Raw genomic sequence first — 56,713 nt, 5'->3', positions numbered from 1 at the left:
AAGGTCAGGCCGTGGAGGTCGAGGACGATGCGCGGCGGCTGGAGGCCGTCTCGAACGTGCAGAGCGGCTTCGAGTATCGGGCAGACGTCGGCGTCGAGCTCGCCCTTGACGGTGACGACAAGGATGCCGCCGTGGGTGCGGCATTCGATGGAGAGCCGGTCTTCCGGGCTGGCCTCGTGGATCCTGCTTACCGTCTCTTCGACTGTTGCACCAACTTAAAGTGCGGGGACAGGGCGATTCTGCCCTACTGGGAAGTCACCACACGCCGGTGGTGTCTGATGGTGGTTCTTGGCGGTGTGGGTGGTCGGACGCCGGGTACACCGAGATGTCGACCACGTGAAGAGGGGCGAGAGCAGTTGGACTCCGACGGCGAGGGTACTGGCCGGACGGCGCCGACGGCCGGTCTGATGCAGGCAAGCTACGCGCTGGACGCGGGCGGCGGCTGCATCGCCCAGGCCCGCCGGCACGCTCTTGCCTTTCTGGACCGGGCTGTTGCCGAACACCGTGTGGTGGTGCCGGCGCGGGCCAGGGATCTCACCCAGCTGGTCGTCAGCGAGCTGGTCACCAACGCGCTCAAGTACGCGCCGGGGCCGGTGATGATGAAACTGGGGATCACCACGCAGTGGGTGGAGGTCACGATGTGGGACAGCGCGCCCGTCATGCCGGTGGCGCAGAGATCCGATCCGGGCCGGATCGGCCAGCACGGTCTGGAGATCGTCAAAGCGGTGAGCGCATACCTCGTGGTGCGGCCGGATACGGCGGGCAAACGGATCACGGCGCACATCGCGCTGGCCGATCCGCCCGGCGAGGCTGTGGCGCGCACCCTGGTCTGAGTCTCCTCACGCACAGTCGTTGCTGCTGCACCCGAAGATCGAGCCGGTATGGGGGCCGGCTGTGTTCAGGTGCTGGCCCTCTTGCACGAGGGGACGGATACGGCCGGCGTCTTCGTCCAAGGCGTGCCGCCTGTGCCGGACGTAGGAGAGGACCCGGCGGCGACTGCGGTACGCCGGGCCCTCGGCAACAACGCATCCGGCCAGGAGGGAGGGCCGGAGCGCGCTGCCGTATCAACGACGGATCCATGCAGGGGATACGCTCTGCTCCGCCATCCGTGCGGGGCATCAAGCATTGGTTGGTGTGGCATACAAAGTCCCCCGGAGCGCGCCCGGAGGACTCTGCCGGGGCTTTTGTCCAAACCCCGCCGTGACCGACCGGGTCACCACTTCTTCCTTCACCAGTCCTGTTCCATCCTGCTCATTCTTTGATGTGCAGGATGTGCGCGCTCTCCAGCTGGTGCTGCAGCTGGGCGCTGATGCGCTCGGGCAGTTCCTGGGTGTGGGCCCATGCGACGAGGTATTCCGCGACATGCCGCAGTTTGATGTTGGTGTGCTGGGAGACCTCCCGCAGGACGTGCCAGCCCTGCTCGGGTGTCAGTCGGCCCACGGCGACGACGACACCGATGGCCTGGTCCACCACAGCGTGTGAGTGCACCGCCCGTTGAAGCTGTGCGTTCTCCTCGCGCAGTTCCTCCAGCTGCTCCTGTGCAGGTGGCTGTGCCGAAAGACCGGCAGCGGATATGGCGTCGGCTGTCACCGTCGACTCCCTCCTTGTACCCTCCTCATCTGATGAGCGTCTGTCCCGCATCCGGCGGGCGCAACCGCTTGCACGGGTCCGGACCGGGGCCCGTTACGGCGTCGGCTGATAGTCGACGCTCTCCTGCCCGCAGCCGTCGGCGAGTTCGAAGAGCGCGGTCTGCTCACGGTCGTCGACAGCCAGGGAGCTCCGCGGAAGTTGACACCGGCAGGGCAACTGAGCTGGGCTGATGACCGGGCCCCTCTCACGGCCGACGGTCCCGAAGCCGCCAGGAAGGTGGCACCTTGCATAGCGAACGCCTACAGATCCGCACGACCCTCACCCCGCGCGGCATCACCGTTCTCACCCCCACGGGGGAACTGGACTACAACAGCGCAGCAGCCCTGGAGAGTGCCCTCACCACGACCGGCCGACTGCCCTGCGCCGTCGCGGACTTCTCCCACGTCACCTTCACCGACTCCACCGGCATCAACGCCCTGCTCCGCGCCAACCGCAGCCTGCACGCCGCAGGCGGTTGGCTGCGCCTCAGCAGCGTCCCCGCTACACCCCTGCAGACCATGCAGATCGTCGGCCTGGACCAGGTCATCGACGTCTACCCCACGTTGGAAGCCGCCCTCCGGAGGTAGGCGGCTCTGCCGGTCCGACCCTCACTCCGTTCAAGTGGTGCAGGCTCCTCCAGCGGTGGCTCGGACAACCGCGTCCCCTTCCTCTCACCGAGTGCCCGGACCGTGCCACCCGCAGAGCGAAACGGTGACGTCGTCCTCCAGCCGTCTTGGTGGTAGTCCATGCCGCGGGCTTCGGTGATGCCGTCTGTGAACAGCAGCCAGCCACCGGGCTGCAAGGCGTTCCTCCCTCTGCCGTCCCAAACCTCTCTCAACTTGGTCGCAAGCAACTTGGTCGCGCAGCCCGGCTCTTGTCCACAGGCGATCCGTGATCCCTGGGAGTCATGAGCGATCACGAGCAGCAGCAGCCGGCCCCGCGTCGCGGCAAGGGCCTGGAGGTCTTGGTGCGGGCGGAGCGGAAGGTCTTCACCCGACCCGCGCCGAAATCCGCAAAGACTCAGGTGAAGTTCCTTCTCGCGCGGGCCAAGGGGTCGACCAAGGCCCTGGCGGAGCGCCTGGGCGTTTCACGCCGGATAGTGGAGCCTACCGGGCCGGGAAGCTGACGTCCCCGCAGAAGCGCCTCCAAGCCGCCCTGGTGGAGGAGATCGAATCCGAGTGGTAACCCCAGGTCAGGGCACAGGCACGCGAACAGGCGTCCACCTCCGGCGGGATGATGGTGGAGGTGACGGCGTACTTCGGATTCACGTGCTCGGACGAAGGCCGCATCCGCACCATCACCACCCCGATCTCGCCCACCTACGCGAAGCAGATTCTGGAGCTCCAGGAAGCCGGAGCGACGGAGGAAGATCTAAATCCGATCGTCGCGGAAGCCATCGCCGAGTCGTATTTCACGCAATGGGGCACCCGTGCCGATGACCACGCCCTGGCCACCCCGGAGCACCATGCGCCGACCGCTCGTCCCTCGCGTCGCCGCGCCCCGCGAGCCGGTCGACCGCGCCCGCGTCGTACGGCGCCGGGCGAAGCGCATGGACGCCGGCGCCGTCGCGGCGGCCCTCGAGGAAGCGCGGTTCGATGCCCGGCAGGACTCGCGGCACGAGGACCTGGCCGACGACGTCCGCGGCCGGGCGGAGCTCGCGGAGCGGGAGCGCCTGCACCAGCTGCTGGCCGACGCGGTGCCGGGCACCGTCTACGACCCGGACGTCGACGACGTCGACGACGTCGTCCAGGCCGAGCTCGCCGCCGACGCCGCGGCCGCCGATGCCCGGGAAGCCGAGCTACGCGAAGCCGCCCGGATCGCGGCCCGCGCCGATGAGCTCCAGGCGCTGCGCGAGCTGGGCACGCTGGAGCAGACCGAACCCCGTACCGGGGACGAAGCCGTCCGGGACGAACTCACCCGCCGCGCGGGCGGCTACGTCCAGGCCGATATCGACGCCTGGCTCGCGCCCCCAGTGCACATCTGGCCTGCCGACCTCGCGGGCACCCTTTCGCAGGTTGTCCCCCTGATGCACAAACCGACGTGGTTTTATAACCCCCGGGCGATAACTGGCCCCTCCCTTTATCACCCCGGGGTGATACCCCCAGCGGCTCCAAAATGCCCTGACCTGGGGCGATGGAGAATCTCGCTCCTTCTTTGCCGGCGGAAGTGGGCTCTGCAGGTAAGTAGTCGGCGCGCGCCGTGCTCTCCGGGCGCTCGCTGACCTGCTATTTCAACGGTTCTGACAGTCGTGTCCGATGCGGCCCAAGGCGCGATTTGTCCGCTGGGAAGCGAGGGAGAATTTTCTCCCTTATCGTCCCGGCGGGCTGGCCTCGGACGGTCACCAGCAGGGGGTGCCGTCGTCCTCGCGCCAGGACACGTCCGTGACGTACATGGGTGAGGTGAAGTAACTGCCCGAGTGCGCGGCGGCGCAGGATGTGAATTCCTGCGCGTCTTCGCCGTCCGTGATGCGCACGTACGTCATCGTGATGTCGCGGGAAGTGTTGTTGTAGAAGATGCTCGCGGCGGCATTGCCCGACCACTCGGTCCCGGTCTTCAGTGACGGCGTCTGGTCGGTCTTCTCGTACCAGTAGTCGGCCCAGGTGCAGAACGAACCCTGCGGACAGTTGCCGGGGGACCAGGCGGAAGCGGTCGGCGCGGAGACCATGACACCGAGGAAAGCTGCGGGTATGGCTGCCAGGGCAAGGGCCTTCAGGCGCATGGAACACTCCATTCGGTAGGGGATGCTGGCACGCTAGAGGCGCATAAGTTGAAAGGTCAAGCGTCGAAATCCGGCCGTGGCGTGAGCAGGCGTGCTGGTAGCAGCAGGTGAGTGCCGGCAGTGTGGAGTGCCGGCTGCTTGATGGCAGGGCGTGCATGAGGGGCGGCGGACTGCTGTCGTGTGGTGACCGGGTGGCTGCTGTCGTCCGGTCGTCATCGGCTGGCTGACCGTCGTGGAGGCGGCTGCTCACACCCGGGCGGGCTTCCCGTCAGGTGGCTTGTGTGGGGTGCCGGCGGAGCCAGTGCTGGAGTTCGCGGTGTCGGTACCGGTAGGCGGGTCCGCTGTAGCGCATGAGTCCTGCGGTGACGGTCCAGCCCAGGAAAAGGCCGTGGTCAATCTGCCCTATTGGTTCGTGAGTTGTACACACAGCTCACGAACCCCACCACGCCCAAGCGCAAAGCAACATGATCGAAAACATGGTTTACAGAGAGCCGATCTCTTCAGGCCAGAGCGTGACAGCAGAACTGACCGCCGTAAGCGCCGACGCCCACGGACCTCTAGTCCGTGGGCGTCGGCGCTTACGCATTCCACAGGTTCTGACGAGCAGATATGCCCGCCCTGCGGCGCGGCGGGCGAGGCCGCTGGAGCACCTGCGGGGGCGCGTGCGGTTCAACCACGCCGGTGACTGCGGGAACAGTGAGCGTGCGAGGGAGCGACCCACCGAGCACGGAGGCCCCGATGGGCGACCCGATTCCTACGTACATGTCGCCCGAGCTGGACTACGCCGCGGTATCGCGGCGGGCCTGCGGCGCGAGGACATGCACTTCATGCCGGACTCCACCGCGTTGGGCTGCCGGATGACCGGCTCCCACCTCCATGTCCTGCGGCGGGAGAACATCAACCGGGCGTTCGCCAAGCGGCAGCGGAGCGCGGGACCGGGGAAGGCCAAGCCGGTCGACTTCCTGGTGGTCCAGTCCCACGACCAGTACGTGATCGAGCGAATGGCGCTGCCGCACGGCGCGGCGAGCGACTTCGTGCTGGTGAACCTGTTCGCTGAGCCACTGGGCGCCCCGATGAGCCCGGATGGCGTCACCGAGCTGCTGGTGCGGCTGTCGAAGCGGGCCGGGCTGTCGCGGATCGTGACACCGCACATGCTCCGGCACGCGATGGCCAGCAACGTCGCGGACGTCGGCGGCAGTCTGGATGAGGTGGCCGCCCTGCTCGATCACGCGCGGCTGTCCAGCGCCGAGCCGTACCTGCACCCGGACCCGGACCGGCTGCGCCGGGCCGTGGACCGAGTGCCTTCGCCGCGTGAGCTGGCGGGAGAGGGCCGATGACGGCGGCGGTGACGCTCCCCGCGGCGCCGCCGACTCCAGGCGCCAGCGAGGAGGAGCGGGCCGCGTTCCTGCGGTCGCTGATCGAGCCGGGGTTCTTCGCGGAGGTCGGCTGGGACGCTGAACGACGTGTGCTGAGCGCGCCGGTCGGCCACCCCCTGCTGGGCATGCGGGCCTGCCCGGTGCCGGAGTGCGATCTGCCGTCGAAAAGCCGTGGGCTGTGCCGCACGTGCCAGGACCAGCACCGCAAGTCGGGACTGCCGCTGGAGGAGTTCGTCAAGCTCCCGCGCACCACTCCCGGCGTGGGTGGCGACGAGCTGAACGCCGCCCGCGCGACCAACCGCGAACTCGTGGCCCAGCTCAACCGCGACCCGACCCGACAGCGCTGAAAGCTCAGGTCACGACACCTGCCAGAGGTCCAGCGCCTGCTCGGCATCAGCCCCGCAGCAGCTGAGCGCTGGGCCGCTGGGGCCATCAGGACCGCCTACGCAGCCGAGGTGGCCCGCCGAACAGACGTCGGCGAGACGCTGGATCACTCCTGATGTCCTCAGCTGGCGCTGTCCTTGACGCCTCCCTGCAGGCCCCACTCATCCAAGCCGGAGTAGATCAACGCAGTGCGGCCCCGCGGAAAGGAGAGGGCCTCGGCTTCATCTGTATAGACCGCCACCAGTGAGTCGGCTCCTCGCCACCAAGTGTCGGCCAGGCCCATCACTTCGCGCACCGGTTCGAACGTGTCCGCCACGATGCCGTCGACATCGTCGCCGGTGACCTTGATGATCTGTTTCGCCCACATGGACGCGTGGTGGGTCAGCGCGAGGGATTCCACCCAGCCTTCGACGGTGGCATGGAGAGGCATCCATCGACCTGAGTGAGTGCCGAACTCGCCAGACGGACCGATCGTGAACCTGTATGGGACCGCGGTCCGCTGCATCCCAGCCTCGAACCACCAACCTTCGGACGCAGAGCCTTCAGGGGGGTCCGCTTCGAGATATCTCGGGCCGCCGTCGTACTGAGACGCGGGTGGTAGGACCAGACCGCCCCAGCGCTCTTCATGAGCCGCCATCCGGTCGATGACCGCCGCCGGGACGTCTCGCTCAAGCCACCACTGTCTGTGGTCCTCGACGTGCCTGACGTCGACTTTGACTCCGTGCGCTTGGACGAACGATCGAGCTCGTCGAGTCAGGCCGTCGGGCACATCGTTGAAGAGGTTGAGATTCACCAGAAGGACGCTACCCAGCAGCCAAGGGAAAGCAGGCCGCAGCCCTCCGTCGAGCTGAAGACACGGACAGCGCTGCCCTATTCCGCACGCCCAAATATTCGAACCGACCGATGCCGTCTCTACCCGCACCGGTAATTCCTTGCGCCAGCGGGTGAACCTGCGGCCAGCCTCGTGCACCACACCTGTTGCACCCGCTGTCGTTACCGCGACCGCCTCTGAGCTGCGTGGATTCGAACCGTACGCTTGCGGCGCCCCGGAGAAACATCGGTGATTTTGACTGTTCCGGCGAGGACGTCGTACGCGACTGGACAGCGCGTACAGCGTGTTGGAGCCATACCGGGCGGGTGCTGTTTACCTATGACCAAGTCGTCCACGACTACGAGCTGCTGGCGACCGAGGGTAAGCGCGGCGGTCCTCGGTGGCCGGCCTTCGCGCGCCGCTACGGCTTTGACATCGAGCACTCCGTGCAGTGGGAAGTCGAAGCGCTGAAGCCGGACGAACTCCGGCGCCTGGTCCTCGCGGCCGTCGACCCGTGCATCGACCGCCAGGTCCTCGCGCGGCAGACCGCCCGGCAGCTACGCCGCATCCGCCTGGTGGGCGGCCTGTTTTGACCGGTGTTGTCATACCGCCCTCCTGCGGGCCGGGCAGGAGGACACTGGGCAGTGTGAGGGGGCGGTCTGATGGCAGCCGGTGCTGCGGGGAGCATGCCGTTCGACGAGGCCCGGTGTCGGGTTGTCGAGGAGGTCGTGGAGGCCGTCCGCGGCAGGAAGCACTGGCGGGCCGGTGTCTTGCTGGAGCAGTTCGTGGCGGGTGCCGATCTCACCGCGCTCGGTGCGATGCGGACGGCGTTGCGGGAATTCGACCCGGGCCAGGAGCCGTGAAGGGCGCGGGCAGCCTGGGTAGGGCTCGCTGGCCGGCAGCTGCAGGGGATGTCCGGGGCTGGTGTTGGCGAAGTCGTGAACGGCCGCCGCCGGATGCGGGCGAGCCCGGCGGCGGCCGCGCGGTGCGAGGACGGCGTTGGCCCCCCCACATCGCCGCCTCGCACTGACCGTCCTCCCCACCCCTTCCCGGGATGTGCGGGAGTTCATCCCGGGCTCGAACCGGGGCGGGGAGGACGAAGGGCTGGAGCCGTGTTGTCGGCGATGCGGCTCCAGCCATCCACTGTGGCCGGATATTCAGTACGGTCCAAAGGCCGGTGTCTGCGGGCCGGCAGCCCGTCGCAGGTGATGACCGGCAGAGCGGCGAGGGTCCTGTTCGGAATATAGAACAGGCCGGGGCAGGTCCGACAGCATGGGATTCGGACGGCTGCGGCAGGCGGGAAGGACGCCGGCCACCTCCCCAGGACGCCGTGGTATTCGTCAGCCCGCGGCGGCCTGCTGTTCGGCGCGGGCACGTGAGCCCCCGCCCTACGAGCTGCACCCGGCATGGAGGGAGGTATGGCTTTCCTGAGAGCCGGTTCTCGCTCATGATGACCGGCGCTTTCAGCCAGGCTTACGGAGGTGTGCCGGGAGGCGGTGGGCAAACGCGTCGCGGCGGTGATCGCTCTGGCCGATGATCCGGACGGGGACGTCGTCGGCCGCACGGCTCCGTAAGCGGCAGGCGGTACACGCATGGAAGGCTTGATCCGGGGAACTGGGGTTAGTTCTTCGCCTACGTCTGTCCTTGTGTCCCAGGTGGAGCATGCTCTTCGCGGGGCGGGCTTCTACCTGGTCGCACAGGCAGATGCGGACACCTCGGGCCTGCGGGTGAGCGAGGTGCCCCAGGGCGTGCTTGTCAGGTGGGTGGCATCGGAAGGGTTCCAGGTACTGCCGACGGCCGGATCCGGCCGTGCACCGGACGGCAGTATCCAGGTAGTGGTGCAGACCGCGGTGGCAGGGATTTTGATGCAGTGGGGACATGCCGTCACAGCGACAGAAGACGGCGTACTCGTCCTGCCGACGGTGGCAGCACCCTCCCCGCACCCCTGAGAGAGCCTGGCGGGTGGCGTAGGGCTGCCGCACAGGTGACGAACTCCCACCCGACATCGGACAGTTCGTGGCGACGTATCACCGGACCATGATCCACCACTAAAGATCCACTTTCGGCATACGGCCTAGATCAAATGCCCTCCGAGGTTGCGTTTCGCTGTGGTTCTCACTGTGGCGTGCCGCCCTCCCCTCGTGCACGTTACTGAGTCCGACTCAATAATGTGTACGATCATGGGCATGAGCAAATCAGACCGTGTTCCCCGGCGCAGGCTGGGGGAGGCCGAGCGCCGTACCGCGCTCCTGGAAGCCGCACGTCACGCTTTCGACGCGGCGGAGTACTCGCAGGTGTCGGTGGCCGCGATCGCCCGCGCGGCCGGTGCTTCGGAGGCTTTGGCACACCGGTACTTCGGCAGCAAGGCCGGACTGTACGCGGCCATGGTGGAGCACGCGCTGGGCCAGTTGCTGGAGCGTCACCGGGAAGCCGACGCCGCTCTGGGGTCCGCCGCCGACGGCTGGGCGCGGGCCCGGGCCGGCCTGCACGTCTACCTCAGCTTCGTGGCCGAGGGGCCGAATGGGTGGGCCGTGCTGATGCGTTCACCGGGATCGGTTCCCGCGGCCGCGCTCGCCGTCCGCGACGAGGGCAGGCGCGCCTACCGCCGCCTGGTCGCCGACATGTTCGCGCTGCCGGAAAGCGACCCCGGAGTCGTCATCGCCCTCGACGGCTACCTCGGTCTCGTCGAATCCGCCTGCCTGGCCTGGCTCGAGGATGGCGGCCGTGACGTCATGAGGCCGGTGGTGGTGGACGTGGCCGTTGCCGCGCTGACCGGCGCTCTGCACACCGTCAGCCCTGCTCTGCCCGGCCCCGGCCCGGCCTGAACCGCTGGCCGTGGCATCCGCCCGCTTACGTGCGCAGGGCCCGTCTTCCCTGGTGCTCGCCTTCTCCCCGTGCTCGCCCTTTCCCTTTCTCTCTTCCAATGAAGAACAGGTGACTGTCATGCTCGCCGGACGGCTCAACGTCAAGACCCGCACCTTCTCCCTCCAGGATGTCCCTGTCCCGCGTCCCGGCCCCGGCCAGGTACTCGTCAAGGTCGAGGCGGCCGGCGTCTGCCTTTCCGATGCCCATCTCGTCGAGGGCGGCCTCACTCCGCTGTTCCTCGACGGCGACACGGTCACGCTGGGCCACGAGGTGGCCGGCACCGTGGCCGAACTCGGCTCCGGGGTGACGGGCTGGCAGCCGGGCGCGCGCGTACTGCTGCAGGCCGGCGAGAAGCGCGAAGGCGCCGTGTGGACACGCGGAGTCGACTACGACGGGGGCTGGGCCGAGTACGCCCTCGCCTCCGAGACCACCCTCGTACCGATCCCCGACGACCTGCCGTTCGAGCAGGCCGCCATCATTCCCGACGCGGTGTCCACGCCGTGGGCGGCCATCACCACCACCGCCGCGGTCCGCCCGGCGCAGCCCGTCGCCGTCTGGGGCGCCGGCGGACTGGGGGTGCACGCCGTCCAGTTGCTGCGCATGATCGGCGCGGCACCCGTCATAGCGGTGGACCCGCTGCCCGAGGCGCGGGATCGTGCCCTGCAGCTCGGAGCGGACGCTGCTTTCGATCCCGCGGACCCCGGACTCCGGGAGAAGCTGCTCGCCGAGACCGGGGGCGGGGGACTGGCCGTGGCGTTCGACTTCGCAGGCGTTCCCGCGGTACGTGAGCAGGCGGTGACGTGCCTCGCCCCGGGCGGCAAGCTGGTCCTCGCCGGGCTGACCGACAAGCCACTGGTGATCACCAACGGCACCCACCTCAGCTACTTTAAGCAGCAGATCCTGGGCCACTACGGGTCCACCGACCAGCACATACGGGAACTCGTCGCGCTGGTGGGCCGCCGCCGCCTCGAGTTCTCCCGCTCCGTGACCGACGTCCTTCCGCTCGCCGAAGCGGGCCAGGCGCTGGAACGCCTCCTGCGCGGCGAAGGCCCGGCCCCGATCCGCCTGGTCCTCATCCCCTGATCCGGACCTGGCGCTGCGTGGACCGTCCGCTCTTCCCCCTTCCCGTCCCCAGCTCTGCGCGGGCGCAGACACCGATGCCGCAGAGCGCATCAAGGACGGGGGCCGGGAGAGGGGGGCCAGAGGCCGGCGCATCGGCGGGCCGCCAGAGCTAAACGTTCCCGGACAGGCGACTCGTCGCCCAGTGGGCTGCGCTCATGAGTACGGTCCGGGCGTGCGCCGCCGATGCCGGGTTTCGTCCCCGCTTCCCTGCGGCGACCTCTCCACCCTGACCGGCGAGACAACGCGTCACCATGCACCGCCATGGCATGAGGACCGAGCCGAAGAGCTCGGGCCGCGGGGATGAACGGTGCTGAGCGCCCGGAAGCCGTACAGGACCTCTCCGGCCGAGCCCTCCTTGGACCGAGGGCCGATGTCCATCGTCCCTCCGTGAAAACCGGGCTCATCGCCCCAGGCCACACTCTCGTGCCCACGGCTCCCTGCCCAAGCCCCGGCCGCCCGGTCGTCATCCCGCCCGCGCTGAACCCTCCGCTCCCTCCGAACAAGGGCAACCCCGTGCCGGTTCCGTCCAGCTCCGCCTCTGCCCCCGCGCTGATCACCCGAATCTGCACACAGGTGTTCCTGGCAGAGGTGTCCTACACCTTCTGGTACGACCTGCGCCTGCTCCACGTCCGCCTGGGCAACGAACTCGGCGCCGGGCATCCGGCGCTGAGCCGTGCCGCACGATCCCTGCGGGTCGCCCGCGTCGCGCAGCGGGCGCGATGCGGCCGGTGGGCGGTACGCCGTCTGGAGACCGCCCGCTCCGCACTCCTGGGCGGCGCGGCTTCGGTTCAGGAAGCGAGCGCGCGGGCCGAACTGAGCGGACATCTCGAAGCGCTGCCGCACCTCTGGAACGGCGTCACGGCCGTACGCCGCCAGATGTAGGTTCCGCGCCTCACCCGCGCGTGCGCGGCGGGGCAGGAACTCTTTCCCGTCGTGAACGAACCGTCCGCCGCCCGCTCCAGGCGGTTTATCCCGCGCGGAGGCGTGAGTGGCGGCATACGGCTGCCGGGAGCCAGGGTCTACCGGACGGGCGCGGATCGCGCGGGGCTCGCAGAGACGATCGATCCGCCCGGGCCGGGCAGGCCCGTCCGACCTCCCGCATCGAATAAACAAACTAGTTAGTTGACCGGCGGCTGGCGGGCAGGGTACGTTCTTCTTGCGAAACAAACCAGTTTGTTTATTCTTCTTTCGGAGGATCTCCATGTACAGCCTGACCCCTCTCGTCCTGGCGCCGGCCGACCGCCCCTCGCCCGCCTTCCTGCGCGGCGAACCGAAGAAACTCCTGATCGGAGGCGAATGGGTCCCCTCCCTGTCCGGCCGGACCATAGAGACGGTCGACCCCACGACCGAGGAGGTGCTCACCGCCGTCGCCGCCGCGGGCCCTGAGGAAGTCGATCGCGCTGTCGCCGCCGCCCGCGCAGCCTTCGAGGCCCCGTCCTGGGCGGCCCTCACCCCTTACCAGCGCAGTCAGATCCTCCTGCAGATCGCCCAGGTGATGGAGGAGAACGCCGAAGAGCTGGCGACCCTGGAGTCCCTCGACATGGGCGCCCCGCTCTTCCTGAGCCGCTGGTTCGTCGCGCATTCGGTCGAGGTGATGCGTCACTACGCAGGCTGGCCCACCAAGATCTACGGGCAGACGGCGCCCTCCGAGCCCGGCCAGTTCCACTACACCGTGCGCCAGCCGCTGGGCGTCGTCGTCGGCATTACGGGCTGGAACGGGCCGCTGCTCCAAGCCGTGTGGAAGCTCGCACCGGCCTTGGCCACCGGCAACACCATCATCCTGAAGCCGGCCCAGCAGTCCCCCCTCACCGCACTGCGCCTGGGTGAACTCCTGCAGGACACCGACCTGCCGCGCGGTGTCGTCAACATCGTCACCGGGGACGGAGGGGTGACGGGGGAGGCACTCATCACCCACCCCGGCGTCGACAAGGTCTCCTTCACCGGTTCTACCGCCGTCGGCAAGCACGTCCTGCAGGCCTCCAGCGGCAACCTCAAGCGAGTCACCCTCGAACTCGGCGGCAAGTCCCCGAACATCGTCTTCTCCGACGCCGACCTCAAGGCCGCGGCGGCGGGCGCGGCGCTCGGTTTCCTGGCCGGCACCGGCCAGGGATGCGTCGCCGGCACCCGCATCTTCGTCGAGGAGAGCGTGCGCGAGGAGTTCGGCCGACTGCTCGCCGACGAACTGGCCACCTACACCATGGGCGACCCCTTCCACCCCGACACCCGTATGGGTCCGCTGGCCTCACGCCGGCACTTCGAGCGCGTCACCTCATACTTCGACGTGGCACGTAAGGAAGGCGCCCGGCTGCGCCACGGAGGAGAACTCCCCGCGGAACCCGGCCTGTTCGTTCCGCCGACCGTCATCGACAACGTCACCAACGACATGCGCGTAGCCCAGGAAGAGATCTTCGGCCCTGTCGCCGCACTGATGTCCTTCACCGACGAGGCCGAACTGCTGCGCCTGGCCAACGACTCGGACTACGGACTGGCCTCCGCCGTGTGGACCACCGACCTCGCCCGCGCCCACCGCATCGCCGCCGGCCTGCAGGCAGGAACCGTCTGGGTCAACACCTACGGGCAGATGAGCGCCGGGACCGTCCCCTTCGGCGGGTTCAAGCAGTCCGGCATCGGACGCGAGCACGGCACCGACGTCCTGGACGCCTTCACCGAGACCAAGACCGTCATGATCCAGCTCTGACCACCCCGCCCGCCGGTACACCCGGCAAGCACAACCCACTCACCTCGGTGCACCGCGGGACCGCACATGTCAGGCACGCGTGCTGCCCCTCTCCACCCCGCGGTGCCCGGTGAAGACGACGAAGGAGAACAACCCTCATGAGGAACATCAGCGGATGGGCCGCCCACCACCGCAACGGCCCCCTGGAACCCTGGAACTTCACCCGCCGCGACCTGCTCCCCGACGACGTCGCCGTACGCGTCGACTACTGCGGCGTCTGCTCCAGCGACATCTCGGCCATCCGGCACGGCGACGTCTTCCCTCTCGTACCCGGACACGAGATGACCGGCGAGATCCTCGAAGTCGGCAGCGCCGTGACGAACTTCCGCACGGGCGACAAGGTGGCGGTGGGCAACATCATCGACTCCTGCGGCACCTGCACGCCCTGCCGGGCCGGCCGGGAGAACTGGTGCGAGCACTTCCCGACGCTCACCTACGGGAACACCGACCCCAAGGACGGGCTCCCCACCCGCGGCGGCTACTCCTCGCAGTACGTCCTGCCCGCCAAGTTCACCTACCACCTGCCTGAAGGTCTCGACCCGGCCGGCGCCGCGCCCCTGATGTGCGCCGGCATCACCACCTACTCGCCGATGAAGCGCTGGGGCGTCGGCCCCGGCAAGACGGTCGGCGTCGTGGGCATGGGAGGACTCGGCCACATCGCCCTCAAAATCGCCCACGCACTCGGCGCCGAGGTCGTCCAGTTCACCCGAACCGCGGACAAGGCCGCCGAAGCCCGGGCACTGGGCGCTCACGACGTGGTCCTGTCCACCGACGACGAGCAGATGGCCGCGCAAGCCGGACGCTTCGACTTCATCCTCGACACCGTCGGCGCACCCCACTCCATCGACCCCTACCTGACCGCGCTCGCCATGGACGGAACCCTCTGCGTGGTCGGCATCCCCGAGGGCGACATCGCGGTGAACCCCCTCAGTCTCATCCAAGGCGCCAAGACCCTCGCCGGAGCCGGCAGCGGCGGCACCGCCGAGACCCGGGAGATGCTCGACTTCTGCGCCGAGCACGGCATCACCGCCGAGATCGAGCTCATGCGCCCCGACCAGGCCAACCAGGCCCTGGAACGCCTCGCCCGCAACGACGTCCGCTACCGCTTCGTCCTCGACATGACCGCCGCGTGACCGTGACCCCCCTCACCGGAGCCCTCGCCCGCCGCCCTGTCGCAGGTCCCGGACGGGGCTCCGCCGGGGAACCCGCGACCGGCGACCGGCCCCCACGCAGCACCGCGGTCATCGTCATCCTCGCAGCCACCGGCATCCTGGTCGCCGCGATGCAGACCCTGATCGTGCCACTCGTGCCCGAGCTGCCGGAACTGCTGCACACGTCACCGGTCAACGCCTCTTGGGCAATCACCGCGACCCTGCTCGGCGCATCCGTCGCCGTCCCCGTCGCGGGACGGCTCGGTGACCTGTACGGCACAAGGCGGCTCCTGTTGATCAGCATCACCTTCCTGATCGCCGGTTCCGTGCTCGGCGCGCTGGCCGGTTCTCTTCCCCTCATGGTGACCGGCAGGACCCTCCAGGGATTCGGCACGGGGGCCGTCCCTCTCGGAATCAGCATCATGCGCGAGGTGCTGCCGGCGCACCGTCTGGGCTCCGGCATCGCCGTGATGAGTTCCTCCCTCGGCGTCGGAGCGGCGATCGCACTGCCGCTGTCCGCCGCCGTGGCGCAGCAGATGGACTGGCACACCCTGTTCTGGGTGCCCTCGGTCCTGGGTCTGGTCGTCGCTCTGCTGATCCTGTGGATCGTTCCCGCCTCCCCGCCGGGAACCAGGGCGCGCTTCGACGCCGTCGGAGCACTCGGCCTGGCCGCGGGGCTCGTGTGCCTGTTCCTGGCCGTGTCCCTGGGCGGTGCGCGCGGATGGGGCAGCGAAACCGCACTTGGCCTGCTGGCCACCTCCGTCGCCGTCCTCACCTCGTGGGCCTGGTGGGAACTGCGCCACCGCTCCCCCCTGGTCGACCTCCGTGCGAGCGCGCGACGGCCCGTGCTGATGACGAACCTCGCCTCGGTGATGATCGGCTTCGCCATGTACGCCCAGGCCCTGGCAGCGCCGCAACTCCTCCACCTCCCGGTGTCCTCCGGCTATGGACTGGGCCGGTCCATGGTCGAGACCGGACTGTGGCTCGCGCCCGCCGGACTGGCGGTGATGGCGTTCTCGCCGCTGGCCGCCCGGCTCTCGGCCGCCAGGGGGCCCAGGACCACCTTGGTCGCCGGATCCGTCGTCGTCGCCGCCGGGTACGGGACCGCGGCTTTCCGGATGGGCGGTACCTGGGACATCCTGATGTTCACCACGGTCATCGGTGCGGGTGTCAGCCTGGCCTACGCGGCGATGCCAGCCCTGATCATGGACCAGACACCCGCGTCCGCGTCCGCGGCAGCCAATGGTCTCAACAGCCTGGCCCGCTCCCTGGGGACCGCCTTCGCAGGCGCCCTCACAGGGGTGGTCCTGGTTGGCGCGGCCACCGGCCCCCCCGCCGTACCGTCCGAAGCCGACTTCCGCACCGTGTTCCTCCTGGGTGCGGTCGCCGCGCTGCTCGCAGCGGTGTGCGCAATCGCCGTCCCTGCACACCGCACGCCCTCGGACAGTAAACGAAATGGTTTGTTTAAGATGAGGCCATGAAGACCGGACAGATCACCAGCGCGGGCGAGGCGTCGCGGCGGCGTCTGCTCGACGCGGCGACGACCGAGTTTGCCGCTTACGGTATCGCCGGCGCACGCATCGATCGGATCTCGGCCGCCGCCCACGTCAACAAGGCCCAGATCTACAAGTACTACCGTAGCAAGGACGAACTCTTCGACGCCGTCTTCACCGAACACCTCGACGTCATCGTCGACACGGTCCCGGCCACCGGCGACGACCTGCCCGGGTATGCCGTCCGGCTCTACGACGCCTACCTCGTCCGTCCCGAACTGGTCCGCCTGGCCGCCTGGGCCCGACTGGAACGCACCCCCACCGGCGACCTCTACCACTTCATGCCAGGTCACGACGGGGAGAAGATCCAGTCGATCGCCGACGCCCAGGCCAAGGGCCTCGTCGATCCCGGCATCCCGCCGGCCGACGTACTCGCCATCGTCACCACCATGTCGATGACTTGGTCGCCCGCAAGCCCCATGTACGCCGCGTACAAGGACGAACCCGAGGCCGCCCACGAGGCGCGCCGTGCCGCACTCGCATTGACAGTCCGGCGCGCCTTCACACCATGATCCGCCAGACAGGGCGCCGCACCTGCGTGGAGTGAGGCAGGGGCCCTGACGGCAGTGAAACGGAAAGCAGACGAGGCAGTGGCATCCGCACGCTCGGCCATGCGATCACAAGAGACCCCGCAGGACCATCGCCCACGCATCCGCTGTCTGCCCGGTGACGGCCCGAAGCGTCTGTGGCCGGGCCCCTCCCGGCCGCTACGCCGCCACCGTCCCCGCTCCGGCGGCCGGTGACGAGCAGGACCGCCGCGTCAGCGAAGAGGCGTTGCAGGTTCTGCTCGACGTCCTCGCCGGTTTCGGCCTGCCCGACGCGCGTGGTCGACTCTCGCACGCGCCATGCGATCAGCACTTCACGGGTTCGGCACCCTTGAGGCCGCCAGCAGAGCCGCCTCCGTGTCTCGCAGAGGTCCCCCGGTGGTGAGCGCGGTTTCCAGTGCGGCATCGAGGGCGGGTGCACGCGAGGCCAGGTCCGACCCGGACAAGGCGGGCGGGTCCGTGGTGAGGGAGGCGATGACGGCGTCCCGCAGCCGTGCCGAAGTGGTCAGGTCCCGCTCCGCGGGCTCTTCGCCGATCAGCGCCAGCGTGGCACCCGTTGTTGCGGCGTGGATGACGAGGGTCGCCTGCTTCACCGGAACCCGGGGGCGCCCGGCCTCGGCCGCCCGGCCCAGCAGTGTGACCAGCAGGGCGTGCGCCTCGTCCGCGGCCGGGGGCCGCCGCCCGGGCTGCACAGTGCCGTACATGAGCATGTAGAACGCGGGGTGTCGCACTCCGAAGTCGACGTGCAGGTCCCAGCCGCGGTAGAGGTCGGCCACCGGGTCGTGGGGGTCGGCGCTGTCAGCGGAGAGCTCTAGGATCCCGGCATGATTTCCCCGGAAGAGATCGAGCAGATCATGACGCGTATCGAACGTGAGGGGGACGGCGAATTCTGCACTTGTGGGGCGTGGGCGGCCCGCCTGGTGCGGGGTCGTGAGTGCCAAGGGTGCTACCGGATGCGCCGGGGCATCGAGAACTATGGGCTCACCGTTCCCCAGTACAACGCGATCTGGCGCGCGCAGAACTTCCGGTGCGGCCTCTGCGGGGACAATGAGGAGCCCTGCGACGGCGATATCCCTCACGCCGAACCACGCCCCTGGCAGATCGATCACGACCATCACTGCTGCGGCATGAAGCGCACCAGTACCCGCTGCTGTGTTCGCGGAATCCTCTGCCGCCCGTGCAACCTGAACGAGCTGGCGCCGTATGAGCGCAAGTGCCGTCGTGGCGCCGGCTTCGCGATCCCGGACATCGACGCCTACCTGGCCAACCCGCCGGCGCGCCGCCCAGAAGCCCGTGTCATCCGGGGCCGCAGCGACGCCTACCTGCCGACCTCATGGGCCTCTATCCACGATGCGCAGGTGATCAAGCGCGGATATGTGGGGTGGTTGTGAGCGTTCCGCAGCAGGCCGGTCGCCAAGATCAAACTCTTAGGGCGCTGGCCTGCCGCCGATGTGCGGGATTCGGGTCTCAGGTCTGCTCCAGCAGCTCCGCGCTGATCCGGTCCCAGGTCAGGCGTCCTCGGCGGTGCGAATCGGTGGTGCGTGTGCTCGTGAGGTCGGTTACTCAGAGCCAGTCCTTCCGCTTGAAGATGACGTACAGACTGGTGCATACGACCGCCATCAGGGCGACCGCGAAGGGGTATCCGAGTGCCCAGTGCAACTCCGGCATGTGCGTGAAGTTCATGCCGTAGATCGTCCCGACCAGGGTCGGGGCGAAGAGGATGGCGGCCCACGACGAGATCTTCTTGATCTCCTCGTTCTGTTCGAAGCCCGCTTCCGCCAGCGCCCGCATCTCCGCGTTCTGCTGCTGGGTGACCAGGGTGGCGTTGACCGTGAGGATGTCGGTGAGGGCCTGGCGGAAGCCGTCCACGCGTTCGCTGGTGTGCGTGACGTGGTCGGCGACGTCCCGCAGGTAGCGCTGGAGTTCCTCGTCGGTGCCGTACTTGGCGAAACCGGCCATCAGGGCGTGCAGCATGCCGACCAGGGGGCGGGTGGCCCGCTGGAACTCGACCATCTCGCGCGAGAGTTCGTAGATGCGGCGCGAGACCCAGGGGTCGCCGCCGAAGACCTCGGTCTCGATCTCGTCGATGTCGTTCTGGACGCCGGAGACGACCGGGGCGTAACCGTCCACCACCGCGTCGAGGATCGCGTACAGCACCGCCTCGGGGCCGCGTTTCAGGAGGTCCGGGGTCTCCTCCATACGGCGGCGCACCGCCGAGAGGTCGGGGGCCGCGCCGTGCCGGACCGTGATCAGGAAGTCGGGGCCGAGGAACACGTGCAGTTCGCCGAAGTCGACCTCCTCGGACGCGTCGAGGTAGCGGGCCGCGCGCAGGACGACGAACAGCGTCTCGCCGTAGCGCTCCAGCTTCGGCCGCTGGTGCGCCTCCATCGCGTCCTCGACGGCGAGCGGATGGAGGTCGAACTCGGCCGCCAGGGACAGGATCTGGTTCTCCGTGGGGCGGGCCAGGCCGATCCACGCCATGCCGTCCGGCTGGTCGCGCAGTTCACGGAAGGTGTCCGCGAGGGAGGCCGGGGACGCGACGCGCACCCCGTCCCGGTAGAGCGCCGCCTGCACGACGCTGTCCGGTTCGGCCGGGACCGCGTCGGCGGCGGGAGCCGGATCGGACGCCCGCGGGTCCGGCGGCGGGGGAGCGGCGGCGCCCTGGGCGCGGCGCCACACCGATCTCCGGCCGCCCTTGGCGGCGGGTACGGGACGGGCCCTGGCCCGGCGTTCCGGCATCGCGGCTGCCTCCGTCTCGTACCTGACCCGACCTGTGGAACGCGTGCAGGATATACGGGGCGAACGGCGGGACGGCGCCGGGCGAAGGGGACGGGCGAAGGGGACGGGTGAAGGGGTGCGTGGTTGCGGCATGCGGACAGAAGGTGTCCGCATGCCTCGGTAGCGTGCGGACATGACGAAGACCTCGACCGCCCCCGTGCTGAGCGTCCGCGAACTGAACCGCGCGACCCTCGCACGACAGCTCCTCCTGCGTCGGGCCACCCTGTCCGCGACGGACGCCGTGGCACACCTCGTCGGCCTCCAGGCGCAGAACGTGAAACCGCCGTACCACGCGCTCGCCGCCCGTCTGGAGGGCTTCGCGCCGCAGGAGCTGTCGGCCGCCATGGAGACGCGGGAGGCCGTCCGCATCGTCACCCTGCGGTCCACCATCCACACCCACACCGCCGACGACTGCCTCACTCTGCGTCCACTCGTACAGGCCGCCCGGGAAAGGGAGTTGTACGGTTTCCGGCAGGGCCTCGCCGGAGTGGACCTCGACCGGCTCGCCGCGGTCGCCCGGGAACTGGTCGAGGTACGGCCGCGCACCATGAAGCAGTTGCGTGAGGCACTGCTCGCCGAGTGGCCGGACGCCGATCCGTCGGCGCTCGCCGTCGCGGCCCGCTGCCGGCTGCCCCTCGTCCAGGTCACGCCGCGCGGGCTGTGGGGCCGCAGCGGCCAGGTCGCGCTCACCACCGCCGAGCACTGGCTCGGCAGGCCGTCGCAGCCGGCTCCCGCCCCCGACGCCACCGTCCTGCGCTACCTCGGCGCCTTCGGGCCCGCCTCCGTCAAGGACATGCAGACCTGGGCCGGGCTGACCCGGCTGCGGGAGGTCTTCGAACGGCTCCGGCCGCAGCTGGTCACCTTCGCCGACGAACGAGGTGCCGAGCTCTTCGACCTGCCGCACGCGCCCCGCCCCGCCGCGGACACCCCGGCCCCCGCGCGCCTGCTGCCCGAGTTCGACAACCTGCTCCTCTCGCACGCCGACCGGTCCCGGGTGGTGCCTGCCCACCACAAGGGCCGTACCTGGCAGGGCAACCAGGCCTACCCGGCCCTGCTCGTCGACGGGTTCCTGGCGGGTGTGTGGCGGCTGGAGGAGACCGGCGGGAGGAGCGTGCTCACCGTCGAACCCTTCGGCACGCTCACCGGCCGGCAGCGCGCCGAGGTGACCGGTGAGGCGGCGCGCATGCTCGCGGTACTCGGCGGGCCGGCCCCGTACGACGTGCGGTTCGGGACCGTCGTACGCGCCGGCTGACGGGGCCGGACAGCCGGCGGACCCATGGAGAGGGGGCGTTGCGGGCCGCTCGTGGAGGCCCGCAACGCCCCCTGTCTGTCCCTGAGCCGCGATCGCGCCGACCGCGCTCAGGAAGTCACCGGTACGGTCAGGAGTTGACCTGCGCCGTCACCAGGCTCGAGAACGTCGTCAGGCGGGTGTAGACACCGGGATAGCCGGCGTCCGCGCAGCCGTAGCCCCACGAGGTGATGCCGGCGAGCTTGCCGCCGATGACGAGCGGGCCGCCGCTGTCGCCCTGGCAGGTGTCCACGCCGCCGGAGGTGTAGCCGGCGCAGACCATGTCGGTGGAGATGTACGACGAGCCGTACGCCGAGGAGCAGGTGGAGTTGGACACGGTCGGGACCGTGGCCGTGCGCAGCTGGTTGGAGGAGGAGCCGCCCGAACTGGTGGTGCCCCAGCCGAGGATGCGGGCGGTGGTGCCGGCCGTGTACAGGCTGGTCTCGGAGGCGGAGACGTAGCTGATCGGCGTGTACGGCATGGACGTCGACAGGGTCAGGACGGCGACGTCGTCACCCTCCTCGGCGTCCGTGTAGCCCGGGTTGATCCATATCTTGCTGACCTGGGCGACGGTGCCGTTGGTGCCGTTGCGGTACGTCCGGCCGCCCACCACGCGGATGCCGCTCGGCGTCTCGCCGACCATGCAGTGGGCCGCGGTGACGACCTTGGTGGGCGAGACCAGGGTGCCGCCGCAGAACTGGCTCTGCGAGGCGGTGGTGATCTGCATGACGTACGGGTACGCGGCGGCCGTGGTCGTCGAGCCGCCGACGATGGGCTGGGGGGCGGCGCTCGCGGTGGTCGCGCCGAGGAGACAGGTCGTCGCGGCGGCGGCGACCGTGGCGGTGAGGGCGGCGGCCTTCTTGGCAAGGGTGAACCCGGACATGGATCTCCTCAGGGGTGCCGGTGGGGGGCGTGGGGGGTGCGACAGCCTGCGGGGCGGGTCCAACGGTAGGAGGAGGGCGGGGCGGGTCCAATGAGGGAACTCCCTGCCGTGGTGACCGAGGGATAACCCTCGGTCACCGGTGGGGGCTTGTCGCGCCGTTCCCCGCGGGCCTGGCAACTGCCTGTGCGGCTCGGTCAGTTGGCTCTGTGCTGGGCTGCTGCCAGGCGGACTATGTCCACCCGTGAGCGGATCCCCAGCTTTCGGTAGACGCGGGTCAAGGTCGCCTCGACCGTCTTGACGCTGATGAACAGGCGGCCGGCGATCTCGCGGTTCGTGGCACCCTCCAGGACCAGCGCCGCCACCTGACGTTCCGTCGAGGCCAGCCGGTCCAGGTGGGGGAGCATCGACTCCGGGGCCGCCGGGGCGGGGACCGGCGGGGAGCCGGGGACGGCGGCGGCCGCGGCGACCGCGTCCAGCTGCCGCAGCCACGGCATCGCCTTGCAGCGGCGGAACAGCCGCGCCGCCTCGTCGTACGCGCCGTGGCCGGACTGCTCCGCCCGCAGCCGTGCCAGCGCGAACGCGGCCCGCGCCTCCTCGAGCCCGTAGCCGAGCTGCGCCAGCCGGTCCTGCGCCGACAGCAACTGCCGTACCGCGGCCTCGTGTTCGCCGGTCGCGGCCTTCACCAGCGCCTCGGCCCGGTCCAGTACGGCCAGGACGCTCGCCCGCCGCAGCCGGACCGCGTGCTCGCGCGTGGCCGTGATGACGTCCTGCGCCTCCGCCGGCTCGCCGACCAGGACCAGGGCCTCGGCGAGGTCGCCGTGCCAGCGGCCGCGCGCCGGGTCGAAGATGCCGAGCCGCTGCTCCGACTCCCGCGCCCTGCGCAGGGAGTGGACCGTACCGGCGGCGTCCCCGGCCACCAGCTGGGCGTGCCCGAGCGCGCCCAGGGCCCGCGAGAGGTAGACCAGGTCGCCGTCCTCCTCGGCGCGGCGCACCGCGTCGCGGGCCAGCACGAGCGCCCGGTGCACATCGCCGCCGGCGGCCTCGGCGAGCGAGGTGAACATGTTGCCCGCGGCCTCGCCGATCCCGGTGTCCCGGGCCAGCCGCAGACTCTCGTGGGCGAGGTCGAGCGCCCGCCCGCAGTGCCCGGAACGCAGTTCGGTCTCGGCTAGCCCGCGCAGGAAGTGCACCTCGCTCTCGACGATGCCGCGCCGCCGCACCTCACCCAGCAGCCGGGTGATCGCGGCCCGTGCCTCGGTCAGCTGGTCGCTCATGATCAGCCAGCGGAAACGGGTGGCCCCGGCGCCGTTGTGGTCGACGGCCACCCGCAGGTCCTGCGGTTCCGCGAGGGCCTTCTCGAGCGTCACCGGGGCCGCGGGGTGCCCCATCAGGGTCTCCATCTGGGCCTGGAAGGACAGGGCCAGCAGCTCGGTGCTCCGGTCGCCCGCGGTGGCGGCGAGCCGTGCCGCGTGCGCGGCCTCCGCGCGGCCCTTGCCCATCTCGCCCTCCAGGAGGAGCGCCCGCCACGCCAGCTGGTAGCGGACCAGCGCGAGCAGCCGCGGGTCGTCGCCCGCGTCCGCGAGGGCCTGCGGGAACACGGACTCGACGTCGGCCATCGCCTGCCCGGCCGAGTCGATGACGACCATCCAGGCCCGTACCCGGACGGCCGGGTCCGTCGCCCGCTCCAGGACGTCACGGGCCACCTCGCGGGCCAGGTCGATCTCGCCGGAGGTCAGCGCGTCCTCGGCGGACCGCAGCCGCCGTTCGTCCGCGCCGGGCCGGCCGTCCGCCGGGGTGTGCCGGGCGGCGAGCAGCCCGAGCCGGGCCGCCACCGAGGGCGCGCCGCGGTCCCGGGCCAGGGCCGCCGCCTCGGAGAGCCGCGCGGCGACCTGTTCGTCGGTGCCGGTGGTGGCCAGCGCGAGGTGCCGGGCCCGCTCGATCGGCTCGGAGGCCGCCGTGGACAGGGCGGCGTGCGCCGCCCGCCGCTCGAAGGGCGTCGCCTGGGCGTACAGGGCGGCCGAGACGAGGGGGTGCGCGAACCGTACGGCGCCCTCCTGCCCGTCCGGGCCCCTGCCGTCCTGCCCCTGGGCGGTCACCAGTCCGAGCGAGGCCGCGAGGGCGATCTCCGCCTCCGCGTCCGTACGGCCCGCGGCTTCGAGCAGCGCCTGGGCGGGGCGGGCTCCCGCGCTCGCCACGAGGAGGGTCTGCCGGGCCTCGGCGGACAGCAGTTCCAGACGGCTGAGCACGAGCGCGCGCAGCGAGGTCGGCACGGGCAGCGGCTCACCGGGCCGGGGTGGCGTCGGGCTCTCGGCCAGGGCGCGGCCCAGCTCCAGCGCGAACAGGGGGTTTCCGCCGCTGGTGTGGTGGATGTCCCGCAGGGTCGAGCGGCTCAGGTCCGGATACCCACGGGAGACGAGCAGCTCGGAGACCTGCGGCCGGGACAGCGGAGCCAGCCGCAGGGCCAGCGTCTCCGGCGGATACGCGCGTAGATACAGGTCGTGCTCCTGCTCCTTCGGTTCGGTGCCGGTGCGCACCGCGCCGAGCATCCGCACCGGCATGCCGCCCAGGCGCCGGGCGGCGAATCCCAGCAGTTCGGCGCTGGGCGCGTCCAGCCACTGCAGGTCGTCCGCGACGAGGAGCACGGGGCCCCTGGCCGCCAGTGCGCGCAGCACCGACAGGACGGCCAGCCGCAGTGCCAGGCCGTCCTGGTGCAGGGAGGACTCGGCGCGACCGGTGAGCGCCGCTTCGAGTGCGGCCTGCTGCGGGGCGGGCAGGGTGTCCGCGACCTCGTCGGCGACCAGACCCAGCAGATCGACCAGCGCCAGGAACGGCAGATGCGATTCGGACTCGGTGGCCGAGCAGCGCAACACCGTCCGGGCGGATTCGGCATATTCCGTGGTAATAGCCCGCAGGACGGTCGACTTTCCTATTCCGGGCGGCCCGTGCAGGAGGAGGCTGCCCCCTCGGGAGAGCTGGTCACGCGCTCGTCCGAGCAACTCCTCCCGGCCGATGACCCGGCCGGTGTCCGGTCTGCCGACCTGCCTGCTGACCTGCTCGGAACGGGGTCTGACAGGCTCCTCGAAATCCCGTCGCACGCGCACCGCTCCTCTCAAGTCGTGTCGGATCAATATTATGCAAAGAGGGCCTTGAATTCGGGTGGTCCGACCGTGAGGGAAATAACAGAGATTCGGTATACGGGATTTCATGGGTCCCGCACATGCGGGGAACACGCGAAGAGGTACGGACCTTCACGGCAGCAGCCCCGCCCGCCGCGCCGCCACCACGGCCTCCAGGCGCGTGTGCGCGCCCAGCTTGCGCATCGCCGAGCGCAGGTAGGCCTTCACCGTCTCGGCGCGCAGTCCGAGCCGGTACCCGGCCGCCGCGTTGGTCGCGCCGGCCGCCACGCACGCCAGAACGTCCAGCTCGCGCGGGGTGAGCCGGATCCGCGGGACCGTCGCGGACAGTGGGCCGGGGGTGGCCGCCAGCGTCGCGCAGACCGCCAGCAGTTCGGCCCGCAGCGCGGGGTCCACGACACGCGGCGCCAGCGCACGCAGCGCCCCGTGCGCCTCCCGGAGCCGCTCCCAGGCCATGCCGTGCGCCCCCTGCACCCCTTGCACCCCGTGTGCCTCTTGCACCCCCGTGGCTCCGGGGAATCCTCCGGACCCGGTGGCCCCTCCGTCCGCGCCGCGCGCGCGGGCCGCCGCCAGCAGGCCGTACGCCTCGTCCCGTACGACCAGTGACTGCTCCACGTCCCGTGCGGCCTCCACCGCCGCGGACAGGATCCGGTCACCCAGGGGCCGGGCCGAGCGCAGAGCCCCGTACAGGACACCGCGCACCCGGCGCCGTACGACGACGGGTACGGCGAGGACGGACCGCAGCCCCTCCGCGGCGACCGCGCCGTCGTACTCGTGGCTGATCCGCCGGGACGAGGAGTAGTCCGTCACGGCGCACGGCCGGGCGAGGGCGACCGCCTTGCCGCCCAGTCCGTTGCCCGATGACACCGCCAGCGCGCTCAGGGCCGTCGTCGTCGTACCGTTCAGCTCGCTGATGCGGACCTGACCGCGGCCCGGCTCGACCAGCCCGCCGAACGCGACGGCCAGCCCCGTCTCCCGCCGCAGCCGCATCAGCGCGCCGCGCATCTCCACCGCCTCGGCCGCGCCAGTCGCCACGTGCTCGTCCCTTCACCGTCACCACCCCCGTCCGGGGGTGGTGAGATCCGCATCACGGATTACACGATGGGGGACAGCCGCCCCGCAATGCCCCGGGACCGAGGAGGACGGATGACGACGCCGCCGACGACGCCGACGGAGGACTTCCGCAACGCGCGGGACTTCCTGCTGCAGCACCGCGAGGACTACACCACGGCCTACGAGGGCTTCTCCTGGCCCCGCCCGGAGTACTTCAACTGGGCGCTCGACTGGTTCGACGCCATCGCGCGGGACAACGACCGGACCGCGCTGCACATCGTCGAGGAGGACGGCCGGGAGACGAAGCTGTCCTTCGCCGAGCTGTCCGCGCGCTCCGACCGGGCCGCGGCGTGGCTGCGCGGGCTGGGCGTCCGCGCCGGGGACCGGATCCTCGTCGTGCTCGGCAACCAGGCCGAGCTGTGGGAGACGGCCCTGGCCGCGATGAAGCTGCGTGCCGTGGTAATCCCCGCCACCCCGCTGCTCGGGCCGGCCGACCTGCGCGACCGCGTCGGGCGGGGCCGGGTCCGGCACGTCCTGGCGCGTGCCGAGGACACGGCGAAGTTCGACGAGGTGCCCGGCGACTACACGCGTATCGCCGTCGGGGGCGACCGCGCGGGCTGGCACGCGTACGAGGACGTCCACCGCCACGACCACGGCCCCTTCACGCCGGACGGTCCGACCCGGGCCGACGACCCGCTGATGCTCTACTTCACCTCGGGCACCACCGCCCGGCCCAAACTCGTCGAGCACACCCATGTGTCGTACCCGGTCGGCCATCTGGCGACCATGTACTGGATCGGCCTGAAGCCGGGCGACGTGCACCTGAACATCTCCTCGCCCGGCTGGGCCAAGCACGCCTGGTCGAACCTCTTCGCCCCCTGGAACGCGGAGGCGACCGTCTTCATCCACTCCTACACGCGCTTCGACGCGGGCCGGCTGATGGCGGAGATGGACCGGGCGGGGGTGACGACGTTCTGCGCGCCGCCCACCGTGTGGCGCATGCTCATCCAGGCCGACCTGAGCCGGCTGCGCACGCCTCCGCGCGAGGCCGTCGCCGCCGGTGAGCCGCTCAACCCCGAGGTCGTCGAGCAGGTGCGCAGGGCCTGGGGCGTCACCGTCAGGGACGGCTTCGGACAGACCGAGACGGCCGTCCAGGTGTGCAACAGCCCCGGTCAGCCACTGAAGGCGGGGTCGATGGGACGGCCCAGCCCGGGCTACCGCGTCGAACTGCTCGACCCCGTGTCGGGCGCCCCGGGCGCGGCGGAGGGCGAGATCGCGCTCGACCTGTCCGTGCGGCCCGTGGGCGTGATGACCGGCTACCACGGCGACCCGGACCGTACGGCCGAGGCGATGGCGGGCGGTCACTACCGCACCGGGGACATCGGCTCGCGCGACGCCGACGGGTACCTCACGTACGTGGGCAGGAGCGACGACGTCTTCAAGGCCAGCGACTACAAGATCAGCCCCTTCGAGCTGGAGAGCGCGCTGCTGGAGCACGAGGCCGTCGCCGAGGCGGCCGTCGTGCCCGCGCCGGACGAACTGCGGCTCGCCGTCCCGAAGGCGTACGTCGTGCTGGCGGAGGGCTGGGAGCCGGGGCCCGACACCGCGAAGCTGCTCTTCGAGCACGCGCGCACGGTCCTCGCCCCCTACAAGCGGGGTGCGCCGGCTGGAGTTCGGCGCCCTGCCCAAGACCGTGTCCGGGAAGATCCGGCGGATCGAGCTGCGCGAGGCCACGGCGGCCGGGTCGGACGCCGAGTACCGCGAGGAGGACTTCCGGTGACCGAACCGACGCACGCGCAGCCGACGCACACGCGACCGACGTACGCGCAGCCGACGCACGTGCAGCCGACGCACGCGCAACCGCCGCACCCGCAGCTGTCGTACGCGCACGGGGTGAGCGACACGGCCCTGCTCGGGGACACCGTCGGGGCCGACCTCGACCGGGCGGTGGCCCGCTGGCCGGACCGCGAGGTGCTCGTCGACGTGCCGTCGGGCCGCCGCTGGACCTACGCCCGGTTCGCCGAGGACGTCGACCGGCTGGCGTGCGCGCTGCTCGCCGCCGGGGTCACCAAGGGCGACCGGGTGGGCATCTGGGCGGTCAACTGTCCCGAGTGGGTGCTCGTCCAGTACGCCACCGCCCGCATCGGCGCCGTGATGGTGAACATCAACCCGGCCTACCGCACCCACGAGGTCGAGTACGTCCTCAAGCAGGCCGGGATCTCGCTGCTCTTCGCCTCCCTGAGCCACCGGACGAGCGACTACCGGGCGATGGTCGGGCAGGTGCGCGCCACCTGTCCCGAGCTGCGGGAGACCGTGTACATCGGCGACCCGAGCTGGGACGCGCTGCTCGACCGCGCGACCGCCGAACTGCACGCCGAACTCCCCGCGCGGGCTGCCGGGTTGTCCTGCGACGACCCGATCAACATCCAGTACACCTCGGGCACCACGGGGTTCCCCAAGGGCGCGACCCTCTCCCACCACAACATCCTCAACAACGGGTACTTCGTGGGGGAGTCGATCGCCTACTCCGAGCAGGACCGGATCTGCGTACCCGTGCCCTTCTACCACTGCTTCGGCATGGTCATGGGCAACCTCGCCGCCACCTCGCACGGCGCGTGCATCGTCGTCCCGGCGCCCTCCTTCGACCCGGCGGCGACGCTCCGGGCCGTGCAGGAGGAGCGCTGCACCTCGCTGTACGGCGTACCGACCATGTTCATCGCGGAGCTGAACCTGCCGGACTTCGCGACGTACGACCTCTCCTCCCTGCGGACCGGCATCATGGCGGGCTCGCCCTGTCCGGTCGAGGTGATGAAACGCGTGGTCGCCGAGATGCACATGGCGGAGGTGTCCATCTGCTATGGCATGACGGAGACCTCGCCCGTCTCCCTGCAGACGCGCCGCGACGACGACCTGGAGCACCGCACCGGCACGGTCGGACGGGTCCTGCCGCACATCGAGGTCAAGGTCGTCGACCCGGCGACGGGGGTGACCCTGCCGCGCGGCTCGGCCGGTGAACTGTGCACCCGCGGCTACAGCGTGATGCTCGGCTACTGGGACGAGCCGGAGAGGACCGCCGAGGCCGTCGACGCCGGGCGGTGGATGCACACCGGCGACCTGGCGGTGATGCTCGACGACGGATACGTACAGATCGTCGGCCGCATCAAGGACATGATCATCCGGGGTGGCGAGAACATCTACCCGCGCGAGATCGAGGAGTTCCTGTACGCGCACCCGAAGATCGCCGACGTGCAGGTGGTCGGCGTGGCCCATGAACGGTACGGCGAGGAGGTGCTCGCCTGCGTGGTCCCGCGCGATCCCGGTGAGCCACCGACGCTCACGGACCTGCGGGCCTTCTGCGAGGGCCGGCTGGCGCACTACAAGGTCCCGAGCCGGCTGCAGATCATGGAGTCCTTCCCGATGACGGTCTCCGGGAAGGTGCGCAAGATCGAATTGCGGGAGAGGTTCGCGCAGCCGGACCGCCCGCGGAACTAGCGGGCCAGAGGCCCGGAGAACCAGAGGGGCAGATGCTCCTGGAGGTTTCGGCGGGTCCAGGGGTTTCAGCGGGTTCCGGAGCGGCCGGAGCCCTGGGATCCGGCGGCCCGGGGCGGGCCGTCCGTACGTGCCCATGCCCGCCGCTTATGCCCCTGACCCCTGCGTCGAAGGCCCCGATGCGCTCCCGACCGCCCCCCGAACGCACCCACGCGCTCACCCACACGTGTCTTGAACAGCCCGTTCACGGATGTCGCGCGGACTAAAAGGGTTCACTTCGGGGGTCGGGCGATCGAGGATTTCCGACGACGGGGGAGCGGCGGCATGCGAGTCGGATGGCACGAGGCGGGGGCGCGCAGACGCCTGTGGTTCGCCGTGTGCGCGGTGGCGCTCGCGGCGATGGCGGCGATCCTGCGGTTCTGGTGGCAGGACTCCGCCACCGCCGGGGTCCTGCTGACGGCGCTCGGCGCCTTCATGTCGGTGGCGGCGCTCCTGGCGGACGTGCTGCGCGGCGACACCGGCCCCCGGCCGGACGGCGGCGACGGGGAGCACCGGCGCCGGGCCGTCGAGTCGCTCGCCGAGGCCGTACGGGAGCAGTGGGCGGCCGAGGCGCGGCTGCGGCGCCTCCAGGACCCGGCGCCGCTGGAGGTGGACTGGTGCCTCGCGGACCGGCGCCTGGCCGACCACCCGCACAACATCCCGTCCGGCGCCGTGCTGCCGGGTCCGCGGACGGACGCCGGCGCGGACACCACTGCGGTGGCTGTCACCGCTGCTGCGGCCGCCCCTGCCCCGCCCGGTCGCCGCGTCGTGGTCCTGGGCGAACCGGGGTCGGGCAAGAGCGTGTTCGCGATGCGGTACGTCCTCGACCGGCTCGACGCCCGCCGGGAGGGCGGCCCGGTCCCGGTGATCTTCCCGCTCGCCTCCTGGGACCCGCTGCGCTCGCCGCTGCGCACCTGGCTCGCGGACCGGCTGGCCGCCGACTACCGGCCGCTGGCCGCCCTGGCGGACGACCGCCGCACCCTGGCCCGCGTGCTGGTCGACACGGCGCTGGTGGCGCCGGTCCTCGACGGCTTCGACGAACTGCCCCGGTCCGCGTACGCGACGGCCGTACAGCGCATCAACGCCGAACTCGACCCGGGCGCGCCCCTGATGCTGACCAGCCGGGCCGACGCCTGGGCGGCCGCGGTGGACGAGGGCGACGTGCTCACCGGGGCCGAGGTGGTGGAACTGCGGCCCCTGGACCTCGCACGGGCCGGGGCCCACCTGGAACGCTCGGCACGGCCCCTGCGTCCGGCGGCGGACGGCACCCCGCGCACCGTGTGGACGCAGGTGCTGCGCACGCTGGAGGAACGCCCGGACCTGCCCGCGGCGAAGGCCCTCACCACCCCGCTCATGGTCGCTCTGGCCCGCACGGTCTACGGCGACACCGCCCGCGACCCCGCGCCCCTGCTCGACCGGCGGCGCTTCCCCACGGTGGCGGCGGTCGAGGAGCACCTCCTGGGGGCGTTCGTCCCCGCGGCGTTCGCGGACGCGGGGACGGACGCCGCCGCCGACGCGACGCGCCGGCTGGCCGTGGTGGCGCGGGCGTTGCAGCGCCGCGGTACGGGCCGGCTCGCCTGGTGGGAGCTGGAGTCGCTGCTGCCGCGGACGCTCGCGGTGTACGCGCCGGGGCTGCTGGCCCTCGCCGTCCTGTCCGTGCTGCTGCTGCCGGTGACCCTGGCGCGCGCCGCCGGTGACCTGACCCGGCTGGAGGACGTGGTCTCCCTGACCGCGGTGCTGGCCGGGCAGACGCTGGGGTTCGCGTTCGGGGTCCGGTACCTGCTGCCGCCCGGGCGGCGCGGCGCGGACCGGCGCTTCCGCCGGCGGCAGGCCCTCGTCACGACCGGGCTGAGCGCGCTGCTGTGGGCGGCGTACGCCTACTTCGACGACCTGCGCTTCGGTTTCCGTTTCGGCGGGGTCACCGACGGCTGGATCCCTGACCTGATCGCCGGGTTCCTGTTCTCGCAGCTGTTCACCCTGTTCCTCGGGATCGCCGGGCTCTCCCGCCGGCCCACCCCGCTCGGGCTGCCCTGGAGCGGGGCCATGAGCCGGGCGGCGGCCCGGCTGGGCGGGGCCGCGCTGGCGGTGGGCGGCACGGGCGCGGCGGGCGACGCCCTGCTGGGCCGGGACGGCAGCCCCTGGACCGTCCTGCTCGGCACCACCTGCGCGGCGGCGGGGACGGCCCTGATGACGAGCGGGACGCGCGGGGGCGGGCAGACGGCAGGGACACCGCGCGCGGGGCGGATCGCCCGCCGGTTCGTGTCGGGCACGGTCCGGGGCACCGCCACCGCGCTGCTGATCGGGGTCGCCTCCTGCACGGCGGGTGGGTTCGCGGCGGTCGCCGTGACCGCGCTCAAGTCCCGTACGGCGACGAACCTGACGGGCCAGGAGATCCGCGGCTGGCACTTCGCCGAGCGGGCCGGGGTGCGCAGCGCCGTCACGGAGCGGCCGCTGCGGGGCGGACTGCTGCTGCCCGGCGACGGGGCGCGCCCGGTGGCCTACGCCGGATCGGCACGGCCGCCGAACTGCACCATGCCGCTGCTGCCCCGGCGGCGGTGCGTGGACTTCGTCTCACGGCGGACGGTCTTCGCGTCACGCGACGGCGACGTGGTCGCGCTCATCACCCCGGGCGCCGGACCGGCCACGATCACGGTGCGCCCGGCGAACCTGCGCTCGGTGCTGCCGGACGAGGGCCGGGACTGGCTCACCCAGGGACCGGCCGCGGGGGTGCTGGCCCGCAACCTGCCGCCCGTACTGGTCTCGGGGCTGCTGATCGGTGTGGTCGGCGGCTGTGTGTGCGGGGTGTACCGCGCGCTCAGTGTGCCCTCGGACCTGATGCGGGCCGCCAGTCCCGGCTTCTCGCTGCGCACCGACCGGACCGCGTCCCTGACCCGCGGCGGCATGGTCGCGCTGCTCGTGGCGTGCGTGTGCGTGCCCGTGGTGGCGACGCCCGGCGACTGGGGCGGCCTCGTGCATCTGGGCACCCAGCTGTGGCTGCCGCTGGGCACGGCCGCGGTGGCGCTGAGCGCGTGGGGCCGTTACGTCGTCGCGCGCTGCTGGCTGGCGGCGACCGGGCAACTGCCGTGGCGGCTCATGGCGTTCCTGGAGGAGGCGCACCAGCGGGGTGTGCTGCGCCAGTCGGGGGCGGGTTTCGAGTTCCGCCACGAACGGCTCCAGGCGCAGCTCGCGGGCGCGCGGACGGCGGACGTGGTGGCTCCCCGCGCGTGCCCGGACGTGGACGCGGACGCGGACGAAGACGCCGACGCGGACGAAGACGCGGACGGAAGGCCGGGGCGTCCGCAACCGGGCGCCGTGACGGGGCCGCCTGCCGTCTAGGCGCGTGGTCCCGGCGGCTGTGTGCTCAGGTACATGCAGACCCGGGGCCAGCGGTCCAGGCCGTTCTCGGCCTCCGCCGCGCGGATGCCGCGCAGCCCCGGGGTGAGTTCGTGCTCGGCCAGGACGCGGAAGCCGAGCCGCTCGTAGTAGGGGGCGTTCCAGGGGACTTCCGCGAAGGTCGTCAGGGAGAGACCGGTCAGTCCCTGCCGGCGCGCCCGCCCGGCGACGTACGCGATCAGGGTCCGCCCCACGCCCTGGTGCGCGGCGTCCGGGTGGACGGAGACCTGCTCGATGTGGAAGGCGCCGTCCACGGGCTCGCCGATCAGGTACGCGACGAGCCGGCCGGCGGAGTCCTCGGCGACCCAGGCGTGACCCGCCTTGCGGAAGCGTTCCAGGAGGTCGAGCGGGGGCGGCTCGTCATCGGCGATCTCGGGCATCCCGAAGATGCGGAACGGCTCGCCCGCGGCACGTTCGATGTCCTGGAGGACGGGGAGGTCGGCGGATGTGGCCGCTCTGACGGTCATGGGATCAAGTATGCGCGGTTCGGGCCGAGTTGGGGGATCAGGCGCCGCTTTCGGCGAGTTCGCCGGCGAGGTTGTTGGCCGGTTGCGGGGTGCCGGTGAGGTCCAGCACGAACAGGGGCACGCCGAGCGAGTCGGCGCAGGTGCGGGCGTCCTTCTCGTAGCCGGCCAGGGAGAAGTAGACGCAGCCCGCGGACTCCGTCATCGCCGTCAGCCACAGGCACTCCACGTCCCGCGGGGAGGCCGGGCGCACGGTCGGGTCCACCTGGGCGACGATCCCGCGGGCCGCGAGACCTATCCCGGAGGGCGGCCGCTGGTCGGCCCGCCGGATGTCCCGGTAGCCGAGCCAGCGCAGGTACAGCGCGGCGGCGGTGACGGCGTCACGGGCCGTCCGTATCGTCACCGGCTGGAACGCGGCGCGCGGCGCCGGTTCGGTGCGGGGGAGGGGAACGGCGGCAGGAAGGCGCTGACGTCGCGGCCTCGGAACCGGCCGCCCACGGCCGGAGCCGGAGCCGGCTCCGGTGTCACCGCTCCCGGGGCCGCCCCCGCCGCCCCCGCTGCCCGGGCCGTCCGCGTCGGAGTCGGCGGCGTGCGACACATGCTCGACGCCTGAACCGGCGGTACCGGTATCGGTCGTACCGGTGTCGCCGGTGCGCCGCGCCCGGGGTATGTCCGCGCCGCCCGCGTCGGGTGCGTTCCCGTGGCCGGCGGGGCGGGGCGCTTCCCCGGCATGCGCGTCGGCCGCTCCGGATCCGGCGGCCCTCGGCGTGTGGCCGGCGTCCGGGGCCGCCGCTCCGGGACCGGCGGCGTGCCCGCCGACCTCGCTGGGGCCGCTGAACCCGGCCCCCGGCCCCGGTTCGGCGCGCGCCCCGGACCTGGTGTGCTCTGCGCACTCGGCGTCCTCATCCGGTTCGGCGGGGTCATCCGGTTCGGCGGAGTCATCGGGCCCGGCGGGCCCGGGGTACGCCAGGGGGACCCGCAGCAGCGTCCCGCACGGGCAGCCGAGCTCCGGGCGGGGCCACTGGTCCGCGCGTCCGCAGGCGGTGCAGGGGATCGTCACCCAGTCCTCGTCCCAGGTGTGATGGGTGACGGACTCGGGACGGGCCCGCACGTCGAACAGGGGCGCGACCGGCGCCCCGCACACACACGGGTACGCCGGCGCCGCATAGACATGCTCCCGCCGGCAGGCCGGACAAACGACCGGCACGCTCTCGGCCATGACCCTCTCCAGAACACCGTGACGCCGACACCACACGGGGACGGCTTCTCCATCGTCCTCCGGAACCGCGCGCTCCGGCAGTGAATCGCCCGGACACCCCGCGATCGCAACCCCCGCGCGCCGTCCGCGCGCTCTTGACGCCCCCCGCCCCCCGACCTACATTGCTTCCAGATAGTAGAAGTTACTTTCCACGATACGGAATTTGAAGCTCTCCGCGGGGCGCGACGGGAGCCCGAATCCCACGGCCGAAGCAGGAGTACGCAATGGCTCGTATGACCGCTGCCCGCGCGGCAGTCGAAATCCTCAAGCGCGAGGGCGTCACCGACGCGTTCGGTGTGCCGGGCGCGGCGATCAACCCCTTCTACGCGGCGCTCAAGTCCTCCGGCGGCATCGGCCACACCCTCGCCCGCCACGTCGAGGGCGCCGCCCACATGGCGGAGGGCTACACCCGCACCGCGCCCGGCAACATCGGCGTCTGCATCGGGACGTCCGGCCCCGCCGGCACCGACATGATCACCGGTCTGTACTCCGCGACCGGCGACTCCGTCCCGATCCTGTGCATCACGGGACAGGCCCCGACCGCCGTGATCCACAAGGAGGACTTCCAGGCCGTCGACATCGCGTCGATCGCCAGGCCGGTCGCCAAGATGGCGGTCACCGTGCTGGAGGCCGCCCAGGTCCCGGGCGTCTTCCAGCAGGCCTTCCACCTGATGCGCTCGGCCCGCCCCGGCCCGGTCCTCATCGACCTGCCCATCGACGTCCAGCTCACGGAGATCGAGTTCGATCCGCAGACGTACGAGCCGCTGCCGGTCTACAAGCCGGCCGCGACCCGCGCGCAGATCGAGAAGGCGCTCGCGCTCCTGAACGCGTCCGAGCGGCCGCTGATCGTCGCGGGCGGCGGCGTCATCAACGCCGACGCCTGCGAACTCCTCGTCGAGTTCGCCGAGTTGACCGGCATCCCGGTCGTCCCCACGCTCATGGGCTGGGGCAGCCTCCCCGACGACCACGAGCTGAACGCCGGCATGGTGGGCCTGCAGACCTCGCACCGCTACGGCAACGCGACGTTCCTGGAGTCCGACTTCGTCCTCGGCATCGGCAACCGCTGGGCCAACCGCCACACCGGCAGGCTGGACGTCTACACGGCCGGCCGGAAGTTCGTCCACGTCGACATCGAGCCCACCCAGATCGGCAGGATCTTCGCCCCGGACTACGGCATCGCCTCCGACGCGAAGGCGGCGCTGGAGCTGTTCGTCGAGGTGGCGAAGGAGACGAAGGCCGCAGGCGGGCTGCCGGACCGGTCCGCGTGGGCCGGGGCCGCCCAGCACAGGAGGGCGTCCCTGCAGCGGCGTACCCACTTCGACGACATCCCCATCAAGCCGCAGCGCGTCTACGAGGAGATGAACAAGGCCTTCGGCCCGGAGACCCGGTACGTCACCACCATCGGTCTCTCACAGATCGCCGGCGCGCAGATGCTGCACGTCTACCGGCCGCGGCACTGGATCAACTGCGGTCAGGCCGGCCCCCTCGGCTGGACCGTCCCGGCCGCGCTGGGCGTGGCCAAGGCCGACCCCGGGGCGCAGGTGGTCGCGCTCTCCGGCGACTACGACTTCCAGTTCATGATCGAGGAACTGGCCGTCGGGGCCCAGCACCGGATCCCGTACGTCCACGTGCTCGTCAACAACGCCTACCTGGGCCTCATCCGGCAGGCCCAGCGGGGGTTCGACATCGACTTCCAGGTCAATCTGGAGTTCGAGAACATCAACTCGCCCGAGCTGGGCGTGTACGGGGTCGACCACGTCAAGGTCGTCGAGGGGCTCGGCTGCAAGGCGATCCGGGTCACCGACCCGGCCGAGCTGGGCGCCGCCTTCGAGCAGGCGAAGAAGCTCGCGGCCGAGTTCCAGGTGCCGGTGGTGGTCGAGGCGGTCCTGGAGCGCGTCACCAACATCGCGATGTCCACGACCAACGACATCGGCAACGTCGTGGAGTTCGAGGAGCTCGCGACCGAGCCGGGCCACGCGCCCACCTCCGTCAGACCCCTGAAGGTCTGAGCGCCGGACTCCCCGGACAGAGCCGAGGCCCCCGTCCTGAGGACTCAGGACGGGGGCCTCGCGCCGTGTTCAGTGCCTGCCGCCCCCGCCGCGGCCCGGAACCGGTCCGGCGCCCCCGTGCTCTCCCCCGACCGGTGCACCGCGCACGGCGACCGTCGTCCCGGCGACCGTCACCGCGGCCACCGTCACCGCGGCGACCGTCCCTGCGGCGGGCGGTCCGCTCCACGACACCGCTGCCGCGTACGGCTCGCGCCGAAGCGCGGAGATCGTGTCGTCCATGCGTCCCACCTCCGTTTCAGGCCCGGCCCGCGGTGGTTCCCGTAGGGGGCCCGCCGCCCCCGTGCCGGCGGGCCCCATGTGCTGAGAATGTGCCTCCGGCGCGGTGAGTTGAAGCCCCCGGGACCATCTTCAGAGGTTGATTTGAGGGTGCCGTAGCCGGCGTACGCATACCGGCGTACGTACGGACGGCGAAGAGCGCCGCGTACGGGACCGTCCGTACGCGGCGCTCCGGAGCACGTTCCGGGCCGGGACCGCGGCGGCGCGACGGTACCGGGAGCCGTCCTCCCCTCAGGTCGAGGAGGGGCCCCGGGACCTTCACCACCGCACTGGCTCGCACACCGCCGCGGTCCCTGCCCTGCCCGGCCGTCCCGTGGACCACCCCTCATCCGGGTCCACGGTCCGCACGGGCGGTGCGCCCGGGATCCGACCTCCCGCCGGATCCCTTGCGCCGTCATGGAGTTGGTGCCGGGCGGCGCCGCCGCTCGGGCGCGACAGGACAGGTGTCGGCGCCGGCGCCGCCCGGGTCTGCGGGGGCGGGCGGTCAGACCCGCGCGCCGGAGAGGCGCTCGACCGCGCGCAGCAGCGCGGAGTGGTCCAGGCCGCCGTCGCCCTGGGCGCGCAGCGAGGCCACGAGCTGGGCGACCACGGCCCCGACGGGCAGTGCCGCGCCGACGTTGCGGGCGGCGTCGGTGACGATGCCCATGTCCTTGTGGTGCAGGTCGACGCGGAAGCCCGGCCCGAAGTCGCGGTTGAGGAAGTTGTCCTTCTTGCGCGTCAGTACGGTCGAACCGGCGAGACCGCCGTTCAGGACGTCGAGGGCGGCCCGCAGGTCGACCCCCGACTTCTCCAGGAAGACCACGGCCTCGGCGCACGCCTGGATGTTCACCGCGACGATCAGCTGGTTCGCGGCCTTCACGGTCTGGCCCGAGCCGTGCGGCCCGCACAGCACGACGGTCCTCCCCAGCGCCTCGAAGATCGGCCCGGCCCGGTCGAAGTCGGCCTGCTCGCCGCCGACCATGATGGACAGCACGGCCTCGACCGCGCCGGCCTCGCCGCCGGACACCGGGGCGTCCAGGACCCGGATGCCCTTGTCCTTCGCCGCTGCCGCCAGGTCCACGGAGGTCTGGGGGGTGATGGAGGACATGTCGATCAGGAGGGCGCCGGAACGCGCGTTCTCCAGGATGCCGTCGGGCCCGTACGCGATGGCCTCGACCTGCGGGGAGGCCGGCACCATCGTGATCACGACGTCGGCGTCCCGCACGGCCTCGGCGATCGAGCCGGCCGCCGTGCCGCCGGCGGCGGTCAGCCGCTCCAGCTTGTCCTGCTCCAGGGTGAACCCGGTGACGTCGTACCCGGCCTTGACCAGGTTCTCCGACATGGGGGAGCCCATGATGCCGAGGCCGATCCAGGCGATCGTCGGACGGGGCGTGCCGGAACTGTCGGCAGGGTTGCTCATGGTGGGGGTGCCTCTCTGACTGCGGTTCTACGTCCGGGGGTTGCCGCTCAGCGAGCGGTGCGGGGAGTGCGGGAAGCGCGGGCGGTGCGAGCGGGGCGGGCGGCGCGGGCCTCGCGCGGGAGCCACGCGAACGATTCGGCGCTCGGCCGGTCGCCCGGCTTGTACTCCAGGCCGACCCAGCCCTCGTACCCCTGTTCGCGCAGCAGGCCGAGCAGCTCCGCCAGCGGGAGCGAGCCGGTGCCGGGGGCGCCGCGGCCCGGGTTGTCGGCGATCTGCACATGGCCGGTCCGCGCGGCGTACCGCTCGATCACCGACGGGAGGTCCTCGCCGTTCATGGACAGGTGGTAGAGGTCCATCAGGAACCTGGCGTTGCCGAGCCCCGTCGCCTCGTTGACCCTGTCGACGACGGCGACCGCGGCCGGGGCGCTCACCAGGGGGCAGCGCGGCGACTCCGGCTCGTTGAGGGCCTCGATCAGCACGACCGCGCCGATACGGTCGGCCGCGCGGGCCGCCAGTACCAGGTTCTCCAGGGCGAGTTCGTCCTGCTCGGCCGGATCGACGCCCTCGACGCGGTTGCCGTACAGGGCGTTGAGAGCCGTGCACCCCAACGAGTGCGCGAAGTCCGCGGTCACGTCGATGTTCGCGCGGAACCGCTCGGACTCCTCGCCCGGAACCGACAGCGCGCCCCGGTCCGGGCCGGGCAGCTGCCCGGCGTAGAAGTTCAGGCCCGTGAGCTGTACGCCCGCGTCCTCGATCGCCTTCCGCAGGGCGTCGAGCTCCGCGCGTGCGGGGGTGGGGGTGTCGGTCCAGGGCCACCACAACTCGACCGCGGTGAAGCCCGCCGCCGCGGCTGCCGCGGGGCGCTCCAGGAGCGGGAGCTCCGTGAAGAGGATCGACAGGTTGACGTTGAAGCGCTGCTCTGCGGCCGCATCCATCGAGAAACCGGGCATGTGGGTCGGCGCTCCCTTCCGTGTCGAGCGGGTCCGTCGCAGATGATTCCGTTAATTCCGTATGATGGAAATTCTTTTCTGCTTGATGGAAAGGCTGCCCGCGGGTGCCGACCTTGTCAAGAGGAGTCGGCGGGAAAAGCGGGGTGGGCTAGGGTCACCTTGCGGCCGGCCGGACCGGTGCCGCCGGGAGACGCAGGGCGGAGCGATGTCATGGGGGCGCAGTGCGACTGAGAGTGGAGTTCACGACCGAACCCTTCGACCTCGACGAGGCGCCGCCGCACGCGCTGGTCGCCCGCGAGGTCATCGAGGGGGCGGAACTGGACGCGGTGGACGTCGGCCCGTTCGGGAACACCGCCGAGGGCGGCGCGGACTCGGTGCTCACCGCGGTCGACGCGCTGCTGCGCCGGGCCCTGGACGCGGGCGCCACCCGGGTCTCGTTGCAGGTCAACGTGATCGGTGAGGGGGAGGGATGACCGCATCCGCGGACGACCCCTTCGTCTCGGCCGTCAAGCCGCTGGTCGACGCGATGGGCGCCGAGATGCTGCCGCCCGACCAGGCGGGGCCCGACGACGTGGTGCTCTCCTGGGAGGGCGCGGACGTGGTGGCCGTGCGGCTGCCGCAACTCGCCGACTCGCTGGACCACATCCTGGCCGCCCTGGAGCGCAAGCGCGGCAAGCCCCTGGCCGAACTGGACCGCAAGGCCAAGCAGGAGGTCGTACGGATGCTGGAGGCGCGCGGAGCCTTCTCCGTGCGGCACGGCGTGGAGACCGTGGCGACCGCGCTCGGCGTCAGCCGGTTCACCGTCTACAACTACCTGAACCGGGAGAAGGGCGCCTGAGCGCAGGCCGCTCCCGTTCGTGACCCGGTGCCTGCCGCCCCGTGTGCGGTGACGGTGTTTGTTACCCGGATTTTTCAACAAAGTGTTGACGCGGTGTTTCCGAGGGCGTTAGCTGGCCGCAGCCCGTCCAGCACAAGGCCACGGAGGCTTCCCGTGACGTCGAGTACGACACCCGGCGGTCTCGCCCGGTTCAACGCCCTGGAGGAACGGGCGGCCCTCGCCGCCCTGCACGAGCTGTGTGCCTCGCAGACCTGGGCGCGCAGCCTGCTCGCCCGGCGCCCGTACGCCACCGCGGACGAACTCCTCGCGGCCAGCGACGATGCCATGGCCGGCCTGTCCGACGCCGACCTGGCGCAGGCGATGGCCGGACACCCGCCGATCGGGCGCCCGAAGCCGGGCGACCCGGCCTCCTCCTGCGAACAGCGCGGCATGGCGGACGCCTCCGACGAACTCAGGGCGCAGATGCTCGAACTGAACCTGGAGTACCAGGAGAGGTTCGGCCATGTCTTCCTGATCTGCGCGACCGGCCTCACCGGCGAGCAGATGCGCGACGCGGTCAAGCGGCGGCTCGGCAACACGCCGGAGCAGGAGCGCGAGATCGCGCGCACCGAACTCGGCAGGATCAACCGCATCCGCCTCGCCCCACTCGTCGAACAGGACGCACCCGCATGAGCACCGACACCACCGCCTCCGTGTCCACGCACATCCTGGACACCAGCGTCGGCCGCCCCGCCGGGGAGGTCTCCGTCCTGCTCGCGGCCCGCGTCGGCCGTGCCGGCGACTGGCAGGCACTCGGTGGCTCCGCGACCGACGCCGACGGGCGGTGCAAGGACCTGCCGGCCCTGCCGGAGGGCACCACACACGTACGGCTCGACTTCGCCGTCGAGGCGTACTTCGAGAAGAAGCAAGCCGATGCGCAGCAGGACGCCCCCGCGAACCGGGACAGCGGTGCCGCACACGTGTTCTTCCCCGAGGTGGCGATCACCTTCGCCGTCAGCCCGGGCGAGCACTACCACGTACCGCTGCTGCTCAACCCGTTCGGCTACTCCGTTTACCGAGGGAGCTAGCAGACATGACCACCCCTTCCCGTCCTGCCCGTTCGGCGGTGCTGGCCCAGAACCAGTACGGCAAGGCCGAGAACCGCGTCGTCCGGATCACCCGGGACGGCGCCACCCACCACATCAAGGACCTGAACGTCTCCGTCGCCCTCAGCGGTGACATGGAGGAGGTCCACTACTCGGGCTCCAACGCGAACGTACTGCCGACGGACACCACCAAGAACACGGTGTACGCCTTCGCCAAGGAGCACGGCATCGAGTCCGCCGAGCAGTTCGGCATCCACCTCGCCCGGCACTTCGTCACCTCGCAGGAACCGATCGGGCGGGCGCGCATCCGTATCGAGGAGTACTCCTGGGAGCGGATCGGGACCTCCGGGGCCGACGCGCGGGCCACCGGAACCGGGGCGGCCGGGCACTCCTTCGCCCGCAGGGGCCAGGAGACCCGCGTCACGCAGATCACGTACGACGGTTCCTCGTGGGAGGTTGTGTCGGGCCTCAAGGACCTGGTCGTGCTGAACTCGACGGACTCCGAGTTCTGGGGCTACGTCAAGGACACGTACACGACGCTGAAAGAGGCCTACGACCGCATCCTCGCCACCGAGGTCTCCGCGCGGTGGCGGTTCGGCTGGACCGACGGCGAACAGCCCGCGCCCGACTGGGAGGAGTCCTACGGGCAGGTGCGCCGGCACATGCTCCAGGCCTTCGCGGAGACGTACTCGCTGTCGCTGCAGCAGACCCTGTACCAGATGGGCGCGCGGATCATCGACAACCGCGCCGAGATCGACGAGGTCCGCTTCTCGCTGCCGAACAAGCACCACTTCCTCGTCGACCTGGAGCCGTTCGGCCTCAAGAACGACAACGAGGTGTACTACGCCGCCGACCGGCCCTACGGGCTGATCGAGGCCACGATCCTGCGGGACGGCTGCGAGGCACTCATCCCGGTGGACCTCACCAACCTCTGACCCTCCGCGTCCCCGACCGGCTCCCTTTTCGGCACCCGCGGCCCGTCCACCGGGCCGCGGCACTCAAACCTCCCCGGGTCCTGCCGTGCCCGCTCCCGACAGCGAGAAGGACGAACCATGGCAGCAGACCGGCGCATCGTCATAGAGAACTGTTCGATCGCGACCGTGGACGCCGACGACACCGAGTACCCCACGGGCCACCTGGTCCTGGCGGGCAACCGCATCGAGTCGCTCGGCGCAGGCAGGGCCCCCGGGGGCCTGGAGAACGTCGTACGCCGGATCGACGCGACCGGCCACCTCGTCACCCCGGGCCTGGTCAACACCCACCACCACTTCTACCAGTGGATCACCCGCGGCCTCGCCACGGACCACAACCTCTTCGACTGGCTCGTCGCCCTCTACCCGACCTGGGCGCGCATCGACGAGCGCATGACGTACGCGGCGGCCCAGGGCTCGCTCGGCATGATGGCGCGCGGCGGAGTCACCACCGCCATGGACCACCACTACGTCTTCCCGCGGGGCTCCGGCGACCTGTCGGGTGCGATCATCCGCGCCGCACGCGAGATGGGCGTCCGCTTCACCCTCGCCCGCGGGTCCATGGACCGCAGCGAGAAGGACGGCGGGCTGCCGCCGGACTTCGCCGTGGAGAGCCTCGACGACGCCCTCGCCGCGACCGAGGCGACCGTCGACGAACACCACGACGCCTCCTTCGGCGCCATGACCCAGGTGGCCGTCGCCCCCTGCTCGCCCTTCTCCGTGTCGACCGAACTCATGCGGCAGGGAGCCGAGTTGGCTCGCCGCAAGGGTGTACGACTGCACACCCACGGCTCGGAGACCGTCGAGGAGGAGCAGTTCTGCAAGGAACTGTTCGGCATGGGCCCGACCGACTACTTCGCGTCGACCGGCTGGCTCGGCGAGGACGTGTGGATGGCGCACTGCGTCCACATGAACGACTCCGACATCGACGCCTTCGCCCGTACGGGGACGGGGGTGGCCCACTGCCCCTCGTCCAACGCCCGGCTGGCGGCCGGGATCGCACGCGTCCCCGACATGCTCGCGGCCGGCGTCCCGGTCGGCCTCGGGGTCGACGGCACGGCGTCCAACGAGTCCGGCGAACTGCACACCGAACTGCGCAACGCGCTGCTCGTCAACCGCCTCGGCGCCCACCGCGAGGCCGCGCTGAACGCCCGGCAGGCGCTGCGGCTCGGCACGTACGGCGGAGCGCAGGTCCTCGGCCGCGCAACGGAGATCGGCTCCCTGGAACCGGGCAAGCTCGCCGACCTGGTGCTGTGGAAGCTGGACACCCTGGCCCACGCCTCGATCGCCGACCCGGTCACCGCCCTCGTGTTCGGCGCCGCCGCGCCGGTCACCGCCTCCTTCGTGAACGGCGAACAGATCGTCGGGGACGGGCGGTTGCTGCACGCCGACGAGGACGCCATCGCCCGCTCCACCCGGGACGAGGCGCAGCGCCTCGCGCGTATCACCGCGCGGGCCTGACCCCGTTCCCGCCAAGACCTCCGGCCGAGGGGGACGGCCCTCGGCCGGTGGCCGTGGACCCGATCGGGGTCCGCGGCGACCGTCTCCGGGGCGCGCGCACGAACACGCCCGCGTCCCGGAACGGCCCCTCCCCGTCCTGCTGCCCCCGCCACGTCCCCTCCGTGGCGGGCACCGTTTCCCACCACCTCCCTGACACCCGCGTCGACACCGACGTGTACCCGACCGGAGGAGCCGCCGTGGCCGCCCAGCACACGCCCAGCAGTACGGACGCAGAACCGACCGGCCCTGCCAAGCACCCCGTCGACGAGAGACTGCCCGCCCTGCGGATGGCGACCAGCGGTCTGCAGCACGTGGCCGCCATGTACGCGGGTGTGGTCGCCCCGCCCCTGATCGTCGGCGCGGCCGTGGGCCTGACCGCGACCGAACTGACCTTCCTCACCGGCGCCTGCCTGTTCACCGCGGGACTCGCCACCTTCCTGCAGACCCTCGGCGTCTGGAAGATCGGCGCCCGCCTGCCCTTCGTCAACGGCGTCACCTTCGCCGGTGTCGCCCCGATGATCGCGGTCGTCAACTCCACCGACGACAAGCGCGACGCCCTGCCGGTCATCTTCGGCGCCGTCATCGTGGCGGGTGTACTGGGTTTCCTCGCCGCCCCCTTCTTCAGCAAGGCGGTCCGCTTCTTCCCGCCGGTCGTCACCGGCACGGTCATCACCCTCATCGGCATCTCCCTGATGCCGGTCGCCTTCGGCTGGGCCCAGGGCCCCGACCCGGCGGCGCACGACTACGGCTCGACCACCAACCTGGGCCTGGCGGGCGCGACCCTCCTCATCGTCCTGCTGCTGCGCCGCTTCACCCGGGGCTTCGTCAAACAGATCGCCGTCCTGCTCGGTCTGGTCGCCGGCACGCTCGTCGCGATCCCGTTCGGTGTCACCGACTTCGCGCCGGTGGCCGACGCGGCGGTCGTCGGCTTCCCGACACCGTTCCACTTCGGAGCGCCGCAGTTCCAGCTCGCCGCGATCGTCTCGCTGTGCGTGGTGATGGTCGTGTCGATGACCGAGTCGACCGCGGACATGCTGGCGCTGGGCGAGATAGTCGGCCGGCCGGCCGACGAGAGGACCATCGCCGCGGGCCTGCGCGCCGACACCCTCGGCTCGGCCGTCAGCCCGCTCTTCAACGGCTTCATGTGCAGCGCCTTCGCCCAGAACATCGGCCTGGTGGCGATGACCCGCATCCGCAGCCGGTACGTCGTGGCCACGGGCGGCGGCTTCCTCGTCCTGATGGGCCTGTGCCCCATGGCCGCGTCGCTGATCGCCGTGGTGCCGCGCCCCGTGCTCGGCGGGGCGGGCGTGGTGCTGTTCGGGTCGGTGGCCGCGAGCGGTATCCAGACCCTGGTCAAGGCGGGCCTGGAGAAGGACAACAACGTCCTGATCGTGGCGGTCTCGCTGGCCGTCGGCATCATCCCGATCACCGCGCCGGAGTTCTACCACGCGTTCCCGGAGACCGCGAAGATCATCCTGGACTCGGGGATATCGACCGGGTGCGTGGCGGCCGTGGCCCTGAACCTCGTCTTCAACCACCTGGGCGGCGGCCGGGAGTGCGACGAGGTGACGGCGCCGATGGAACCGGGCGAGGAGATCGCCGTGCAGCACACGGGCGGGGGGCCGCGGACGGCACCGGGGGTCTGACGCGATCGCCGCGGTGACCGTGCCCGGCCCCGGTGGTGAGGCCGGTGCCGGGCACGGTCGGCGCGACCACTACCCGATGTGGAAGCTCTCCCCGTAGACCTGCCAGTCCAGCGGCGGGTCGAGGTTCAGGTTGCGGTTCCTGAGGAAGACCCGCTGGGCGGTGTCCACCCGGCTGGTGTCCTCGTGCGCCTCCTCCTGCTTCATGGCCCACACCCGGGCGTCGAGGAACGCATTGAGGTACGTCACCTCGTCACCGCCCTGGGCCGGCGGCCTGGCCCGGCCCAGCGCCCGGTCGCGGATGGAGCCGAAACTCGTGCTGTCGCCGCCGTTGCCGTGCATCACGACGGCGTCGTAGTACGCGAACTGGCCGAGCGTGCCGATGCCGTCCGCCTTGCCCCGCCGGACCGCCGGGTCGAAGTAGACGCGGTCCCGTTCGTCGTTCTGGGCCTGCTTGAAGGCCTGGTCCTGGGCCGCCCGGCGCCAGGCGTCCTGGTAGCCGGGGTCCAGGCCCTCGTGCGAGTCGGTGCCGTCGACGCGGCGCAGCGCCGGCAGGTATCCGGCCAGCAGATTGCCCGGCCTGCGCCGGGTGTACAGCTCGACGAGGTCGAGCATGTCGTGCGTGCCCGAGCAGAACCCGATGATGCCGGCGGTGTAGCCGCGGCCGTCGCGGATGTCCTCGATGTAGCCGTACTGCGCCTTCCAGTCCAGCGAGGAGTTCTCCGCGCTGGAGACGAGCTTCATGGCGATCTCCTTCTTCGCCGGGTCGTCGAGACCCGCGCCCGCGCGGTTTGCGGCGCTCGCGGGGACGGGGGTGAGGGCGGGGCCCGCGACGAGGGCCGCGCCGATCATCGTGAGGACGGTTCGGCGTGAGGTGTGGGGGGTGTGCACGGGACCTCCTGTGGGGGTGGGGTCGCTCTTCCGTACTGTTAGGAAGGTTTCCTACCAGAGATGAGGAGTGACGTACACCCTTCAAGGACTTCCTCCGCTCCCGCCGCCCCCTCCCGCCCCCGCCCCTCCTCCCGTCCCCGGGGCCGGACCCCGGGTCGGTGAGAGGAAGCGGTCAGTGAGGGGAAGCGGCGGCCGGCCGCAGCACCCCCGCCGCCAGCGCCAGTGCCGCGACGGCGATCCCCGTCGCCACGGCGAACGCCAGCCGGTACCCGTCAGCGGTCGCCGTCGCGAACGACTCGCCACCGTCCATGAGCCCGCCCGTACGGCTCGCCGCCAGTGTCATGAGGGTCGCCAGTCCCAGCGAACCCCCCACCACCTGCGTGGTGTTGAACAGTCCGGACGCCAGCCCGGCGTCCTCCTCCCGTGTCCCGGACATCGCGAGCCCCGTCACCGCGGGCATCGCAGCCGCGAACCCGGCCGCGAGCAGCAGCATCGAAGGCAGGACGTCGGTGACGTACGAACCGTCGGCCGGCACCCGGCTCAGCAGCCCCGTCCCGGCCACGATGAGCACGAGCCCGGCGAGCAGTACCCGGTACGGCCCGAAGCGGCCGATCGTGCGGGCCGACAGGCCCAGCATCAGTACCCCGATCAGCACGGGCGCCGGCAGGAAGGCCAGCCCCGTCCGCAACTCGCCGTAGCCCAGCACCCGTTGCAGGTAGAGCGCCCCGATGTACTGGAAGCCGAACATCGTCGCGATCATCAGCACCTGGACACCGTTGGCGCCGACGAGCAGCCGGGAGCGGAACAGCCGCAGCCGGAGCAGTGGCCGGGCGGCCCGCGCCATCCGCAGGGTGAAGGCTGCGAACAGCGCGAGCGAGACGGCGGCCAGGATCAGCGTGGCCCCGACCGGACGCTCCCCGGCGCCGACGATCGCGTAGACCGTGAGCATCAGCGCGCCGGTGACCAGTGCGGCCCCCGGACAATCGGCGCCCCTGCCGAGCCCCGTCCCGGGGTCCGGAGCCAGGACGCGCAGGGCGGCGATCCACGCCGCGATCCCTATCGGCAGGTTGATGAGGAAGATCCAGTGCCAGTCGAGCGCCTGGGTGAGCGCCCCGCCCAGGAACGTGCCGAGCGCGCCGCCCGCCGCGCCCACCGCGCTGAACAGTGCGATCCCCTTCGCCTGTTCACGCGGTTCGGGGAAGAGCGTGATCAGCATGCCCAGCACGACCGCCGAGGTCATCGCTCCGCCGACGCCCTGCAGCGCCCGCGCCGCGATCAGCGTGGCCTGACCGGTGGCGACCCCGCACAGCACGGACGCCGCGGTGAACACGGCGAGTCCCGTGGCGAACATCCGCCTGCGTCCGACCAGGTCACCGAGCCGCCCCGCGAGCAGCAGCAGCCCGCCGAAGGGGATCAGGTACGCGTTCACGATCCAGGCGAGCCCCGAGGACGAGAAGCCGAGGTCGTTCTGGACGGCGGGCATCGCCACCGTCACGATGGTGCCGTCGAGGACCGTCATCAGCGCGCCCGCGCACAGCACGGCGAGGGACGCCCATCGGGACCGTGTTCGCTGTGCGGGCTCCTTCGGGGGCATTCCGATCCGGGTCGACATGGCACGGCCTCCGTACAATCGCTGGACGATCCATAGGTGCACGACGTGTAACGGAGGACATCGTGAGTGACCGTCGGAACCGGCCGTAAGGAGGCACCCGAATGTCCCAGGGGAACACCGGTGTTACCTCGCAGGTCGTGAACGCGCACGCGTGCCCCGTCCGCGAGGTTCTTGACAGGGTTGCCGGCAAGTGGAGCGTGCTGATCATCGTGGCCGCCGCCCACGGGCCCATCCGCTTCACGGAGCTGGAGCGCAGCATCGAGGGCATCAGCCGCCGCATGCTCACGCTGACCCTGCGCAACCTGGAGCGCGACGGGCTCGTCACCCGCACCGTCCATCCGACGGTCCCGCCGAAGGTGGAGTACGCGCTCACGCCGGTGGCCCACGAGTTGCACGCGTCGCTGCTCGGGCTGACCGACTGGGCGGAACGGCATCGCGTCACGATCGCCGAGTCACGCGCCGCGTACGACGCCGCCCACCGGCCGGAGTGATCCGGACGGACGCCCCGCGCGGTGGCCCGCGCGCGTCAACGCCCCTGCGGGGTACGGCGGTCCGTGGTCCTCACGGCCGGTCCGTGGTCCTCACGACCGGCGGGGCGAGGCCAGCAGGTAGCGGGCGCCCGTGCGTGGTTCCGCGTGTTCGCTCACCTGCCATCCCGCCTTCTCCAGCGTCGCCGCGCACCGGCTCAGGGCCGACGCGTCCGCCGCGCGTACGGCGACGGCCTCCGGCTGCGGCGTCGCGCGCACCCGGTACCCGTCGGCGCCCGCGCCGGTGCCCGTGTCCGGTCCCGCCGGGCGCAGTCCCGCCGCCTCCAGTGCGAGCGCGGCGGCCTGCACCAGATGCGTACGCTCCCACGCGCACGGCCGGTCCACGGCGCCGCCCGTGCCGGTCATCCGCCGCAGCTCCAGCAGCCCCTGCCAGGCGCTGTGCACCTCACGTACGCGCGCCGGACCGGCGTCGGCGGCCTCCTCGCCGCCGACCCGCGCGGTGAACACCCCGGAGGTGTCGCGAGCGGTGGCGGGACCCGGGGTCCCGGGGGCGGCCGCCGTCGCCGGGACCGCCTCCTCGCGGGTCCGGTGCCCGGCCGGGGTGAGGAAGTGGTCGTGCGGCGGGCGGGGGTGCCGGAAGGCCAGTCCCTGCCTGACCAGCGCCGCGAGCTGGCTCTCCGTACCCCGCAGGCGTCCGGTCACGGGGTCGGCGGCGTCGATGACGCGCCGCTGTGCGGCGGTCGGCGGACGGGTCACGGGACGCTCCTTCCCCTGCGGGGCGCGGTGGGCCCGATCCGCTCCCGGTCGACCGGCGGGCCCGTCCGAAGCGTACGGCCCGGGTCCGACAGTCCCGCCTACTGCCGGTAGCCGCTCAGGAACCGCCCGATCCGGCTGATCGCCGCGTCGAGGTCGTCGGCGTACGGGAGGGTGAGGATGCGGAAGTGATCCGGACGCGGCCAGTTGAAACCGGTGCCCTGGACCACCTGGATCTTCTCGCGCAGCAGCAGGTCGAGCACGAACTTCTCGTCGTCGTGGATCTTGTGCACCGCGGGGTCGATGCGCGGGAACGCGTACAGCGCGCCCTTCGGTTTCACGCAGGAGACGCCGGGGATCTCGTTCAGCTTCTCCCACGCGCGGTCGCGCTGCTCGTGCAACCGGCCGCCGGGGGAGGTGAGTTCGTGGATGGACTGCCGGCCGCCGAGCGCGGCCTGGATCGCGTACTGGGCGGGCGCGTTGGCGCACAGCCGCATGGAGGCCAGCATGGTGAGGCCCTCCAGATAGCTCTTCGCGTGCTGCCGCGGACCGGTGACGACCAGCCAGCCGGAGCGGAAGCCCGCCACGCGGTACGTCTTCGACAGCCCGCAGAAGGTGAGGACCACCAGGTCGGGTGCGAGCGCGGCGGCCGAGTGGTGCACGGCGTCGTCGTACAGGATCTGGTCGTAGATCTCGTCCGCGAAGACCATCAGGCCGTGCCGACGGGCCAGGTCGAGGATGCCCTCGATGATCTCCTTGGGGTAGACCGCGCCGGTGGGGTTGTTGGGGTTGATGATGACGACGGCCCGTGTGCGGTCCGTGATCTTCGACGCCATGTCGTCCAGGTCCGGGTACCAGTCGGCCTGTTCGTCGCACAGGTAGTGCACGGCCTTGCCGCCCGCGAGCGTCGTCACCGCTGTCCAGAGCGGGAAGTCCGGGGCCGGGATGAGGACTTCGTCGCCGTCCTCGACGAGCGCCTGGACAGCCATGGAGATGAGCTCGGACACGCCGTTGCCCAGGAAGACGTCGTCCACGCCGACTTCGAGGCCCCGCTCCTGGTAACGCTGTGCCACGGCGCGGCGGGCCGAGAGGATGCCCCGTGAGTCCGTGTAGCCGTGTGCCCGGGGGAGCATCCGGATCATGTCCTGGACGATCTCCTCCGGTGCCTCGAAACCGAAGAGCGCGGGGTTGCCGGTGTTGAGGCGCAGCACGCTGTGGCCTGCCTCCTCCAGCGCGTTCGCCTGCTCGATGACCGGGCCCCGGATCTCGTAACAGACCTCGCTGAGCTTGCTCGACTGCCGGAACTCCATGCGGTGCGCACCTCCGTGTTGTGGTGTTGCTTGGTTTTACCAAGTTCCCGCTTGGAAAGTCCAACAAGTTGTCTAGACTGCGTCGCATGTCACCTCGCCGAAGCTACGACCAGTACTGTTCCGCTGCCCGGGCGCTCGACGCCGTCGGGGACCGCTGGACCCTCCTGATCGTCCGCGAGCTGCTCGCCGGTCCGCGCCGTTACACCGATCTGCACGCCGACCTCCCCGGGGTCAGCACGGACGTGCTCGCCTCCCGGCTCAAGGACATGGAGCGGGACGGCCTGACGACCCGGCGCCGGATGCCCCCGCCGTCCGCGGCCCAGGTCTACGAACTCACGGCCCGGGGGAGCGGGTTGCTGCCCGTGCTCCAGGCACTGGGCGAATGGGGCGCCCCCCTGCTGGCGGACCGCCGCCCCACCGACGCCCTGCGCGCCCACTGGTTCGCCCTGCCGTTGCTGCGCGCACTGGCGGGCTTCGGTGAAGGGACGGTTCAGGTCCGGCTGGAGGAGGGCGAGTTCCACGTACGTCTCGGTACGGCCGACGGCCCGGTGTACGGGGAGGGTCCGGCCCCGGAGGGACCGGACGCCCACCTCGTCCTCGACACCGGAACGTGCACGGCCCTGGCTCAGGGCGGCCTCGATCTCCTGGACGCGGTACGGACCGGCCGCGTCACCGTCACAGGCGACACCCCTCTGGCAAAGGCCCTGCAAGAACCCCGCTAGGGGCGCGGGGAACTGCGCGCTCAGCCACCACGCACCCGCCACCCGGCAACGCACGTGCGGGCCCCTGGAGGGGCGCGGGGAACTGCGCGCTCAGCCACTACGCACCCGCCACCCGGCAACGCATGTGCGGGCCCTTCGAGGGGCGCGGGGAACTGCGCGACCAGCCACAGCCCACCCGCGCCCGGACCGCCACACCGCGGCCCTACGGCCCTACGGCCGGGGGCGCCCGGCCCCCCGGGTCAGCGCGTACCCGCCGATCCCCGCGAGAGCGGCCAGCACGCCCCCGATCCCGGTCCACACCCACCGGTCGGACCACCATCCGGAGGACCAGCCGTCGTCGGGCTCGATGCTGGACAGCACGGCGCCCGCCCCGGACCCCTCGTCCTCCTCCTCGGCCGCCGCCTTCACGGCGACACCGGGAACCAGCGGCTCACCCAGCGAGCCGTCGACCGCGGCGGCCCCGCCGACGTCCTTGGAGCCGGCCCGGATCTCGGCGCCGACGGGCAGTCCGAGATCCGCCGCCTTCAGGCCGACCGTGGTCAGCCGGACGTAGTACGTACCCGGCAGCGGGTCGTCGGCCCACGGCTCCGACCAGGCCCGCACGGTACGCAGCGTGCAGGACAGCGACACGGACGCGGCGTCCTGCGCGGCCGTCCGGGTCTGTGCCCCGTACTGGCACGCCTGCCGGCGCCGCAGACCGTCGTACACGTCGATCTGCCAGGTCGCGGAGGCGTGCGCCTTCGGCAGCTTCACCGTCGCCTCCACGGTCGGCCGCTGCATGGCGTCGGCGGGGAACGACCAGTAGAGGTAGTCACCCATGGACGCGCTCGCGGTCGCCGTCTCCCCCTGGTCGATCTCGGCCGCCGTGCGGAACGACGTCCCGGCCGACGTGGGCGCGGCACTGTCGCCCGACGGACTCGCGGACGGCGAGGAGTCGGCCGCGGCCGGAACCACCCCGACGGCCCCGGCCCCGAGCAGCAGCAGCCCGGCGGTCACCGCACGGACGGCACTCCGTGCGCCACCGACACTCAACACACGCTCACGCCCCATCAGTTGGTCCTCCAGACCGCGACCCGCCAGCGCGAGACCCAGCCCCACAGCACACCCGCGACGAAGCCGACGAGCACCAGCGCGCCGAGCAGCCACCAGCCGCGCCCGAGGCCGAAGGAGGCCACGTCGCCCGAGGCGTCCGGACCGTCCACGACGTCGATGGTCAGTTCGAGCGGCAGGCCGGGCGTGGTCTTCACGCCGGACGCCGCCGAGAAGGAGTTGGCGACCTGGAGGCACACGGTCTCCGTCGCCGCCTCGTCGTCGTCCGAGTCGTCGCTCTCCGCCTTGGGATAGCGCAGGCCGGCCGACAGGACGTCGGTGCGGCCGCTGCCGGTCGTCTCGCCGCGCACGATCTCGCGGCCGCTCGCGGTCACCGCCCGCAGCGACACCCCGTAGTCCCGGTTCACCTGGCGGTCGGCCGCCACGCTCACCGAGGCACGCAGCTCGGAGCCGGCCGGGACGTCCACGCGGTACCAGCGGTGCTGCCCGAACTCCTCACGGTCGGTGTAGAGGCCCGACTTGACCGCGGGTGCCTTCGCACATGCGTCGGCGCCCACCACGGCGACCGGCGTCACCACCGGATCGGCCGCGCGGTCGACCAACTGGTTCACCTTGTCGGTGAGTTCGTCGGTGTGCTCGACCGAGGTGTACGTTCCGCCGGTGGCCTCCGCGATGCAGCTGAGCTGCTGCCGCAGTTTGGTGCTGGGCACCAGGCCGAGGGTGTCGATGGTGAGGCCGATCCCCTTGGCGGCGATCTCGCGTGCCACCTCGCAGGGGTCCAGCGGGGCGCAGGTGTCCTCGCCGTCGCTGATGAGGACGATCCGGCGGGAGCCCTCGCCGCCCTCGAGGTCGTCGGCTGCCTTCAGGAGCGCGGGGCCGATCGGGGTCCAGCCGGTGGGCGACAGGGTCGCGACCGCCGTCTTCGCCTCGGTGCGGTCCAACGGCCCCACGGGGTAGAGCTGTTCGGTGTCCTTGCAGCCCGTCTTGCGGTCGTCGCCGCGGTAGTTGGCGCCGAGCGTCCGTATGCCGAGCCGGACCTCTTCGGGAGTCGCGTCGAGGACCTCGTTGAAGGCCTGCTTGGCGGCCGCCATCCGGGACTGCCCGTCGATGTCCCGCGCCCGCATCGAGCCGCTGACGTCGAGGACGAGGTCCACCTCGGGCGCGGCGGCCCCCGAGGGTTCGTCGGCGACGGCGCCGGCCGGGAGCGCGATTCCGGCCGTCAGGGCGGCGAGCAGGGCGCAGGCGCCCGCCGCCAGCCGTTGTCTTGTGATCATCGCCGGATCCTATGGAGCAAAGGCGCCGCACCCCAAAACGAGTGGTGGTCAGGCTGGGTCCGCAGGCGTCCCGGCCGGCGGACCGGTCGTGCCGGCCAGGGGGTTGGGCAGGCGGGCCCAGAGGTCCCCGGGCCGGTCGGGGGACAGCCGCATCAGGGTCAACGCCTTCGCCGGCACGGGTTCTTGCAGCAGCGCCGCCAGGTCCGGGGTGCGCGGCAGGTCCCGTACCGCCGTGGACAGCGCCTCGCGCAGGGCGGCCGTCGAACCCGCCGTCGCCGCGAGTGCGCCCGCGACGAGCGAGCCGAAGAGCTTGCTGCGCAGGACCGTCTCGTCGTCCGTGACGATACGGCCCGTCAGGCCGGGGGCCGGGATGCCGTGGCGGGCCAGCCGGGCCGGGCTGATCCGGATGTCCGCCAGGTCGCGGTAGACGAGCCGGACCGGGGCGCCGGTGGGGGAGAGCACCACGAGCAGGTTCTGGCCGTGGGCCTCCAGGGCCACGCCCAGGTCGAGCAGCCGCAGTCCCACGGTGAGCGCGAGCCGGCCGAACTCCCCGAGCCACTGGGGGGATTGCGGGAAGACGTCCGCGGCGAGGGCGGCGACCGGCACGACCCGCTCGCCCGGTCCCGCGTACAGGTCCGGGGACTCCCGCGAGACGGCGGCCAGGTCGGGGGAGCCGGTGGTGACCGCGCCGAGCGTGCGGGTGATGTGCAGCAGGCCGTCCAGCCGCCCGGCCATCGACTCCATGAACGCGGACACCGTCGCGGCCGACGTGATCGAGTACACCGAGATGTCCCGCACGGAGGAGGTCAGCCGGGCGCTGAGCGCGGTCTTGACGTGCGGCCCGCCCGGCACGGCGAAGGTGCGCAGGGACATCAGGGGATGAGCGGCCGTCCCGCTCCCGAGCGGCTGCTCGTCCTTCAGCACGTGCCGCGCCTGCCACGGGTGCACGGGGATCAGCAGCCGCCCGCCCTCCCGGTACGGCCACACGCCGGTCGACCGGCAGTCGTCCTCCCGTACGGCCACCGTGCCCAGCTCGACCACCGGCCGGTGCTCGGGCGCGTACGCGAGCTGCTCGGCCACCGAGAACCCGGGCCGCGAACGGCAGTTGGGATGGAAGGGGTGCCCGTCGACGATCCGCTGCTCCCACTCCCACAGCGTACGGGGGTCGGCCGGCGCAAACCGGTCGGCGCGGGACAGGGCCAACGAGGCGACGCTGTCGGCGAGTTCGGCGGCGAAGGCGCGGCCGTGCGGGAGTCCGAGCGCCGTCATCAGCGCGGCCGGATGGTCGTACGCCGTCCCGTCGAGCCCGACCTCCGTGACGGTCGTGGCCGTCGCGTACGGGTCCGGGCGCGGCCCGTGCAGCCGGCGGCCGTCGGCCAGCCGCAGCGTCAGCCCGTCGTGCCCGGCCTCGCGGCGCGAGACCCACGGCAGCGGGTCGTGGGCGAGTCCGCGCCACAGCCGGGACAGCACGGCCGCCCGGGCGCCGGGGAGTCCGGCCGTGTACGGGGACAGCAGCGCGGGGCGCACGGTGTGCAGCTCGGCGGCGAGGGCGGCCTCGGTCTCGGCCGGGGTGCGGGAAGGGGACACGGGGGGCTCCTCGGGGGTGGGGGCGGCGTCGTGGCCGGGTGCGACGTCGGACATCCGGACATACTGAGCGCGAGTGCACAGCATGCAACGAACGGATCACGTGGAACTCATGCACCCCATGCCACCCGCGCAGCCCGGTGACGACATCGCCGAAGCGGCCGACATCGAAGCGGCCGACATCGGAGCGGCCGACGTCGAAGCGGCCGATGCCGGAGCGGCCGTCGCTGAGACGGCCGTCGCCGCAGCGGCGGACGCCTGCGCGGCGGCGCCGCTGCTCAACTGTCTGCTGCGGGAGATCGCCGAACCCGGGCCGGGGCCGCGGAAACCTGATCCGGAGGGTCCCGGTCCGCGCGGGCCGGGCGAGCGGCGGGTGTACCGGCTGCCGGCCGGTGGACGGCTCCTGCGGGTGCGCGACGGACGCCGTCCCCGGGATCCGGAGCTGTTCGCCGACGGCGCCTGGCAGCCGCTCGGGCACGCCGGACTGGTCGAGCTGACCGCCGGGGAACTGCGCCTGCACACCGGCCTGCCGAACGCCGAACTGCCCGCCGAGATGACCGACAGCCGCGACGTGGTGGCGGCGGTCCTGGCGGCCCGGGAGGGCGCCGTCCCGCCCGCCGACCCGTACCGGCGCTCCGAGCAGTCCCTGATCACCGGCCATCCGTACCATCCGGCCCCCAAGGCACGCGGCGGCGGCCCGGTCGCCGGCTGGCTCCCGTACGCCCCCGAGGCGTACGCCGACTTCCCGCTCGTGCTGCTCGGCCTGCGCGAGGACGCCTGCACGGAGGACGGCGACACCGGGGCCCTGGACGGCCTGGGGCGAGCCCCCGACGGCTACCGCCTGCTCCCCGCCCACCCGTGGCAGCTCGACCTCGTCGGCGGCGGTCCGCGGATCCGCGAGGCGTTCGCCGACGGCCGCCTCGTACGCCTGGGGCCCTCCCCGTGGTCCGCCTGGCCGACGGCGGCGATCCGCACCCTGTACGCCCCCGACGCCGACCTCTTCCTCAAGTTCAGCCTCGACGTCCGCATCACCAACGACATCCGGCGCCTGTGGCGGCACGACCTCCGCGCGCTGCGCCGGACGGACGCCGCGGTGACGGCGGCGTTCCGCGCGCTGGGCGGCGGCGCGGCCTGGCTCGGCGACCGCGGCTACCGCACGGCGGACTTCGCCTTCGAGGAACTGGCCGTCCTCGTGCGCGACGGTCTGGGCGGGCATGTGACTCCCGGTTCGACTCCCTTGCTGGCGGCCGCGCTGACGGAGGGACTGACGGGTGCGACGGGTGCGACGGGTGCGACGGGCGTGACAGGTGTGACGGACGCGTCGGGCGCGAGGGGTGGGGCGGGCCTGGGCGGTGCGGCCGGGTTCGACGGCAACCCCCTGGACACCCTGACCGATCCGGCCGCCTGGTGGACCGCGTATCTGCGCCAAGTCGTACCGCCCGTGCTGGAGCTGTTCGCCCGGCACGGGGTCGTACTCGAAGCGCACCTGCAGAACACGGTGGTGGCCGTGGACGGCGACGGCATGCCGGTGCGGGCGCTGTTCCGGGACGCCGAGGGCGTGAAACTGCTGCCGGACGTGACGCGCGCGGCGGGCTGGGAGCGGCTGGTGTACTGCCTGGTCGTGAACAAC

At 71.7% G+C, this 56,713-nt stretch carries 50 protein-coding genes and 2 pseudogenes (2 of these 52 only partly in view); 31 read left to right on the top strand and 21 right to left on the bottom strand.

Translation table 11 applies throughout. The annotated features are described in order from the left end of the window. On the bottom strand, window positions 1-125 hold the 5' portion of the coding sequence (locus QFZ75_RS08780; RefSeq protein ID WP_307544324.1) for an STAS domain-containing protein. It extends 172 nt beyond the left edge of the window; only the first 125 of its 297 coding nucleotides appear in the window; its start codon is at window positions 123-125; its stop codon lies beyond the left edge, outside the window. On the opposite strand from QFZ75_RS08780, the gene QFZ75_RS08775 reads away from it, so the two are divergent. Then, the gene (locus tag QFZ75_RS08775) at window positions 12-833 is read left to right on the top strand and encodes an ATP-binding protein (RefSeq protein WP_307535272.1); all 822 of its coding nucleotides are present in this window, start codon (window positions 12-14) and stop codon (window positions 831-833) included. The genes QFZ75_RS08780 and QFZ75_RS08775 overlap by 114 nt on opposite strands. 418 nt (window positions 834-1,251) lie before the next feature. Here the strand turns inward: QFZ75_RS08775 and QFZ75_RS08770 are convergent, their stop codons facing one another. Further along, window positions 1,252-1,590, bottom strand: a complete 339-nt coding sequence (locus QFZ75_RS08770; RefSeq protein ID WP_307535270.1) for an ANTAR domain-containing protein — start codon at window positions 1,588-1,590, stop codon at window positions 1,252-1,254. A 284-nt stretch (window positions 1,591-1,874) separates the two neighbouring features. Here QFZ75_RS08770 and QFZ75_RS08765 point away from each other — a divergent pair, with 284 nt between their 5' ends. The 3 genes from QFZ75_RS08765 (at window position 1,875) to QFZ75_RS08755 (ending at window position 3,850) form a co-directional block, all read left to right on the top strand. Continuing rightward, window positions 1,875-2,216 carry an STAS domain-containing protein gene (locus tag QFZ75_RS08765; protein ID WP_307535269.1) on the top strand — a complete coding sequence of 114 codons (342 nt, stop codon included), beginning with the start codon at window positions 1,875-1,877 and terminating at the stop codon, window positions 2,214-2,216. A 320-nt stretch (window positions 2,217-2,536) separates the two neighbouring features. Then, the gene (locus tag QFZ75_RS08760; protein ID WP_307535267.1) at window positions 2,537-2,755 is read left to right on the top strand and encodes a hypothetical protein; all 219 of its coding nucleotides are present in this window, start codon (window positions 2,537-2,539) and stop codon (window positions 2,753-2,755) included. A gap of 309 nt (window positions 2,756-3,064) precedes the next feature. Further along, the gene (locus QFZ75_RS08755) at window positions 3,065-3,850 is read left to right on the top strand and encodes a hypothetical protein (protein ID WP_307535266.1); all 786 of its coding nucleotides are present in this window, start codon (window positions 3,065-3,067) and stop codon (window positions 3,848-3,850) included. A gap of 117 nt (window positions 3,851-3,967) precedes the next feature. Here QFZ75_RS08755 and QFZ75_RS08750 read toward each other — a convergent pair whose 3' ends face one another. Then, window positions 3,968-4,348, bottom strand: coding sequence for a hypothetical protein (locus QFZ75_RS08750; protein ID WP_307535264.1), 381 nt, complete (start codon window positions 4,346-4,348; stop codon window positions 3,968-3,970). A gap of 827 nt (window positions 4,349-5,175) precedes the next feature. Between QFZ75_RS08750 and QFZ75_RS08745 the strand changes: the two genes are divergently transcribed. Both QFZ75_RS08745 and QFZ75_RS08740 read left to right on the top strand, forming a co-directional pair. After that, complete coding sequence (locus QFZ75_RS08745) at window positions 5,176-5,685, top strand: tyrosine-type recombinase/integrase (RefSeq protein WP_307535263.1); 510 nt, start codon at window positions 5,176-5,178, stop codon at window positions 5,683-5,685. Next, the gene (locus QFZ75_RS08740) at window positions 5,682-6,071 is read left to right on the top strand and encodes a hypothetical protein (RefSeq protein WP_307535261.1); all 390 of its coding nucleotides are present in this window, start codon (window positions 5,682-5,684) and stop codon (window positions 6,069-6,071) included. The genes QFZ75_RS08745 and QFZ75_RS08740 overlap by 4 nt, the downstream gene beginning before the upstream one ends. A 158-nt stretch (window positions 6,072-6,229) precedes the next feature. On the opposite strand, the gene QFZ75_RS08735 is transcribed toward QFZ75_RS08740, so the two are convergent. Beyond that, window positions 6,230-6,901, bottom strand: coding sequence for a hypothetical protein (locus QFZ75_RS08735; RefSeq protein ID WP_307535259.1), 672 nt, complete (start codon window positions 6,899-6,901; stop codon window positions 6,230-6,232). 344 nt (window positions 6,902-7,245) lie between these two features. On the opposite strand from QFZ75_RS08735, the gene QFZ75_RS08730 reads away from it, so the two are divergent. From QFZ75_RS08730 to QFZ75_RS08690, 9 genes are all read left to right on the top strand, one after another. Further along, a complete protein-coding gene (locus QFZ75_RS08730; protein ID WP_307535255.1) occupies window positions 7,246-7,512 on the top strand; it encodes a hypothetical protein in 267 nt (88 codons plus the stop codon). Between the two features lie 69 nt (window positions 7,513-7,581). Next, complete coding sequence (locus tag QFZ75_RS08725) at window positions 7,582-7,782, top strand: hypothetical protein (RefSeq protein ID WP_307535253.1); 201 nt, start codon at window positions 7,582-7,584, stop codon at window positions 7,780-7,782. Window positions 7,783-9,105: 1,323 nt separating this feature from the next. After that, the gene (locus tag QFZ75_RS08720) at window positions 9,106-9,744 is read left to right on the top strand and encodes a TetR/AcrR family transcriptional regulator (protein ID WP_307535251.1); all 639 of its coding nucleotides are present in this window, start codon (window positions 9,106-9,108) and stop codon (window positions 9,742-9,744) included. A gap of 109 nt (window positions 9,745-9,853) precedes the next feature. Then, entirely contained in the window at window positions 9,854-10,867 is a 1,014-nt protein-coding gene (locus QFZ75_RS08715; protein WP_307535249.1) for a zinc-binding dehydrogenase, read from the top strand. A gap of 612 nt (window positions 10,868-11,479) precedes the next feature. Beyond that, window positions 11,480-11,788, top strand: coding sequence for a hypothetical protein (locus QFZ75_RS08710; RefSeq protein WP_307535248.1), 309 nt, complete (start codon window positions 11,480-11,482; stop codon window positions 11,786-11,788). Between the two features lie 319 nt (window positions 11,789-12,107). Next, window positions 12,108-13,604, top strand: a complete 1,497-nt coding sequence (locus QFZ75_RS08705; RefSeq protein ID WP_307535246.1) for an aldehyde dehydrogenase — start codon at window positions 12,108-12,110, stop codon at window positions 13,602-13,604. A gap of 137 nt (window positions 13,605-13,741) precedes the next feature. Further along, a complete protein-coding gene (locus QFZ75_RS08700; protein ID WP_307535244.1) occupies window positions 13,742-14,776 on the top strand; it encodes an NAD(P)-dependent alcohol dehydrogenase in 1,035 nt (344 codons plus the stop codon). Continuing rightward, complete coding sequence (locus tag QFZ75_RS08695; protein WP_307535242.1) at window positions 14,773-16,275, top strand: MFS transporter; 1,503 nt, start codon at window positions 14,773-14,775, stop codon at window positions 16,273-16,275. Before QFZ75_RS08700 ends, QFZ75_RS08695 begins: the two co-directional genes overlap by 4 nt. Beyond that, window positions 16,272-16,859 (top strand): TetR/AcrR family transcriptional regulator, encoded by a 588-nt coding sequence (locus tag QFZ75_RS08690; protein ID WP_307535240.1) that lies wholly within the window; start codon window positions 16,272-16,274, stop codon window positions 16,857-16,859. The genes QFZ75_RS08695 and QFZ75_RS08690 overlap by 4 nt, the downstream gene beginning before the upstream one ends. A 347-nt stretch (window positions 16,860-17,206) precedes the next feature. Here QFZ75_RS08690 and QFZ75_RS08685 read toward each other — a convergent pair whose 3' ends face one another. Continuing rightward, a complete protein-coding gene (locus tag QFZ75_RS08685) occupies window positions 17,207-17,668 on the bottom strand; it encodes a TetR-like C-terminal domain-containing protein (protein ID WP_307535238.1) in 462 nt (153 codons plus the stop codon). Between the two features lie 48 nt (window positions 17,669-17,716). Between QFZ75_RS08685 and QFZ75_RS08680 the strand changes: the two genes are divergently transcribed. Beyond that, window positions 17,717-18,283, top strand: coding sequence for an endonuclease domain-containing protein (locus QFZ75_RS08680; protein WP_307535237.1), 567 nt, complete (start codon window positions 17,717-17,719; stop codon window positions 18,281-18,283). A gap of 172 nt (window positions 18,284-18,455) precedes the next feature. Here the strand turns inward: QFZ75_RS08680 and QFZ75_RS08675 are convergent, their stop codons facing one another. Next, a complete protein-coding gene (locus tag QFZ75_RS08675; protein WP_307535236.1) occupies window positions 18,456-19,631 on the bottom strand; it encodes a magnesium and cobalt transport protein CorA in 1,176 nt (391 codons plus the stop codon). 172 nt (window positions 19,632-19,803) lie between these two features. On the opposite strand from QFZ75_RS08675, the gene QFZ75_RS08670 reads away from it, so the two are divergent. Next, window positions 19,804-20,922 (top strand): winged helix DNA-binding domain-containing protein, encoded by a 1,119-nt coding sequence (locus tag QFZ75_RS08670; RefSeq protein ID WP_307535234.1) that lies wholly within the window; start codon window positions 19,804-19,806, stop codon window positions 20,920-20,922. Between the two features lie 127 nt (window positions 20,923-21,049). Here QFZ75_RS08670 and QFZ75_RS08665 read toward each other — a convergent pair whose 3' ends face one another. From QFZ75_RS08665 to QFZ75_RS08655, 3 genes are all read right to left on the bottom strand, one after another. Next, on the bottom strand, window positions 21,050-21,841 hold the full coding sequence (locus QFZ75_RS08665) for a trypsin-like serine protease (protein WP_307535232.1): 792 nt from the start codon (window positions 21,839-21,841) through the stop codon (window positions 21,050-21,052). Between the two features lie 194 nt (window positions 21,842-22,035). Then, the gene (locus QFZ75_RS08660) at window positions 22,036-24,933 is read right to left on the bottom strand and encodes an AAA family ATPase (RefSeq protein ID WP_373465827.1); all 2,898 of its coding nucleotides are present in this window, start codon (window positions 24,931-24,933) and stop codon (window positions 22,036-22,038) included. 153 nt (window positions 24,934-25,086) lie between these two features. After that, window positions 25,087-26,007, bottom strand: coding sequence for a LuxR C-terminal-related transcriptional regulator (locus QFZ75_RS08655; RefSeq protein WP_307535230.1), 921 nt, complete (start codon window positions 26,005-26,007; stop codon window positions 25,087-25,089). A gap of 111 nt (window positions 26,008-26,118) precedes the next feature. Here QFZ75_RS08655 and QFZ75_RS08650 point away from each other — a divergent pair. The 3 genes and pseudogenes from QFZ75_RS08650 to QFZ75_RS08640 all read left to right on the top strand — a co-directional run bounded on the left by QFZ75_RS08650 (window position 26,119) and on the right by QFZ75_RS08640 (window position 32,889). Next, window positions 26,119-27,805 (top strand): annotated as a pseudogene (locus QFZ75_RS08650) (AMP-binding protein). A gap of 95 nt (window positions 27,806-27,900) precedes the next feature. After that, complete coding sequence (locus QFZ75_RS08645; RefSeq protein ID WP_307544320.1) at window positions 27,901-29,517, top strand: AMP-binding protein; 1,617 nt, start codon at window positions 27,901-27,903, stop codon at window positions 29,515-29,517. A gap of 321 nt (window positions 29,518-29,838) precedes the next feature. Further along, window positions 29,839-32,889: an NACHT domain-containing protein gene (locus QFZ75_RS08640; protein ID WP_307535229.1), complete on the top strand. Its 3,051-nt coding sequence runs from the start codon at window positions 29,839-29,841 to the stop codon at window positions 32,887-32,889. On the opposite strand, the gene QFZ75_RS08635 is transcribed toward QFZ75_RS08640, so the two are convergent. Next, window positions 32,886-33,413 (bottom strand): GNAT family N-acetyltransferase, encoded by a 528-nt coding sequence (locus QFZ75_RS08635; RefSeq protein WP_307535227.1) that lies wholly within the window; start codon window positions 33,411-33,413, stop codon window positions 32,886-32,888. The two genes, QFZ75_RS08640 and QFZ75_RS08635, sit on opposite strands and share 4 nt — an antisense overlap. Before the next feature lie 37 nt (window positions 33,414-33,450). Continuing rightward, window positions 33,451-33,834 (bottom strand): annotated as a pseudogene (locus QFZ75_RS08630) (hypothetical protein); the annotation flags it as partial. Window positions 33,835-34,892: 1,058 nt separating this feature from the next. Between QFZ75_RS08630 and gcl the strand changes: the two are divergent. Further along, a complete protein-coding gene (gene gcl, locus QFZ75_RS08620) occupies window positions 34,893-36,677 on the top strand; it encodes a glyoxylate carboligase (protein WP_307535225.1) in 1,785 nt (594 codons plus the stop codon). A 69-nt stretch (window positions 36,678-36,746) separates the two neighbouring features. Here the strand turns inward: gcl and QFZ75_RS08615 are convergent, their stop codons facing one another. From QFZ75_RS08615 to QFZ75_RS08605, 3 genes are all read right to left on the bottom strand, one after another. Continuing rightward, a complete protein-coding gene (locus tag QFZ75_RS08615) occupies window positions 36,747-36,956 on the bottom strand; it encodes a hypothetical protein (protein WP_307535223.1) in 210 nt (69 codons plus the stop codon). A 541-nt stretch (window positions 36,957-37,497) separates the two neighbouring features. After that, window positions 37,498-38,412 carry a 2-hydroxy-3-oxopropionate reductase gene (locus tag QFZ75_RS08610; RefSeq protein ID WP_307535222.1) on the bottom strand — a complete coding sequence of 305 codons (915 nt, stop codon included), beginning with the start codon at window positions 38,410-38,412 and terminating at the stop codon, window positions 37,498-37,500. A gap of 47 nt (window positions 38,413-38,459) precedes the next feature. Next, entirely contained in the window at window positions 38,460-39,362 is a 903-nt protein-coding gene (locus tag QFZ75_RS08605; protein WP_307535221.1) for a TIM barrel protein, read from the bottom strand. A 221-nt stretch (window positions 39,363-39,583) separates the two neighbouring features. Here QFZ75_RS08605 and QFZ75_RS08600 point away from each other — a divergent pair, with 221 nt between their 5' ends. From QFZ75_RS08600 to QFZ75_RS08570, 7 genes are all read left to right on the top strand, one after another. Then, window positions 39,584-39,835 (top strand): hypothetical protein, encoded by a 252-nt coding sequence (locus QFZ75_RS08600; protein ID WP_307535220.1) that lies wholly within the window; start codon window positions 39,584-39,586, stop codon window positions 39,833-39,835. Continuing rightward, window positions 39,832-40,200, top strand: a complete 369-nt coding sequence (locus QFZ75_RS08595) for a helix-turn-helix domain-containing protein (protein ID WP_307535218.1) — start codon at window positions 39,832-39,834, stop codon at window positions 40,198-40,200. The genes QFZ75_RS08600 and QFZ75_RS08595 overlap by 4 nt, the downstream gene beginning before the upstream one ends. Window positions 40,201-40,353: 153 nt before the next feature. Next, the gene (gene uraD / locus QFZ75_RS08590) at window positions 40,354-40,872 is read left to right on the top strand and encodes a 2-oxo-4-hydroxy-4-carboxy-5-ureidoimidazoline decarboxylase (RefSeq protein ID WP_307535216.1); all 519 of its coding nucleotides are present in this window, start codon (window positions 40,354-40,356) and stop codon (window positions 40,870-40,872) included. Further along, on the top strand, window positions 40,869-41,267 hold the full coding sequence (gene uraH, locus QFZ75_RS08585; protein WP_307535215.1) for a hydroxyisourate hydrolase: 399 nt from the start codon (window positions 40,869-40,871) through the stop codon (window positions 41,265-41,267). Before uraD ends, uraH begins: the two co-directional genes overlap by 4 nt. A gap of 5 nt (window positions 41,268-41,272) precedes the next feature. Then, window positions 41,273-42,220 carry a factor-independent urate hydroxylase gene (gene pucL, locus QFZ75_RS08580; protein ID WP_307535214.1) on the top strand — a complete coding sequence of 316 codons (948 nt, stop codon included), beginning with the start codon at window positions 41,273-41,275 and terminating at the stop codon, window positions 42,218-42,220. Between the two features lie 117 nt (window positions 42,221-42,337). After that, on the top strand, window positions 42,338-43,717 hold the full coding sequence (locus QFZ75_RS08575) for an 8-oxoguanine deaminase (protein ID WP_307535212.1): 1,380 nt from the start codon (window positions 42,338-42,340) through the stop codon (window positions 43,715-43,717). Window positions 43,718-44,043: 326 nt separating this feature from the next. Beyond that, window positions 44,044-45,402, top strand: coding sequence for a nucleobase:cation symporter-2 family protein (locus QFZ75_RS08570; RefSeq protein WP_307544319.1), 1,359 nt, complete (start codon window positions 44,044-44,046; stop codon window positions 45,400-45,402). A 69-nt stretch (window positions 45,403-45,471) separates the two neighbouring features. Here the strand turns inward: QFZ75_RS08570 and QFZ75_RS08565 are convergent, their stop codons facing one another. After that, window positions 45,472-46,290, bottom strand: coding sequence for a chitosanase (locus tag QFZ75_RS08565; RefSeq protein ID WP_307535210.1), 819 nt, complete (start codon window positions 46,288-46,290; stop codon window positions 45,472-45,474). Window positions 46,291-46,462: 172 nt separating this feature from the next. Further along, a complete protein-coding gene (locus QFZ75_RS08560; RefSeq protein ID WP_307535208.1) occupies window positions 46,463-47,902 on the bottom strand; it encodes an MFS transporter in 1,440 nt (479 codons plus the stop codon). A 101-nt stretch (window positions 47,903-48,003) separates the two neighbouring features. On the opposite strand from QFZ75_RS08560, the gene QFZ75_RS08555 reads away from it, so the two are divergent. Then, on the top strand, window positions 48,004-48,393 hold the full coding sequence (locus QFZ75_RS08555; RefSeq protein ID WP_307535206.1) for a helix-turn-helix domain-containing protein: 390 nt from the start codon (window positions 48,004-48,006) through the stop codon (window positions 48,391-48,393). 90 nt (window positions 48,394-48,483) lie between these two features. On the opposite strand, the gene QFZ75_RS08550 is transcribed toward QFZ75_RS08555, so the two are convergent. Together QFZ75_RS08550 and QFZ75_RS08545 are read right to left on the bottom strand one after the other, a co-directional pair. Further along, entirely contained in the window at window positions 48,484-49,146 is a 663-nt protein-coding gene (locus QFZ75_RS08550; RefSeq protein ID WP_307535204.1) for a hypothetical protein, read from the bottom strand. 98 nt (window positions 49,147-49,244) lie between these two features. Further along, complete coding sequence (locus QFZ75_RS08545; protein ID WP_307535202.1) at window positions 49,245-50,453, bottom strand: pyridoxal phosphate-dependent aminotransferase; 1,209 nt, start codon at window positions 50,451-50,453, stop codon at window positions 49,245-49,247. Window positions 50,454-50,539: 86 nt separating this feature from the next. Here QFZ75_RS08545 and QFZ75_RS08540 point away from each other — a divergent pair, with 86 nt between their 5' ends. Continuing rightward, window positions 50,540-51,175, top strand: coding sequence for a winged helix-turn-helix transcriptional regulator (locus tag QFZ75_RS08540; protein ID WP_307535201.1), 636 nt, complete (start codon window positions 50,540-50,542; stop codon window positions 51,173-51,175). 210 nt (window positions 51,176-51,385) lie between these two features. Here the strand turns inward: QFZ75_RS08540 and QFZ75_RS08535 are convergent, their stop codons facing one another. Genes QFZ75_RS08535 through QFZ75_RS08525 form a run of 3 tightly spaced genes read right to left on the bottom strand, consistent with a single transcriptional unit; the run spans window position 51,386 to window position 55,140 of the window. Further along, window positions 51,386-52,225 carry a hypothetical protein gene (locus QFZ75_RS08535; protein ID WP_307535199.1) on the bottom strand — a complete coding sequence of 280 codons (840 nt, stop codon included), beginning with the start codon at window positions 52,223-52,225 and terminating at the stop codon, window positions 51,386-51,388. Further along, on the bottom strand, window positions 52,225-53,499 hold the full coding sequence (locus tag QFZ75_RS08530) for a VWA domain-containing protein (protein WP_307535197.1): 1,275 nt from the start codon (window positions 53,497-53,499) through the stop codon (window positions 52,225-52,227). The genes QFZ75_RS08535 and QFZ75_RS08530 overlap by 1 nt, the downstream gene beginning before the upstream one ends. A gap of 48 nt (window positions 53,500-53,547) precedes the next feature. Then, window positions 53,548-55,140, bottom strand: a complete 1,593-nt coding sequence (locus QFZ75_RS08525; protein ID WP_307535195.1) for an IucA/IucC family protein — start codon at window positions 55,138-55,140, stop codon at window positions 53,548-53,550. Between the two features lie 28 nt (window positions 55,141-55,168). Between QFZ75_RS08525 and QFZ75_RS08520 the strand changes: the two genes are divergently transcribed. Beyond that, window positions 55,169-56,713, top strand: partial view of an IucA/IucC family siderophore biosynthesis protein gene (locus QFZ75_RS08520; RefSeq protein WP_307535193.1) — the 5' portion only. The gene runs 231 nt beyond the window's last position; the window shows 1,545 of its 1,776 coding nt (coding positions 1-1,545); the start codon lies at window positions 55,169-55,171; its stop codon lies beyond the right edge, outside the window.

It is taken from the genome of Streptomyces sp. V3I8 (assembly GCF_030817535.1).
Classification (GTDB): domain Bacteria; phylum Actinomycetota; class Actinomycetes; order Streptomycetales; family Streptomycetaceae; genus Streptomyces.
Note: the sequence above shows the minus strand (reverse complement) of the source record. Positions and strands in the feature narration are given on the sequence as shown.

Bases quoted from the DNA above. Each gene is read 5' to 3' on its own strand.
- uraH (WP_307535215.1), top strand. From the start codon at position 40,869: ATGAGCACCGACACCACCGCCTCCGTGTCCACGCACATCCTGGACACC.
- QFZ75_RS08720 (WP_307535251.1), top strand. From the start codon at position 9,106: ATGAGCAAATCAGACCGTGTTCCCCGGCGCAGGCTGGGGGAGGCCGAG.
- QFZ75_RS08760 (WP_307535267.1), top strand. From the start codon at position 2,537: ATGAGCGATCACGAGCAGCAGCAGCCGGCCCCGCGTCGCGGCAAGGGC.
- QFZ75_RS08690 (WP_307535240.1), top strand. From the start codon at position 16,272: ATGAAGACCGGACAGATCACCAGCGCGGGCGAGGCGTCGCGGCGGCGT.
- QFZ75_RS08555 (WP_307535206.1), top strand. From the start codon at position 48,004: ATGTCCCAGGGGAACACCGGTGTTACCTCGCAGGTCGTGAACGCGCAC.
- QFZ75_RS08755 (WP_307535266.1), top strand. From the start codon at position 3,065: ATGACCACGCCCTGGCCACCCCGGAGCACCATGCGCCGACCGCTCGTC.
- QFZ75_RS08700 (WP_307535244.1), top strand. From the start codon at position 13,742: ATGAGGAACATCAGCGGATGGGCCGCCCACCACCGCAACGGCCCCCTG.
- QFZ75_RS08525 (WP_307535195.1), bottom strand. From the start codon at position 55,140: ATGTCCGACGTCGCACCCGGCCACGACGCCGCCCCCACCCCCGAGGAG.
- QFZ75_RS08705 (WP_307535246.1), top strand. From the start codon at position 12,108: ATGTACAGCCTGACCCCTCTCGTCCTGGCGCCGGCCGACCGCCCCTCG.
- QFZ75_RS08610 (WP_307535222.1), bottom strand. From the start codon at position 38,412: ATGAGCAACCCTGCCGACAGTTCCGGCACGCCCCGTCCGACGATCGCC.
- QFZ75_RS08540 (WP_307535201.1), top strand. From the start codon at position 50,540: ATGTCACCTCGCCGAAGCTACGACCAGTACTGTTCCGCTGCCCGGGCG.
- QFZ75_RS08670 (WP_307535234.1), top strand. From the start codon at position 19,804: ATGACGAAGACCTCGACCGCCCCCGTGCTGAGCGTCCGCGAACTGAAC.
- gcl (WP_307535225.1), top strand. From the start codon at position 34,893: ATGGCTCGTATGACCGCTGCCCGCGCGGCAGTCGAAATCCTCAAGCGC.
- QFZ75_RS08615 (WP_307535223.1), bottom strand. From the start codon at position 36,956: ATGGACGACACGATCTCCGCGCTTCGGCGCGAGCCGTACGCGGCAGCG.
- pucL (WP_307535214.1), top strand. From the start codon at position 41,273: ATGACCACCCCTTCCCGTCCTGCCCGTTCGGCGGTGCTGGCCCAGAAC.
- QFZ75_RS08675 (WP_307535236.1), bottom strand. From the start codon at position 19,631: ATGCCGGAACGCCGGGCCAGGGCCCGTCCCGTACCCGCCGCCAAGGGC.
- QFZ75_RS08535 (WP_307535199.1), bottom strand. From the start codon at position 52,225: ATGGGGCGTGAGCGTGTGTTGAGTGTCGGTGGCGCACGGAGTGCCGTC.
- QFZ75_RS08560 (WP_307535208.1), bottom strand. From the start codon at position 47,902: ATGTCGACCCGGATCGGAATGCCCCCGAAGGAGCCCGCACAGCGAACA.
- QFZ75_RS08605 (WP_307535221.1), bottom strand. From the start codon at position 39,362: ATGCCCGGTTTCTCGATGGATGCGGCCGCAGAGCAGCGCTTCAACGTC.
- QFZ75_RS08545 (WP_307535202.1), bottom strand. From the start codon at position 50,453: ATGGAGTTCCGGCAGTCGAGCAAGCTCAGCGAGGTCTGTTACGAGATC.
- QFZ75_RS08740 (WP_307535261.1), top strand. From the start codon at position 5,682: ATGACGGCGGCGGTGACGCTCCCCGCGGCGCCGCCGACTCCAGGCGCC.
- QFZ75_RS08750 (WP_307535264.1), bottom strand. From the start codon at position 4,348: ATGCGCCTGAAGGCCCTTGCCCTGGCAGCCATACCCGCAGCTTTCCTC.
- QFZ75_RS08640 (WP_307535229.1), top strand. From the start codon at position 29,839: ATGCGAGTCGGATGGCACGAGGCGGGGGCGCGCAGACGCCTGTGGTTC.
- QFZ75_RS08575 (WP_307535212.1), top strand. From the start codon at position 42,338: ATGGCAGCAGACCGGCGCATCGTCATAGAGAACTGTTCGATCGCGACC.
- QFZ75_RS08725 (WP_307535253.1), top strand. From the start codon at position 7,582: ATGGCAGCCGGTGCTGCGGGGAGCATGCCGTTCGACGAGGCCCGGTGT.
- QFZ75_RS08570 (WP_307544319.1), top strand. From the start codon at position 44,044: ATGGCGACCAGCGGTCTGCAGCACGTGGCCGCCATGTACGCGGGTGTG.
- QFZ75_RS08665 (WP_307535232.1), bottom strand. From the start codon at position 21,841: ATGTCCGGGTTCACCCTTGCCAAGAAGGCCGCCGCCCTCACCGCCACG.
- QFZ75_RS08745 (WP_307535263.1), top strand. From the start codon at position 5,176: ATGCCGGACTCCACCGCGTTGGGCTGCCGGATGACCGGCTCCCACCTC.
- QFZ75_RS08530 (WP_307535197.1), bottom strand. From the start codon at position 53,499: ATGATCACAAGACAACGGCTGGCGGCGGGCGCCTGCGCCCTGCTCGCC.
- QFZ75_RS08680 (WP_307535237.1), top strand. From the start codon at position 17,717: ATGATTTCCCCGGAAGAGATCGAGCAGATCATGACGCGTATCGAACGT.
- QFZ75_RS08595 (WP_307535218.1), top strand. From the start codon at position 39,832: ATGACCGCATCCGCGGACGACCCCTTCGTCTCGGCCGTCAAGCCGCTG.
- QFZ75_RS08635 (WP_307535227.1), bottom strand. From the start codon at position 33,413: ATGACCGTCAGAGCGGCCACATCCGCCGACCTCCCCGTCCTCCAGGAC.